At 26.7% G+C, this 54,057-nt stretch carries 53 protein-coding genes, 1 tRNA gene and 1 pseudogene (1 of these 55 only partly in view); 18 read left to right on the plus strand and 37 right to left on the minus strand.

Annotation, left to right across the window (positions count from 1 at the left end):
• Positions 1 to 1,071, minus strand: the 5' portion of a protein-coding gene (locus tag T324_RS0113970) for a UDP-glucose dehydrogenase family protein (protein WP_028330828.1). The gene continues 237 nt to the left of window position 1, outside the view; 1,071 of the gene's 1,308 nt are visible here — the first part of the coding sequence; its start codon is at positions 1,069 to 1,071; its stop codon lies off the left edge, out of view.
• A 153-nt stretch (positions 1,072 to 1,224) separates the two neighbouring features.
• Here T324_RS0113970 and T324_RS0113975 point away from each other — a divergent pair, with 153 nt between their 5' ends.
• Positions 1,225 to 3,639 carry a chemotaxis protein CheA gene (locus T324_RS0113975; RefSeq protein WP_028330829.1) on the plus strand — a complete coding sequence of 805 codons (2,415 nt, stop codon included), beginning with the start codon at positions 1,225 to 1,227 and terminating at the stop codon, positions 3,637 to 3,639.
• 77 nt (positions 3,640 to 3,716) lie between these two features.
• Here T324_RS0113975 and pth (T324_RS17950) read toward each other — a convergent pair whose 3' ends face one another.
• The 5 genes from pth (T324_RS17950) to T324_RS0114000 form a co-directional block, all read right to left on the minus strand.
• Positions 3,717 to 4,616, minus strand: coding sequence for an aminoacyl-tRNA hydrolase (gene pth, locus T324_RS17950; RefSeq protein ID WP_211232600.1), 900 nt, complete (start codon positions 4,614 to 4,616; stop codon positions 3,717 to 3,719).
• Positions 4,613 to 5,203 (minus strand): aminoacyl-tRNA hydrolase, encoded by a 591-nt coding sequence (pth, locus tag T324_RS0113985; protein ID WP_028330830.1) that lies wholly within the window; start codon positions 5,201 to 5,203, stop codon positions 4,613 to 4,615. Before pth (T324_RS0113985) ends, pth (T324_RS17950) begins: the two co-directional genes overlap by 4 nt.
• A gap of 28 nt (positions 5,204 to 5,231) precedes the next feature.
• A complete protein-coding gene (locus T324_RS0113990; RefSeq protein ID WP_028330831.1) occupies positions 5,232 to 5,816 on the minus strand; it encodes a 50S ribosomal protein L25 in 585 nt (194 codons plus the stop codon).
• A gap of 17 nt (positions 5,817 to 5,833) precedes the next feature.
• Positions 5,834 to 6,787, minus strand: coding sequence for a ribose-phosphate diphosphokinase (locus tag T324_RS0113995; protein WP_028330832.1), 954 nt, complete (start codon positions 6,785 to 6,787; stop codon positions 5,834 to 5,836).
• Positions 6,788 to 6,808: 21 nt separating this feature from the next.
• A tRNA-Gln gene (locus tag T324_RS0114000) sits at positions 6,809 to 6,880 on the minus strand.
• A gap of 163 nt (positions 6,881 to 7,043) precedes the next feature.
• Between T324_RS0114000 and T324_RS0114005 the strand changes: the two genes are divergently transcribed.
• Positions 7,044 to 8,501, plus strand: coding sequence for an HD-GYP domain-containing protein (locus T324_RS0114005; RefSeq protein WP_028330833.1), 1,458 nt, complete (start codon positions 7,044 to 7,046; stop codon positions 8,499 to 8,501).
• On the opposite strand, the gene T324_RS0114010 is transcribed toward T324_RS0114005, so the two are convergent.
• Together T324_RS0114010 and mtnK are read right to left on the minus strand one after the other, a co-directional pair.
• The gene (locus T324_RS0114010) at positions 8,498 to 9,559 is read right to left on the minus strand and encodes an S-methyl-5-thioribose-1-phosphate isomerase (RefSeq protein ID WP_038375310.1); all 1,062 of its coding nucleotides are present in this window, start codon (positions 9,557 to 9,559) and stop codon (positions 8,498 to 8,500) included. The two genes, T324_RS0114005 and T324_RS0114010, sit on opposite strands and share 4 nt — an antisense overlap.
• A gap of 31 nt (positions 9,560 to 9,590) precedes the next feature.
• Positions 9,591 to 10,814: an S-methyl-5-thioribose kinase gene (gene mtnK / locus T324_RS0114015; protein WP_028330835.1), complete on the minus strand. Its 1,224-nt coding sequence runs from the start codon at positions 10,812 to 10,814 to the stop codon at positions 9,591 to 9,593.
• 396 nt (positions 10,815 to 11,210) lie between these two features.
• Here mtnK and T324_RS0114020 point away from each other — a divergent pair, with 396 nt between their 5' ends.
• The 6 genes from T324_RS0114020 (at position 11,211) to T324_RS0114040 (ending at position 15,441) form a co-directional block, all read left to right on the plus strand.
• The gene (locus T324_RS0114020; RefSeq protein WP_028330836.1) at positions 11,211 to 12,566 is read left to right on the plus strand and encodes an FAD-dependent oxidoreductase; all 1,356 of its coding nucleotides are present in this window, start codon (positions 11,211 to 11,213) and stop codon (positions 12,564 to 12,566) included.
• 115 nt (positions 12,567 to 12,681) lie between these two features.
• On the plus strand, positions 12,682 to 12,957 hold the full coding sequence (locus T324_RS17790) for a hypothetical protein (RefSeq protein ID WP_051436859.1): 276 nt from the start codon (positions 12,682 to 12,684) through the stop codon (positions 12,955 to 12,957).
• Positions 12,893 to 13,810, plus strand: coding sequence for a hypothetical protein (locus tag T324_RS18900; protein WP_342664459.1), 918 nt, complete (start codon positions 12,893 to 12,895; stop codon positions 13,808 to 13,810). Before T324_RS17790 ends, T324_RS18900 begins: the two co-directional genes overlap by 65 nt.
• A 93-nt stretch (positions 13,811 to 13,903) precedes the next feature.
• Positions 13,904 to 14,086: a hypothetical protein gene (locus T324_RS18630; RefSeq protein WP_245580733.1), complete on the plus strand. Its 183-nt coding sequence runs from the start codon at positions 13,904 to 13,906 to the stop codon at positions 14,084 to 14,086.
• 1 nt (position 14,087) lies between these two features.
• A complete protein-coding gene (locus T324_RS17460) occupies positions 14,088 to 14,504 on the plus strand; it encodes a hypothetical protein (RefSeq protein WP_245580734.1) in 417 nt (138 codons plus the stop codon).
• Positions 14,494 to 15,441 (plus strand): dipeptidase, encoded by a 948-nt coding sequence (locus T324_RS0114040; RefSeq protein ID WP_028330837.1) that lies wholly within the window; start codon positions 14,494 to 14,496, stop codon positions 15,439 to 15,441. The genes T324_RS17460 and T324_RS0114040 overlap by 11 nt, the downstream gene beginning before the upstream one ends.
• 6 nt (positions 15,442 to 15,447) lie before the next feature.
• Here the strand turns inward: T324_RS0114040 and T324_RS0114045 are convergent, their stop codons facing one another.
• Positions 15,448 to 16,410 carry a Gfo/Idh/MocA family protein gene (locus tag T324_RS0114045; protein ID WP_028330838.1) on the minus strand — a complete coding sequence of 321 codons (963 nt, stop codon included), beginning with the start codon at positions 16,408 to 16,410 and terminating at the stop codon, positions 15,448 to 15,450.
• 197 nt (positions 16,411 to 16,607) lie between these two features.
• Here T324_RS0114045 and T324_RS0114050 point away from each other — a divergent pair, with 197 nt between their 5' ends.
• Entirely contained in the window at positions 16,608 to 18,269 is a 1,662-nt protein-coding gene (locus tag T324_RS0114050; protein WP_028330839.1) for a formate--tetrahydrofolate ligase, read from the plus strand.
• 83 nt (positions 18,270 to 18,352) lie between these two features.
• Here T324_RS0114050 and T324_RS0114055 read toward each other — a convergent pair whose 3' ends face one another.
• From T324_RS0114055 to T324_RS0114095, 8 genes are all read right to left on the minus strand, one after another.
• Positions 18,353 to 21,118 (minus strand): tetratricopeptide repeat protein, encoded by a 2,766-nt coding sequence (locus T324_RS0114055; protein ID WP_028330840.1) that lies wholly within the window; start codon positions 21,116 to 21,118, stop codon positions 18,353 to 18,355.
• A gap of 46 nt (positions 21,119 to 21,164) precedes the next feature.
• Positions 21,165 to 21,587 (minus strand): hypothetical protein, encoded by a 423-nt coding sequence (locus T324_RS0114060; protein WP_028330841.1) that lies wholly within the window; start codon positions 21,585 to 21,587, stop codon positions 21,165 to 21,167.
• Between the two features lie 167 nt (positions 21,588 to 21,754).
• Positions 21,755 to 23,425, minus strand: a complete 1,671-nt coding sequence (locus T324_RS0114070) for a carbon starvation CstA family protein (protein ID WP_028330843.1) — start codon at positions 23,423 to 23,425, stop codon at positions 21,755 to 21,757.
• Between the two features lie 34 nt (positions 23,426 to 23,459).
• Positions 23,460 to 23,984 carry a DUF8052 family protein gene (locus tag T324_RS0114075; protein ID WP_028330844.1) on the minus strand — a complete coding sequence of 175 codons (525 nt, stop codon included), beginning with the start codon at positions 23,982 to 23,984 and terminating at the stop codon, positions 23,460 to 23,462.
• A gap of 198 nt (positions 23,985 to 24,182) precedes the next feature.
• Positions 24,183 to 24,782 (minus strand): RdgB/HAM1 family non-canonical purine NTP pyrophosphatase, encoded by a 600-nt coding sequence (gene rdgB, locus T324_RS0114080; RefSeq protein WP_028330845.1) that lies wholly within the window; start codon positions 24,780 to 24,782, stop codon positions 24,183 to 24,185.
• A 1-nt stretch (position 24,783) separates the two neighbouring features.
• Positions 24,784 to 25,257, minus strand: a complete 474-nt coding sequence (locus T324_RS0114085) for a GyrI-like domain-containing protein (protein ID WP_028330846.1) — start codon at positions 25,255 to 25,257, stop codon at positions 24,784 to 24,786.
• A gap of 88 nt (positions 25,258 to 25,345) precedes the next feature.
• Positions 25,346 to 25,729: a DUF1850 domain-containing protein gene (locus T324_RS0114090; protein WP_342664460.1), complete on the minus strand. Its 384-nt coding sequence runs from the start codon at positions 25,727 to 25,729 to the stop codon at positions 25,346 to 25,348.
• Positions 25,730 to 25,891: 162 nt separating this feature from the next.
• Entirely contained in the window at positions 25,892 to 26,848 is a 957-nt protein-coding gene (locus T324_RS0114095; protein WP_038375314.1) for a TAXI family TRAP transporter solute-binding subunit, read from the minus strand.
• A 177-nt stretch (positions 26,849 to 27,025) separates the two neighbouring features.
• Between T324_RS0114095 and T324_RS0114100 the strand changes: the two genes are divergently transcribed.
• Positions 27,026 to 27,379 carry a demethoxyubiquinone hydroxylase family protein gene (locus tag T324_RS0114100; protein ID WP_028330849.1) on the plus strand — a complete coding sequence of 118 codons (354 nt, stop codon included), beginning with the start codon at positions 27,026 to 27,028 and terminating at the stop codon, positions 27,377 to 27,379.
• 20 nt (positions 27,380 to 27,399) lie between these two features.
• Entirely contained in the window at positions 27,400 to 28,209 is an 810-nt protein-coding gene (locus T324_RS0114105) for a family 1 encapsulin nanocompartment shell protein (RefSeq protein ID WP_028330850.1), read from the plus strand.
• Positions 28,210 to 28,302: 93 nt separating this feature from the next.
• Here the strand turns inward: T324_RS0114105 and T324_RS0114110 are convergent, their stop codons facing one another.
• Both T324_RS0114110 and T324_RS0114115 read right to left on the minus strand, forming a co-directional pair.
• On the minus strand, positions 28,303 to 29,289 hold the full coding sequence (locus T324_RS0114110; RefSeq protein WP_028330851.1) for a DUF2157 domain-containing protein: 987 nt from the start codon (positions 29,287 to 29,289) through the stop codon (positions 28,303 to 28,305).
• 2 nt (positions 29,290 to 29,291) lie between these two features.
• Positions 29,292 to 29,618 (minus strand): hypothetical protein, encoded by a 327-nt coding sequence (locus tag T324_RS0114115; protein ID WP_028330852.1) that lies wholly within the window; start codon positions 29,616 to 29,618, stop codon positions 29,292 to 29,294.
• A 339-nt stretch (positions 29,619 to 29,957) separates the two neighbouring features.
• Between T324_RS0114115 and T324_RS0114120 the strand changes: the two genes are divergently transcribed.
• Complete coding sequence (locus tag T324_RS0114120) at positions 29,958 to 30,389, plus strand: PepSY-like domain-containing protein (protein WP_028330853.1); 432 nt, start codon at positions 29,958 to 29,960, stop codon at positions 30,387 to 30,389.
• A gap of 118 nt (positions 30,390 to 30,507) precedes the next feature.
• Here the strand turns inward: T324_RS0114120 and T324_RS0114125 are convergent, their stop codons facing one another.
• Positions 30,508 to 32,505 carry an ATP-dependent helicase gene (locus T324_RS0114125; RefSeq protein ID WP_028330854.1) on the minus strand — a complete coding sequence of 666 codons (1,998 nt, stop codon included), beginning with the start codon at positions 32,503 to 32,505 and terminating at the stop codon, positions 30,508 to 30,510.
• Positions 32,506 to 32,839: 334 nt separating this feature from the next.
• Here T324_RS0114125 and T324_RS0114130 point away from each other — a divergent pair, with 334 nt between their 5' ends.
• Complete coding sequence (locus T324_RS0114130) at positions 32,840 to 33,460, plus strand: class I SAM-dependent methyltransferase (RefSeq protein WP_028330855.1); 621 nt, start codon at positions 32,840 to 32,842, stop codon at positions 33,458 to 33,460.
• A gap of 147 nt (positions 33,461 to 33,607) precedes the next feature.
• A complete protein-coding gene (locus T324_RS0114135) occupies positions 33,608 to 34,252 on the plus strand; it encodes an ankyrin repeat domain-containing protein (protein ID WP_028330856.1) in 645 nt (214 codons plus the stop codon).
• 76 nt (positions 34,253 to 34,328) lie between these two features.
• On the opposite strand, the gene T324_RS0114140 is transcribed toward T324_RS0114135, so the two are convergent.
• Entirely contained in the window at positions 34,329 to 35,342 is a 1,014-nt protein-coding gene (locus T324_RS0114140; protein ID WP_028330857.1) for an alpha-hydroxy-acid oxidizing protein, read from the minus strand.
• 175 nt (positions 35,343 to 35,517) lie between these two features.
• Between T324_RS0114140 and T324_RS0114145 the strand changes: the two genes are divergently transcribed.
• The gene (locus T324_RS0114145) at positions 35,518 to 37,371 is read left to right on the plus strand and encodes a tetratricopeptide repeat protein (protein ID WP_028330858.1); all 1,854 of its coding nucleotides are present in this window, start codon (positions 35,518 to 35,520) and stop codon (positions 37,369 to 37,371) included.
• A gap of 70 nt (positions 37,372 to 37,441) precedes the next feature.
• On the plus strand, positions 37,442 to 39,895 hold the full coding sequence (locus tag T324_RS0114150) for a tetratricopeptide repeat protein (RefSeq protein WP_028330859.1): 2,454 nt from the start codon (positions 37,442 to 37,444) through the stop codon (positions 39,893 to 39,895).
• 374 nt (positions 39,896 to 40,269) lie between these two features.
• Here the strand turns inward: T324_RS0114150 and T324_RS0114155 are convergent, their stop codons facing one another.
• The 3 genes from T324_RS0114155 to T324_RS0114165 form a co-directional block, all read right to left on the minus strand.
• The gene (locus tag T324_RS0114155; protein ID WP_028330860.1) at positions 40,270 to 40,509 is read right to left on the minus strand and encodes a hypothetical protein; all 240 of its coding nucleotides are present in this window, start codon (positions 40,507 to 40,509) and stop codon (positions 40,270 to 40,272) included.
• Between the two features lie 756 nt (positions 40,510 to 41,265).
• A complete protein-coding gene (locus T324_RS0114160; RefSeq protein WP_028330861.1) occupies positions 41,266 to 42,411 on the minus strand; it encodes a tyrosine-type recombinase/integrase in 1,146 nt (381 codons plus the stop codon).
• A 125-nt stretch (positions 42,412 to 42,536) separates the two neighbouring features.
• Positions 42,537 to 43,523 carry an ankyrin repeat domain-containing protein gene (locus tag T324_RS0114165; RefSeq protein ID WP_028330862.1) on the minus strand — a complete coding sequence of 329 codons (987 nt, stop codon included), beginning with the start codon at positions 43,521 to 43,523 and terminating at the stop codon, positions 42,537 to 42,539.
• 224 nt (positions 43,524 to 43,747) lie between these two features.
• Here T324_RS0114165 and T324_RS18180 point away from each other — a divergent pair, with 224 nt between their 5' ends.
• Complete coding sequence (locus T324_RS18180) at positions 43,748 to 43,921, plus strand: hypothetical protein (protein WP_169730122.1); 174 nt, start codon at positions 43,748 to 43,750, stop codon at positions 43,919 to 43,921.
• Positions 43,922 to 44,001: 80 nt separating this feature from the next.
• Entirely contained in the window at positions 44,002 to 44,175 is a 174-nt protein-coding gene (locus tag T324_RS18090) for a hypothetical protein (protein WP_020003339.1), read from the plus strand.
• 199 nt (positions 44,176 to 44,374) lie between these two features.
• Here the strand turns inward: T324_RS18090 and T324_RS18635 are convergent, their stop codons facing one another.
• The 13 genes and pseudogenes from T324_RS18635 to T324_RS18185 form a co-directional block, all read right to left on the minus strand.
• Positions 44,375 to 44,515: a hypothetical protein gene (locus T324_RS18635; protein WP_245580735.1), complete on the minus strand. Its 141-nt coding sequence runs from the start codon at positions 44,513 to 44,515 to the stop codon at positions 44,375 to 44,377.
• A 16-nt stretch (positions 44,516 to 44,531) separates the two neighbouring features.
• Complete coding sequence (locus tag T324_RS0114185; protein ID WP_051436860.1) at positions 44,532 to 46,418, minus strand: hypothetical protein; 1,887 nt, start codon at positions 46,416 to 46,418, stop codon at positions 44,532 to 44,534.
• A 141-nt stretch (positions 46,419 to 46,559) separates the two neighbouring features.
• Positions 46,560 to 47,075, minus strand: a complete 516-nt coding sequence (locus tag T324_RS0114190) for a hypothetical protein (protein WP_028330864.1) — start codon at positions 47,073 to 47,075, stop codon at positions 46,560 to 46,562.
• An 11-nt stretch (positions 47,076 to 47,086) separates the two neighbouring features.
• Positions 47,087 to 47,350, minus strand: a complete 264-nt coding sequence (locus tag T324_RS0114195; RefSeq protein WP_028330865.1) for a hypothetical protein — start codon at positions 47,348 to 47,350, stop codon at positions 47,087 to 47,089.
• A complete protein-coding gene (locus T324_RS0114200) occupies positions 47,351 to 48,151 on the minus strand; it encodes a hypothetical protein (protein WP_028330866.1) in 801 nt (266 codons plus the stop codon).
• A 73-nt stretch (positions 48,152 to 48,224) separates the two neighbouring features.
• Entirely contained in the window at positions 48,225 to 48,815 is a 591-nt protein-coding gene (locus tag T324_RS0114205; RefSeq protein ID WP_028330867.1) for a glycoside hydrolase family 19 protein, read from the minus strand.
• A gap of 96 nt (positions 48,816 to 48,911) precedes the next feature.
• Positions 48,912 to 49,250 carry a hypothetical protein gene (locus T324_RS0114210; RefSeq protein WP_028330868.1) on the minus strand — a complete coding sequence of 113 codons (339 nt, stop codon included), beginning with the start codon at positions 49,248 to 49,250 and terminating at the stop codon, positions 48,912 to 48,914.
• Between the two features lie 74 nt (positions 49,251 to 49,324).
• On the minus strand, positions 49,325 to 49,714 hold the full coding sequence (locus T324_RS0114215) for a sigma factor-like helix-turn-helix DNA-binding protein (protein ID WP_028330869.1): 390 nt from the start codon (positions 49,712 to 49,714) through the stop codon (positions 49,325 to 49,327).
• Between the two features lie 3 nt (positions 49,715 to 49,717).
• A complete protein-coding gene (locus T324_RS0114220; protein ID WP_028330870.1) occupies positions 49,718 to 49,912 on the minus strand; it encodes a hypothetical protein in 195 nt (64 codons plus the stop codon).
• 17 nt (positions 49,913 to 49,929) lie between these two features.
• Positions 49,930 to 51,852: a hypothetical protein gene (locus T324_RS0114225; RefSeq protein ID WP_028330871.1), complete on the minus strand. Its 1,923-nt coding sequence runs from the start codon at positions 51,850 to 51,852 to the stop codon at positions 49,930 to 49,932.
• Positions 51,853 to 51,861: 9 nt separating this feature from the next.
• Entirely contained in the window at positions 51,862 to 53,007 is a 1,146-nt protein-coding gene (locus T324_RS0114230) for a hypothetical protein (RefSeq protein WP_028330872.1), read from the minus strand.
• Positions 53,008 to 53,118: 111 nt separating this feature from the next.
• Positions 53,119 to 53,592: a hypothetical protein gene (locus T324_RS0114235; RefSeq protein ID WP_028330873.1), complete on the minus strand. Its 474-nt coding sequence runs from the start codon at positions 53,590 to 53,592 to the stop codon at positions 53,119 to 53,121.
• Positions 53,593 to 53,727: 135 nt separating this feature from the next.
• Positions 53,728 to 54,057, minus strand: a pseudogene (locus tag T324_RS18185) (hypothetical protein); the annotation flags it as partial.

A 54,057-nucleotide genomic window follows, 5' to 3' on the forward strand; every position in this document is an offset into this window, starting at 1 on the left:
ACTGTCAAAGGCTTTAGGATCATAGGCTCTTATACTTGCTCCGGAATCTAATAGCATATTAATAATTGTTATAGCAGGAGCCTCTCTCATATCATTAGTTCTAGGTTTAAATGCTAAGCCCCATAAAGCGAAAACTTTTCCTTTTATATCATTATTATAATGTTTCAATATTTTATTTACAAATATTTTTCTTTGATTGATATTAACTTGATGAGTAGCTTTAAGTAAATCTGAATTAATTCCATAATCAGAAGCTGTTTTTATTAATGCCTGCACATCTTTAGGAAAACAGCTTCCGCCGTATCCTAATCCATGAAATAAGAATTGATTTCCTATTCTTTTATCGCTTGACATACCAATTCTTACTAAATCAGCATTTGCTCCAACTTTTTCGCATATATTAGCTATTTCATTAGCAAATGATATTTTTGTTGCTAAAAATGCATTTGCTGCATATTTGGTCATTTCAGCAGAACGTACATCCATTATAATGATAGGATTTCCTGTTCTTGTAAAAGGATTATAAATGTCTCTCATTATATCTATTGCTTTTTCACTATTGGAACCTATAACAACTCTGTCTGGCTTTAAAAAGTCATCAACAGCAGCACCTTGTTTTAAAAATTCTGGATTGGACACAACGTCAAATTCACCTTTATAACTTTTCTTTATTTCATCTTCAACTAATTTATGCGTTCCTACAGGTACAGTAGATTTATCAACTATTACTTTATATCCATTCATAGCTTTTCCTATATCATTAGCTACTGCAAGTACAAAACTTAAATCGCAGCTTCCATCATCTCCAGAAGGTGTTCCTACAGCTATAAAACAAGCAATAGATTTTTGTACAGCATAAGCTAAATCATTTGTAAACTCTAATCTTCCTTCAGAAACATTGGAAACAATAAGTTCTTCTAATCCAGGTTCATAAAGAGGAGTAATACCATTTTTTAATTTTTTTAGTTTTTCTTCATCATTGTCTACACATGTAACATAATTACCCATTTCTGCTAGGCAGGCACCTGTAATAAGTCCTACATAACCAGTACCTATTATACATATTTTCATTTTTTACTCCTTTAAAATAAATATATAGACATTTAATTATTTTTATCATATAATAAATTATTATATTTTCAAGTAAAATATTATTTACTATAGACATTTTTAGGTTTTTCCGATAATATATAGTAAGATTTTCGATTTTTATGGGGCGTTTAGATGGATGATTATATAAAAAGCCTGCTCAAAGATTTCTTTGAAGAAGCATTCGAAATGCTTGACAGACTTGAGCAAAATATACTTATTTTAGATAATGAAAGAAACAATGTTGATGCAATACAGGAAATATTTAGAGCAGTTCATACTTTAAAAGGAAGTGCAGGTGCTGTAGAATTAGTTGAAACACAAAAATATGCTCATAGATTTGAAGATTTGCTTGATTTAATAAGAAACAATAAAATTGAAGTAGATGATGCTACTATAGATGTTCTTTTAAAAGGTATAGATATATTAAAAGATTTGATTAATACAGCAAGCGAAGAAAGTGAATATTCTGGAGATATAGAAGCAGAAATAAAAAAACTAGAAGATTTTAAAAATGCTAAATTAGGGGCAGGACCTGCTCCGTCTTCAGGAGGAGATACTCCTGCATCAGATTCAAATGCATCTTCTTCAACAGCTCCTGAAACTGAAAAGAAGGTAAATAAATATGAGCTTCTTCCAAATGATAGTGATTTGCTTGGTATAATCAGAGATAATGTAGAAGAAAATGTAAAAACTAAATTAGTACATGTAAGTTTTGACCCGGAAAGCCCTATGAGAACAGTTGGAGGGGTTCAAGTATTTGTAGCCCTTAAAGATGTAGGGGAAATAATGGGTAGTATTCCTCCGCTTGAAACTTTGGAAGGTGATGAGTTCTATGAGCATGTTACATATATACTTGCTGCTGTTAAAGAAGATCAAACTATAATAGATGCTATCACTTTGCCTGATGTTACTAAAGAAATATCAATAGAAGAAATAATACTTGAAGAATATGAAAAATTCCTTCAAGATAAAAAACAAAAAGAAGATGCCCAAAAAGAAAAAGAAGCTGCTTCTCCTGCCAATGCTGCTAAGAAACCTGATGCTACTAAAGGAGGAAAAGACCATAAAACCGAAAGACAAAGTTCATTTCTTAGGGTTGAAAGCGATAGAATTGATGCTATGATGAACCAGGTGGGTGAGCTTGTAACAAATAAAAGTTCTTATGTTCAATATGATGATGACTTTACTTCATATAATAAAATAATAGGTAATGGTATAAATGAGGTAAAAAGATATTATAGAGACAGTATTGTTCAAATACTAAGAAAATTTGAAGAATACATGCAGAAGAAAGAAATCAAAGAAATTAGAAATATATATTTAGATGGTTTTAATGATAAACTTGCAGAATTAGTAAAAATGGAAGAAGAGTTTAAAACCACTTTAGATAAATTTAGAAATTCATATCAGCTTCTTACAAGGGTAACTAATGAGCTTCAGGAAACTGTAATGAAAATAAGAATGCTTCCTATAGCACAAACATTCAACAGATTTCCGCGTTTAATTAGGGATTTATCAAGAGATTTAGGCAAAGAAGTTAAATTAGAAATGTACGGAGAGGAAACAGAATTAGATAAATCTGTTATCGAAGTATTAGTAGACCCATTAGTTCATATTATAAGAAATGCTATGGACCATGGTATAGAACATCCTGAAGATAGAGAAAAAGCAGGAAAACCTAGAATGGGTACAGTTGTTTTAAGTGCTTCGCATGAAGGTAACTTAATCATAATTAAAATATCTGATGACGGTAAAGGAATGATACCTCAGAAAATATTTGAAAGTGCTGTTAAAAAAGGTCTTGTATCTGCTGATGCTAAATTATCAGAAAAACAAATGCTTGAATATATATTTGCTCCTGGTTTTTCTACTGCAGCTAAAATTACCAATGTATCAGGAAGAGGTGTTGGTATGGATGTTGTTAAGAAAAGTTTGGAAAAAATCAATGGTACAGTTGGTATAGAGACAGAGTGGGGTAAGGGTTCTACATTTTTCCTTAGAATACCTCTTACAGTTGCGATTATTCAAGCTCTTATCGTTGATGCTGAGAAAGAATATTATGCAGTTCCTATTAATAGTATATTGGAAACCGTAAAAATAGATGTTAAAGATATTCAGGAATTAGAAGGTATAGAGGTAATAAAAGTAAGAGATGATGTTATTAACGTGTTAAGTATTAAAGAATTATTCAGACTTCCTTCAAGATACGATAATATAAAATCATATTATGCTGTTATACTTTCTTCTGAGGGTAAAAAAGTTGCTTTACTTGTTAATAACTTAATAGGTGAGCAGGATATAGTTATTAAAACATTAAAAGATAGTATCACAAAAAGTGAAGGTTTAGCAGGTGCTACAGTTTTGGGTGATGGTACTGTAAGTTTCATTTTGGATATTCAAACAATAGTAAGTCTTGGTACTAAGAGAATAATAGAAAGAGGAAAAGTACCTAATTCTTCAACATCTAAAAATGATTTGAGAAGCTTTATAGAGAAGTTAAAAAATAATGAAATACCTGAAGCTAATGCCACAAAAAATAATGAATAACAAAAAATAATAAATAATTATACAGTAAAAAATAAAAGCAAGAAACTAAATTAATAGTTACTTGCTTTTTTAATGATTTATTTTATTTCTTTATATAATACAACATCCATTTCACCATCAAGCATTTCTCCTAGTTTTGGTACAATTGATTTGAAATGCTGAGAATTATTATGGGATTCTATTGCTTTTTCATCTTTCCATTCTTCTATAAAAGTAAGATATTTACCATCTGTACTCTCGTATAAACTATAAGATATACATCCTTCTTCTTTTCTACTTTTTTCTATAAGTTCTTTAGCTGTTTCTATGAATTTTGATTTATTTTCTTGTTTAACAGGATTTTTAGCTATTATTTTGATCATTTTTTTATTTTCCTTTGATTTTTTATCATCTTTTTTATTATTGAGTCTTTTATTGTATTTATTTTGTGCTATTATAGGAGATTCAAATAAAGCTGTTTTTACTGCTTCAATTATATCTATTGCAATATCATTATCTAATTGTTCTCTTTCAGATTTATTAAAAGATGATAATACATAATCATTTACTTGTTTTCCTGCACTTGGTCTTCCTATACCGATTCTAATTCTTGTAAAGTCATCACTTTTTAAATGAGCGATAAGACTTTTAATTCCATTATGTCCACCTGAGCTTCCGCCTTTTTTTATTTTAAAAGTACCAAAAGGTATATCCATATCATCATATATAACTATTATATCTTCTACGTTTATATTGAAGAATTTTGTTATATAAGATGCAGATTCTCCAGAAAGGTTCATATATGTGAGAGGCTTAAGTAATATATATTCTATATCATTTTTTTTGGCTCTTCCATATAAAGATTTCTTTTTATTATTATCAAAATTAACTGAAAGATTTTGTGCTATTTTATCAAGCATAATAAATCCGATATTATGCCTGTTATTTTTATATTCTTCGCCTGGATTGCCAAGACCAATAACTAATTTAGTAATCATGAATATTTCTTTTTAGCAGCCTGAGGAGATTCAAATAAAGCTATACATGCGGCATCAACAACATTATCAGATATATCTTTAATTTTTTTTCTTTCATCTTTAGTAAATGGAGATAGTAGAAAATCTGCTTTTTCCTCATTTTCAGGGCATGCACCTATTCCAACACCAATTTTTGTAAAGTTACCGTTTTTTAATGAATCTTCTATACTTTTTACACCATTATGATCTATTTCATAATTTTCAGTATCTTCATCATTTTCATCACTTTTAGCGGGTATTACTTTAAATTCCCCTATAGGTATATTAATATCATCATATATAACAATAATATTTTCAACAGTGATTTTCATAAAACTAGCCATATAAAGAGCAGCTTCACCTGAAAGATTCATAAAAGTTTGCGGTTTTAATAGTAAATATTCCATTTTACCATGCTTTGCTCTACCAAAAACCGTTTTCTTTTTTTTGATATCTAATTCAACATTAAGCTTTTTGGCTACTCTATCTAATATCATATAGCCTACATTATGTCTATGATTTTTATATTGTTCACCTGGGTTTCCAAGTCCCATTACTAATTTCATCATATATAGTATTAATCCTAGTAACTACAGATTATTCTGCCCCTTTATTAGCATCATCATCTTGAGTAGTAACAACTGTAACTATAGCTTTAGAAGCATCACCTACAGGATCAACACCTTCTGGGAATTTTATATCGCTAATATGCAAACTATCACCTACTTTTAATTCGCTAACATCAACGATTAATTCTCTAGGTATAGAACCAGGGAAAGCTTTTACTGATAGACCATATTCAACTTGTTCAAGAGTACCTCCGCCTAAGCGTACACCTTCAGGAGTACCTTCAATGTGAATAGGAACATAAGTTTTGATTTTTTTATTTCTGTCTATTTCATAGAAATCTATATGTCTAATACTTCTTTTTATACCATCTATTTGATAATCTTTTACTAAAACTTCTCTAGCTTTATCATTTTGTATATCTAAAGTTATGATATCATGCTGACCAGCTAATGAAAAAACTTTTGTAAACTCTTTTAATTCTACAGCAATAGAATACTGATTTTCTCTTCCATAAAGAGTTGCTAAAGCATAGCCTTCATTTCTTAATTTGCGTCCAACACTTTTAAATTTTGTATCTCTTTGTAAAGCTTTAATAGTATAATTCTCACTCATATTTATTTCCTTTTATTTTACTTATCAAATAGCACACTTATTGAAAGTTCCATGTGTATATGTCTAATGGCATTAGCAATAACAGGAGCTACAGAAAGAACTTCTATTTTGCTGCCCAATCTATCTTTCATAACTTTTAAACTATCTGTTATATAGAGTTTTTCTATTTCACTGGCATTAATTCTCTCATAAACATCACCTGAGCATACAGCATGAGTAATGAAAACATATATTTTTCTCATACCGGCATTTTTTAATGCCTGAATACTTTTTATAAGAGTACCGCCTGTATCTATTATATCATCTATAATAATAGCATCTTTACCATTAACATCGCCTATTATATTCATTACCTCGCATTCATTAGCTCTATCTCTTCTTTTATCTATAATAGCGATATCTAAATTTAATTGTTTAGCTATTGCTCTTGCTCTTCCTACACCGCCTATATCAGGTGATACGATTATAGAATTAGACATATCTAAATCTCTTTTTATTTTATCCAAAAACACATTTTTAGAGAGCATGTGATCAACAGGTATATCAAAAAAACCTTGAATTTGAGCAGCATGCAAATCAAGAGCTAAAACTCTATGAGCACCAGATTCTGATAATAAATTAGCAACCAACTTAGCTGTTATAGGAACTCTAGGTTCATTTTTTCTGTCTTGTCTTGAGTACCCGTAATATGGTATAACTGCTGTAATACGTTTAGCACTTGCTCTTTTTAGAGCATCTATTATACAATATAATTCCATCCAGCTTTCACTGCTTGAAGGTCTTCCTGTAGGCTGTATTACATAAGTATCTTTGTTTCTAACAGTTTCTTCAATTTGAACAAATGTTTCACCATCTGCAAATTTTCTTATTTCCATGTTACCTAGCTTAAGACCTAAGTTATTAACAACATCTTCAGACAATTGAGGATTTGCTGTACCGCTTAATATTAATATTTCGTCTGCTATGCCCATTTAATTAACCATTTAGAAAAGTTGGGGTGGAAGGATTCGAACCCTCGAATAATTGGACCAAAACCAATTGTCTTACCGCTTGACGACACCCCAGTTAGTCATAAAATTTAATTATTTAAATCTATGAGTTCCGTATTATACTATATCAAGAAAATATGTCAAGTGTTATAATAATATTTTATGTAAATTTTTAAAAAAAATATTGATAAAAAATAAAAATAGTTTATCATAAAATATTATAAGCTTAAGGTAAATTATGACAGTTGATATTAATAACTATATTCCAATAGATTTGAATATAGTTAAAACTAATTTGAATATTATTAAAATGCATACCAATGGTATATTATGCACTAATGATGATAATGTAAGTTTATTAATACCAAATCATAAATTAGATATTTTATTTGATAGAAATTGCATTAATAGCGATATATTTACTAATTTTTACATAGAAAAATCCTCAAAAGAAGTTATAGATATTTTTTTAAATAGATTAAAGAAAGAAGAGAGAGATTATCATAATTTAAAAGATATAAATCAATTTTTTAAAGTTTATAGAGATTGTAGACCTGATTCTGAAGAAACTAAAAAATTTGAATATGATATATTAGAAGTTATACTTAAAGAAACACCTAAAGAGAGATTTATTTCTCTTAATAATTATATTGATATACTAGATCAATATCTAAATGATGGAATTGATGAAAATTCGATACGATATATACTTGATATAATTAGCGAATTAGCCTTTATAGAAAGAATAAATTTAATTCATCTATTAAATGCTATGAAAGATACAATAAATCAGTCTGATTTTGATAATGTAGAATATTATGATACTCAGTATATATCAAATAATTTAATACTTGCTGTTACTAAATTAATAAATAAAATATACCCTGATATAGATTTGTTTTATAAAATTGATAATTTTAAATGCAGAAATGTTATAGGACATGGAAACAGAGTTTTTATAACCTTTATAGAATTTTTATTGTACTATAATGATGAAGTATCAAAACAACTTTCTCTTAAATCTATTATTAATTTTAATACTAAATATCATAATTATTATAAAAGAGTATTTGAAAATTATAATATAGATAAAAAAATAATAACTTTTGATGATATTTTTAAAAATGGACTTAAAAAATTATCTATAGAAAAAATTGCTAATTTTGCAGCCGGAGCATTTTGGCATGATGTAGTGAAAGTAAAAGAACTCGATTATTTGAATGTTAAAAAAAGTAAAGATTACAGTAAAAGTTCTACTTCTCATGCAATTAAAGGCTACCAGTTTTTAAGATATTTTAGAAATTATAATAATGATATTTCTTTAATAGTTGGAATGCATCATGAGTATTATGGATATGGATACAGTATTTTATCAAATATAATATCTACATACCTTAAAGAGAATAAGACATTATCTCCAGCTTGGCTTGTATCTTATTATTCGGAAGATATTTATTCATTGGATAGTTTATCATTCTTTCCTGCCAAAGTGTTAGAAATAGTTGATTTGTTTGATACAATAGTTATTCCTCAAAAAAATTATAGCAGAAAAGGTTTGAGCATAAAAGATGCTATAGATTTAATGTATGTAAATTATATAGAAAATGAAGTTCAAATCGACCCTATATTATTTGATTTATTTATTCAATTTTTAATAGAGATAAAAAAAGAAAATATAAAAAATCCATTTAATTAATATTCACCTTCATCATTTCCAATATAATATTTGAATACATCATAAGGTGAATAAATACCTAAATCTGTTACAACAGCACTAACTAAATGAGGAGGTGTATAATCAAATGCAGGATAAAAGCCTTTAACACCTTCTTTAGAAGTTTTTACCCCCATAGCCTCAGTTACAAGTTTTTCATCTCTGAATTCAAAATGTACATCATTAATTCCATTATAGCCTTTATCAGGAGCACCAGTTACAAAGTAAGGTATTCCTAAATATTTTGCTACTATTGCTATTTGAAAAGTACCTATTTTATTAACTACAGCCCCGTTCAAACATATTAAATCAGCAGCAGAAGTAAATACATCTATTTTTTTTTCTTGCATAGTATATGCTACCATATTATCAGTTATAACAGTAACATCAGCTCCTTGATCATAAGCAACTGTTGCTGTAAGTCTTGCTCCTTGAAAATATGGTCTTGTTTCTGCACATACAACTTTTATATCTTTATTCTTTTTTTGAAATTCCTGTATCATAAATCCAACTATAGATTCTCCGAAACATTGAGTAAGTACAGTTCCTTTATTAGGAAACATTGATACTAAATTTTCAGCTATTGTTTTTATTTTTGAATATCTTTTTGTAGAAAGCTCTATGCCTCTATTAAACATAGCCTCTATAGGGTCTTTTCCAGTATTTATAGCTTCTGTTCCAGCCTCTAAACATGATTTAGTTATTAACATCATTCTTCCGCTTGTGGTAGGTCTTGAATTAGCTAAAGTATTGCAGGCATGCTTTAGAAATTCTATTCTGTCATTTCCTTCTAAATGTTTAGATTCATAACCAGCAAGTGCCATTCCCATAGCAACAGCTAAATAAGGTCCTGCACTTTGAGTTACCATATCTGCTATTGCTTTTGATACCTCCCTATGAGTTTTGCATTCTACAAAATTAACTTTATTAGGATATACTCTTCTGTCTAATATTTTTACACATCCTTCATCATACCAAGCAACATTTTCAAATTGAAGCATAAAAGCTAATTCTTTATCTATTCTATTTATCGAAGACATAAAAAACTCCTAATAGTTAAAAAATAATATATCAAATATTATTAAAATTTACTTTTGATATAACTTTATCTATAACTTCCATAAAATTTTCTTCTTCAGAAATTCTATCTCTATACATTATACATTCTATACCTATGTTAAGAAGCATATATTCAATATTTCTTCTTAATTCTTCATCATCAACTGATTCTATTTCTTTAACCCTGGCACATCCAGTAGTTCTTCTTAATATTTCAAGTCCGCAAATACCAAAAGATGTTTTTAATACTTCTAATAAATAGTATTCTATAAAATAGTCATTTTTTATTGATACATCTATTGAGTCATGTATAGTTTTTGTTATAAACTTATTTTTAAATAGTTTAATAATATCATTTATAACACGGAATAAAAATGAAGTATAATTTTTATCATTGGTAACATTTATATGATAAACATAGGCAAAAATAAAATTAGCTATAATATTTCCTAAATCGTACCCTATAGGACCGTAAAATGCAAATTCACAGTCCATAACCTTTATATAATCATCATTTACAAATATAGACCCTGTATGTAAATCTCCATGTATTAATGCCTGGGTGCTATTCATAAATTCGTATTTAAGTTTTGCTGCTTCTGATTGAAGTATCTTATTATTATATAAATTATCATTAACAAATTGAGACAAAGAACTTGAAAATACATTTTCATTAAGTATATTAAAAAAAGGTTCTCTAAATACAAGTTCTTCGCTTATTTTGCATAGTTCTTTATTTATATATTTAGCAACATTGTCTTTTTTATAAAAAGTATCAACGAAAAAATCTGCTGATGATAGGGTAGTTTCTACTATAAATTCTGATATTTGTTCTGATAGATGATGATATATATGTCCATGCATTAGAGCATCTCTTAATACAAGATATCCTTTTAAATCTTCCATTACAAATAGCTTCATTGTGTCATCTATATGAAAAATTTTAGGAGCAGCATCAGGAAGCAAAGAACCATAATATGATAAAATTTCTGCTTCTCTTGTATTTCTATTAGTATCAAGTACTCTTCCAGATGAGTTGCTTCTTGTATGAACACCAGCCTGTTTTAATATAATAGAATTACTGCCATTGCTTATTCTATAAACATAATTTATATTTCCGTCCCCTATTTCTTGACAGGTTATTTTATCATTAGGATCAAAATATTTTAGTTTATTTTTTACATAAGCAAGAACATCTTTTTCTTCCATTAGAAAATATTCGTTAAATTTTACCATAAGTTAAACCTAATAAATAAATTTTTTTTATTTAGAAACTATAGCATAAAAAGTATAAATATCAATGATGTTATAAATTTTTGTGAATGATTTTTTCTATTTTATAATATGGTATTTTACATTCTTCTAATAATAATTATATTTAAGATTATGTATATATAGTACAATAATATTTTGATAATGTTTTTATAATAAGTGAATTTATAGTTTATAATTATGTTTGTATGTATTATTTATATAATATTTAATATATAAGAATTGGTTAAATCATTATATAAAGATATATGTAAATATGTGAAATCGTCATTAATTACATAATATACCTTGACTAAGTATATTTTTTGTACTATAATAAAACTAAAATATATATTAATTTAAAAAAAGGGGTTAAATATTATGAAAGTTATAGTAATAGGTTGTAACCATGCTGGTACATGGGCAGCAAAAACATTGGCAGCTTCTAAAAAATGTGAAGTAGTAACTTATGATAGAAATGATAATATATCTTTCTTAGCATGTGGTATAGCACTTTGGGTTGGTGGTGTTGTAAAAGATCCTAAAGGTTTATTCTATGCTAGTCCTGAAAGTTTAAAAAGCGAAGGTATCGATGTTCATATGGGACATGAAGTAATGAAAATAGACTGGGCTAATAAAAAATTACATATTAAAGAGTTAAAAACAGGAAAAGAATTCGATGATAATTACGATAAGCTTATTCTTGCTACTGGTTCATGGCCTGTAACTCCTCCTATTGAAGGTTTGATGCAAGAAGGAACTACTTATGGACTTAAAAAAGGTATTTTCTTCTCTAAATTATATCAACAAGGTCAGGAAATTATTGATGAAATAGCTAAACCAGATGTAAAAAGAGTTATGGTAGTTGGTGCTGGTTATATAGGTGTTGAACTTATTGAAGCATTCAAAAATCATGGAAAAGAAGTTATCTTAATGGAATCTATGCCTAGAGTTATGGCTAACTATTTCGATAAAGAAATAACAGATGAAGCTGAAAAAAGAATTAAAGAAGCTGGCATAGAAATGCATTTAGGTGAAACAGTTAAGAAATTTGAAGGTGATGACAGAGTTAAGAAAGTTGTTACTGATAAAGGTTCTTATGATGTAGATATGGTTGTTATGTCAGTTGGTTTCAGACCTAATAGTGAACTTTATAAAGATTATTTAGAAACTCTTCCTAATGGTGCTATTGTTGTAGATACTACAATGAAAACTTCTAAAGATGAAAATGTTTATGCTATAGGTGACTGTTCTACTGTATATTCAAGAGCTTCTGAAAAACAAGAATACATTGCTTTAGCTACTAACGCTGTAAGAATGGGTATAGTTGCTGCTAACAATATAGTTGGAAATAAAGTAGAATACTGTGGTACACAAGGTTCTAACGCTATTTGTGTATTTGGATACAATATGGCTTCTACTGGATGGTCTGAAGATACTGCTAAGAAAAAAGGATTAAAAGTAAAATCTAACTTCTTTAAAGATGCTGAAAGACCAGAATTTATGCCTACTCATGAAGATGTATTAGTGAAAATTGTTTATGAAGAAGGTACTGGACGTTTGTTAGGTGCTCAAATTGCTTCTAAAAATAATCATGCTGAAGCTATTCACGCATTCTCTCTTGCTATTCAAAGAGGTATGACAGTTCAAGAATTTGCTTTATCTGACTTCTTCTTCCTACCTCACTACAACAAGCCATTATCTTGGATGACTATGGTTGCTTTTACAGCTAAGTAATAAAGTTAATATAAATAAGTAATATTAAGCCCTAATAAATTTTTATTAGGGCTTTTTTATTTGCATTTTTTTTATATTAAGTTATTATGTATAATAATCTTAAATTGGTAAAATTATGATTAAGTCAGGAATATATAAAAAACTGTTAATAGTCATTGTAAGTATAATATTAAATTTTGTATTATCTTACATAGCTACATCATTAAAAATATGTTTTATTTTTATGGATAGTGTAGGTACTATATTAAGTGCTGTTGTTTTAGGTCCTATATACGGTTCTTTAGTAGGTCTTTTTACTAATGTTATATTATCTTTATTTATGGATTATGCCAAATATACACTTTACTGTTGTAAATGTTATAATAGGTTTGGTAGTTGGTTTTACAGTTAATAAATATGGTTTTGGAATAAGAATGGCTGTATTTTTAGGAGTAGTTCTTGCCATTATATCATCTGCAATATCTATACCTATATTAATAATATTATCTGAAGGCGATATAGCGAAAACTTTAGATTTTACAATTCAATATTTAATGACTAAAGGTATGAATTTAGAGACAGCTATTGTACTAGGTACTTTATTAAGCACTTTACTTGATAAGATACTTTCATGTTTGATTGTTGCAATATTCTATAGAAAGAAAGTTTATAAAAATTCTATTATTGGGTATTGTACTATAATTAAAAATGTTTTTAATGAAAAAATGAAATATGACATTATAATTTTTGTTTTAGGAATTATAGTAAATATTGTTTTTACATATATAGTTCTTATATTAAAGATACCATTTTTATTTATGGATTCTATAGGAACTATATTAACAGCAGTTATAATAGGTCCTATTGCCGGTGCTGTGGTTGGTATATTTACTAATATAATATTTTCTTTTTCAATAGATTATTTAAATATACACTTTTCAATTGTAAACGCTATTATAGGGCTTTCTGCTGGATTTATAGCAAAAAAATATAGTTTTAATATTAAGATAGCTTTAATATCTGGTATTATAATTGGTATTATAAGCGGACTTATATCTATACCTATTTCTATATTATTAACTAATGGTACTACTTCTGGAACCATAGATGTATTTATTCAAGATTTACTTAATAGTGGTAAAAGTCTAATAATATCTACTTCTATTATAACATTATCTACTGCTATATTAGATAAACTGTTATCATGCATATTAGTTTCTATAGCTGTAAAAAAAGTATATTTTTTTAGGATAAATGAAAAATAGTTAGAAAATTTTTTGTTTTATAAAAAAATTCTGTATTGAATTTTTTTTTTATTTTTATATATTTTTTATATTATATATGTTTTCGGTATGTTTATGAATAATAGATTAAAATATAATGCACTAATTGTTTTTATAAGTTTAGCATTAAATTTTGATTTTACTTATATGGTACTAATTTTAAAAATACCTTTTTTGTTTATGGATTCTATAGGTACGGTATTGTCTGCTGTTATTCTTGGTCCCAGTATATGGAGCAATAGTTGGAATTTTAACTAATGTGATTTTATCATTTTCATTAAGTTATTCTCATTTATATTTTGCTATAATAAATGCTGTAATAGGATTAATAGTAGGTTTTGTGGCATATAAATTCGGGTTTAATTTTATATATGCTATAATAACGGGTATCATTATAGGAATTATTGCTCCATTAATAGGAACTCCAATATCTGTAATGTTATCTAATGGATTTACCGGTGGAACAATAGACAGTTTTATAAGTTCTTTAGTTGATAAAGGTATAGATTTAAGTAAAGCCTCATTTATAGCTAGAATATTAGCTAATATATTGGATAAGGTTTTATCATGTTTAATTGTTTATATAGCAGTAACAAAAATTGTGTTTTTTAAAAAATCGATAAATAAAAAAAATAATAAAGAAATAGAAGAAAAAGAGGAAACAGATGATATTTGATGCTCATTCTGATATTTGGACGGATGTTACAGTTAAAACATTAAGAGGTGAAAATAATATCATAAAGAAATATCATTATGATAATTTAGTAAAAGGTCATATAGGAGGTTCTATATTTGTTATATGGGTAGAACCTGAAAATTATTCAAGAGCATTAAATAGGGTAAGAGAAATACAAAATTCAATATCGAATGAACTTGAATATATAAATGATATAATATCCATAGTAAGAAGCTATGATGAAATGCTTAAAGCACAAAAAGAAAATAAAATATATGTATTTATAGGTTTTGAAGGACTTATATCTATAGATGATAATATTGATTTGATAGACGAGTATTATGAATATGGGGCAAGGCATGCTAGTTTAACATGGAATGAAGAAAATAAATTGGCATCAGGAGTGAGAGGGGATTCTAATAAAGGATTAACATCATTAGGTAAGAAAGTTGTGAAAAAAATGCAGGAAATGGGTATGATAGTTGATGTATCCCATTTAAATGATAAATCTTTTTGGGATGTTATTGATATAATTTCACACCCTATAATAGCTTCTCATTCCAACAGCAGAGTATTATGCAATAGTCCTAGAAACCTTACAGATGAGCAGTTAAAAGCTGTTCGTGATGTTAATGGTGTTGTTGGATTTAACTCATACAAATGGTTTATAGATGAAAATTCAGATAAGCATACTATTTACAGAGGAATAGACCATATTAAATATATAGCAGATAAAATAGGAGTTGATCATATAGGGCTTGGTTTTGATTATAATGAATATTTTGAAGATGATGAGACTCCTTATGTAAAAGGTTTAGAAAATGCTTCTAAATCCTATGATATTATAAACCTGCTTAAAAATTCAGGCTTTAATAATGATGAAATAATGAAAATTGAATACGGTAATTTTTATAGAGTAATAAAAGAGATAATGTAAAAACTATTACCAAGTCTTTTTTATTTCTTTCAGTATTTCCTCTGTTAATTTTATAGTATTAACATCATCTTCTATGGATACAAATATTTGATCTTTTCCCAATATACAATTAGCAAAATGTTCATCTTCCAGTTTTAAAGGGTTATCTCTATGTATAAATACTCTTTCTATAATAGATTCCTGTTTATAATTTATACCAATAGAAGTTTTTATATTACTTTGGCTTGCTGCCTGTCTATGTATAGTTATGTCTTGTGTAGCATAATCTAATATAAAATATGCTTCTTCTGTACTTATAGCTAAAGTTCTTATTTTTTCCTGAGTTACTCTGCTTGCACTAATAGTTGCTATAGTTTCATCTTCAAATTCTAATAATGCACTTGCTATATCTTCATTGTTTGTTCTTATTCTTTTACCGCTTGCTGAAAATTTTATTATTGGTTTTTTTACTAAAGAAGTTACTATATCTAAATCATGAATCATTATATCAAATACAACTCCTACATCTGTAATACGTGGTGTAAAAGGAGCTAATCTTCTAGCCTCTATTAAATATGGTTTTTCTATTATATGATGAAGTTCTTGTACAGCACCATTAAATCTCTCAACATGTCCTACTTGTAATATAACATTATTCTTTTTTACTATTTCTTCTAATTCTAATGCCTGAGAATAAGTTTCTGTCATTGGTTTTTCTACTAATACATGTTTTCCTTTTTCTACAGCTTTTTTTGCTATTTCAAAATGATATATAGTAGGAGTTGCTATTATAACAGCATCAGCATTATCTATAGCTTCATCAATACTATTGAATTTGTTTATATTATATTTTTGAGATATTTCATCAAGATGATTTTTATTTTCATCGTATATGCCTGATAAATTTATTTGATTAATTTGATTTATAACATTTAAATGGAATTGTCCCATTCTTCCTACACCTATAAGACTTATATTTACTTTATCCATTAATAATTCCTTTATTATAAAATTTATTAAATAAGATTATAATTATAATTATTACAAAATTCAATATTATTTTGCATCAATTGTGTAAATTATTTAAAATATTACTGATTTATATATATCAAATATTTAAAAATTATAGTATATTGTTGTTATTAATTAGTTTTTCTTTTTTAAACCACTATATTCAAGGAGTTATTATGAAAACTGACATAGAAATAGCACAAGAATGCAAATTAAAAAAATCTGATGAAATTGCAAAAATGCTCAATCTTAGCGATGATGATTATGAGGTTTATGGTAAGTATAAGGCAAAAATAGAATTGTCTCTTTTGAATAAGCTAAAAGATAAACCTAATGGTAAATTAGTTTTAGTAACAGCTATAACACCTACACCAGCAGGAGAGGGAAAATCAACAGTAACAATAGGGCTTACTCAGGGGCTAAATAAAATTGGTAAGAATGCAATAGCTGCTTTGAGAGAACCTTCTCTTGGTCCGGTATTTGGAATTAAAGGCGGAGCATGCGGAGGAGGATATGCACAAATAGTTCCTATGGAAGATATTAATTTGCATTTTAATGGGGACTTTCATGCTATAGGAAGTGCTCATAATTTGATATCTGCTTGTATTGATAATCATATTAAACAAGGCAATGAATTGAAAATAGATACAAATAAAATAATATTCAAAAGAGTTGTTGATATGAATGACAGGGCATTGCGTGATATTGTAATAGGGCTTGGAGGTAGTGAGAATGGAGTTACTAGGCAATCATCATTTCAAATAACAGTTGCATCTGAAATTATGGCTATACTTTGTTTATCTAATTCTTTGATGGATTTAAAAGAGAGAATAGGAAATATAGTATTTGCTTATGATGTTAATGATAATCCTTTAAAAGTTAAGGATTTAAAAGTTGAAGGTGCTGCTTGTGCTTTACTTAAAGATGCAATAAAACCTAATTTGGTACAGACATTAGAAAATACTCCTGCTATAGTTCATGGAGGACCTTTTGCTAATATTGCACATGGATGCAATTCTGTACTTGCTACAAAATTAGCTTTAAAACTTTCTGATTATACTATTACAGAGGCTGGTTTTGCTGCTGATTTGGGTGCTGAAAAGTTTCTTGATATAAAATGCCGTGTTGCTGGATTGAAGCCTAACTGCATAGTATTAGTTGCTACTATAAGAGCATTAAAACATCATGGCGGAGCTTTAGAGCTTAATAAAGAAGATTTAGATGCTTTGAATAAAGGATTTGATAACTTGGATAAGCATATTGAAAACATGAAAAAATATAATGTTCCTGTTGTTGTTGCTATCAATAAATTCTCATCCGATACTGATAAAGAAGTAGAATTAATAAAAAAACATTGTGAGGATATGGGCGTTGATATTTCATTATGCGAGGTTTGGGAGAAAGGAGGAGAAGGCGGAAAAGATTTGGCAGAAAAAGTTGTAAAAGCAGCTTCCAAAGAATCTAATTATAAACCTTTATATGAATTGGAAAAAACTATAAAAGAAAAAATAGAAATTATATGTAAAGAAATATATGGGGCAGGGGATATTAAGTTTTCTGCTAAGGCTAATAAGATGATGAAAAAAATAGAAAGTATAGGTTTTGGAAATCTTCCTATTTGTATGTCAAAAACTCAAAAATCTATATCCGATAATCCTGCTTTATTGAATGCTCCTAAGGGTTACACTCTTAATATTGATGAAATAAAACTTGCTTCAGGTGCTGGTTTTATAATTGCTATGGCTGGAGGTATAATAGATATGCCTGGGCTTCCTAAAATTCCTGCTGCATGCAATATCGATATAGATGAAAATGGAAAGATAAGCGGATTATTCTAATTAAATATTAATTTCTATAGAATATAAAAAATAAAAAAGAGCTATGAAAAAATCATAGCTCTTATTTTTTGTATTAATTATTTTTATTCTGCAGCTGTAGTATCAGTTGTTTCTGTACCAACAGTATTATCGGTATGTATTGTTGTTTCTGTGTTATCAGCTGGTGCTGTTTCTTCTGTTGTCTCAGTATTCTCAGTAGTTGCTGTTTCCTCTGTTGTCTCAGTATTCTCAGTAGTTGCTGTTTCCTCTGTTACTGCAGTATTATCAGTATTTTCTGTTTCTTTTTTAAGATTATCTATATCTTCTACAGTTATACTTAAATCCATTCTTCTTATAACGGTTTTGGCAGTTTCAGCATCAACGGCTTCTCCTAAAGAATCAACTAATGTTATTTCCGGATCTTCATTTTTATACTGTTTAATTTCAACTATATATCCTTCAGCATCTTTTGCTATTGTAGTTTTATTTCTTCCATCATTGTTTATGTCTATAGTAACACCATTAATTCTAACTTCATTAACTGTACTTCTTCCATCTACATAAGTTTTTGTAGTAGATGTGCTTCCGTCTGCCTCTGTTACAGTTGTTTCAGTATTTCCGGCAACATCTCTTGTTACTATTGTAATAGATCCATTCGGTTTAGCAGTAGTTGTTATGCTGCTTGAATCTGCTGCTACAACTTCAGTTATAGTGCTTGAATCTCTATTAAGAGTTGTTGTCTCTCTTGAACCGTCTTGTCTTATTATTCTTTTTATTGTAGTACCATCAGGCATTTTTATTTCACTTATAGTATCTTCAGCAACAGTGTCAGTTATCACTGTACCATCAACTTTTTTAGTTACTACAGTAAAAGAACCGTCATCATTATATGTTTTTGTTATAATGCTTCCGTCATCAGCTTTAACATTATATGAGAATGTTCCAGCTCCGGATGCTCCAGAATTTCTTTCTTCAACTCTTCCGTCCGGATAAACTATTTTTAAATTGCTTATACCATTAGTATCAACAGTAGTAGTTCCTATACTTCCGTCTATATAATTGGCTACTACAACATAGCTTCCATCAGGATTTTCTGTTTTTACTATAACAGCACCATCAACACGTTTTGTTTCTGTTATAATATTTCCGGAATTATCCTCTGTTCTTTTTACTTCTGTACCATCCAAACTTCTAGTATAGAAGAATGCACCATTATCATCTTTATAATTTGTGGTAATAGAACCGTCGGATCTTTCTACTACAAATGCTTTGTTGCTGTCCAATGTTTTTCTATTTATAAAAGAACCATCAGGATATAAAGTATATTCAAAAGTATCACCAGAAGAAGTTTTTGTATTGATAGATTTTGAGTTATCTGTCATATATGTTTCTATTCTTCTGTCTCCATTTTCAAATAATATTTCTATTTCTCTTTTACCATAAGGATATATTGTATCAGAAACTTCATAATTATTTGAGTACATCTTTGTTCTTTCTACTTTTCCATTTTCATAAGTTATTCTTACGCCGTTATCATATAATGTTTCTCTTTCATAATCAAAATTTGGATATATATTTTCTGTTGTTATGCTTCCGTCATTATTAGTATTTACTCTATGATTATTTGTAAACGGAATAAATTTAACAGATGTATCATTGCTTCTTATTAAGGATATAACTTTTTCTAGTGACTCTTTTTGATAGTAATCATTTCCTACATTAGTTAAAAATATTTCATAAGCTATAGCAGCATTAGTTATTTCTCCAAGTGCTATAAATGTATGTCCCATATTTAAATATGCACTGTAATATAAAGCCCAAGTATTATATAAATCAACGGAGGCTATATTAGTTTTTATTTCTACCATATTTCCGTTTGTATCCATAACATTAGTCATAATAACTATATTTGTTACAATATAAGGGTTTTTATTTTCTTCTGTTACAACATAAGTAGATCCAGTAGTTGTAGAATTTGTATTCATAACTACATTATTTGAATCTCCAGTATTCATTTCGTTTGTAACATTATCAGGAGGAAGAGAAGTTTCAGATACAGAAGGGTCTACAACTTCAAGATTAAAGTTTGTATTAGCTTCAAATATAACAGTAGTATTTGTAAATTCATATTCATTTGTGTAAGTATTTGTTATAATAACATTAGTAAATAAAGGCAGTTTTGTAAATGTATTGTCTAATGTATTTTTTATAGTTTCATTTGACTGGTTTAAATTATTTATTGCATCGGATATTGCATTTGTATCGGATGATAAATTTGTTGACATTGTATTTGTATCGATAGGTGAAATTAAATTTGTGCTTCCTAACTCATTTGTTCCTATAGATATATTTGTTATATTTTCATTTGAAGAAACAGCATTAACATCAAATGTGAATATAGTATTTGTTACTACATTTTGAGAAACAGTATAATTTGTTAATACCTCATAATTCAATTTTGTTATATATGGAGAATGCAGACGTTCTATAGATCTATTATACCAAACTAAAGCATCTTCATAATTTTTTAATTGATAATATGAGTTCGCTATATTATTACAATATGAGTATGAATCATTTATATCAAAGGCTAATTTATAGTAATTGATTGCATTTTCATATTGTTTATCCTGAAAATAACATGCTCCTATATAATAATAAAGCATATCATTTGTAGATAATGGTCTTTTTTCTAAATATAGTAAAAATGCTTCTCTTGCAAAATTATATTTTTTTTGGAAGAAAAGTTTTTCAGCATTATAAAATTCTTTGTCTATATTTCTCTCATCATTAGGTGCGGCATTCTGTCCAAGTAATGATAATGATACTGCTAAAATAGCTGCTAAAGATATTATAAGAAATTTTTTCATAATAATACGATCCTTTTTATAAATTTAAGGACAATATTTAAAACTATTAATTTTTTATATAGTCAAAATAATGATTAAATAGTGAATAAAGTATATATTCGCTATATCCTCTCACTTTTTTGTTTTTATCTAAAACATCATTTAAAAATTCAAATGTTTTTTCGTCAGGATTTTCTATATAATATAATCTTTCTTTAGATAAAGATACACTGTCATTTTTTAACATTTTTATAAGAGAAAGTTCTTTTAATCTGTCCTTTTTATCTTCTCTGCTAGAATAATATGAAAAAAGTCTTTTTACAAGATTTTCAAATACTATTTTATTATACATAACAGCACGTCTCACATCTGTATCTATACTGCCGTCATAATTACTTATTTCACTGTCAAATATTGCAATTGATATAGCTGATCTTATGTCAGCAAATACCGCTTTTTCTTCTTTTAATTTAAATTTTTTATTAGACATAATATTAGAAAATATTCACCTTTATTTAAAATATAATACTTATGTTATATCGGAAATATTAAAAATTTTATTAAATAAAATTATTTTTATGCATTATTTGAAATTTAGAGATAAAAAAACCCCTCTCATAATTATTTATGAGAGGGGTAAATATTTATATTTAAATATTATTTGTTTTTTATAGGATCATTAGGATTTGAAGCAGTTTCTCTGTTTTTTAATCCTTTAGCCCATTGACCAGTTATGAATAATTCTATAACAGCTAATATAATCATAACTGCAGCAATTCCAGCTAATACATAACCATCAAAAGTAGCTTTAGCAATATTAGTATAAACAACTAAACCTAAAGCAGAAAGAGTAACTATGAACATAAATGTTAAAGGTATAACATTTTCCCAAGAAGTTCTTCCTTGACGGTTTTTTATCCAAGCAGCAACTGCTAATAATGATAAACCAGCTAATAATTGGTTAGCACTACCAAATATAGGCCAAATTCTAGTATAACCGTAAAGAGTAAATCCTAAAGATACAAGAACTGTTATACCAGTAGCTATATAAGGGTTAGTTAAGAAAGTTTTATGAACTCTTCCATCAGCAGAAGTATATTCACCTAATTCCTGTATTAAATATCTTCCTATACGAGTAGCACTGTCTAATGAAGTTAAAGCAAAAGAAGCAAATGCTAAAGTAACGAAAGTTTTACCCATACTTAATGGTACTCCGAAAGAAGTCATGAAAGTAGCAACACCAGTAGCAAATCTAGCAGCAGGTGTACCTTCACCATTACCAGCAACAGCAGAAACACTCATTAAAGCAACTATAGCAACTATACCTTCTATAAGCATAGCACCATATCCTACCAATTTAGCATCTTTTTCACTGTTAAGCTGTTTAGCACTTGTACCAGAGCTAACAAGAGCATGGAAACCAGATATAGCTCCGCAAGCAACAGTAATGAAAAGTATTGGGAATAAGTAGTTTCCAGCACTAGGCATAAAGCTAGTAAATGCAGGAGTCTGTATAGCAGGTCTCATTATTACTAAACCTACAACACCACCTACTACCATAGCATAAAGTAAGAATGAAGATAAGTAGTCTCTAGGTTGTAATAATATCCAAACAGGCATTAAAGAAGCTAATATTATATAAATAATTAATATTATTTGCCAATGTACTTTTTGTAAAGCTAAGAATGGGAATTTATCGGATATAAAAATAATACTTGCTAATAATACAACACCTATTATTGTAGAAACAGCAACAGAAGCACCTCTTCTGTACACTAAAAATCCGAATAATAAAGCCAAAGCAATAAATAACATACTTGCAGTACCAGCTGCAGCAGATTCTCTAGCATTATCAACGTTTACAGCAAAAGTACCAGCAGTAATGTCCAAGAATGCAGCTACTACTAAACAAATAGTAATAAATGCATAAAGTGTGAACATTATTTTACCTTTTTGGCTAACATTATGTCTTATAACTTCTCCAATAGATTTACCTTCATGTCTTAAAGAAGCAACTAATGAACCGTAATCATGTACTCCGCCAAAAAATACACAGCCAAATATAATCCATAAATATACAGGAAGCCATCCAAACATTGTAGCAATGATAGGACCAGTTATAGGCCCAGCTCCAGCTATTGAGGAGAAATGGTGTCCTAATAATACTTTAGCATCTGTTGGTACATAATCCCTACCATCATTTATAGTATGGGCAGGTGTTTTTTTACCAGGGTCAATACCCCATTTTTTTGCTAAATATGAACCATAAGTTATGTAAGCTACGAAAAATATGACCATACCTAACAATAGAAGAATGAAAGCATTCATTATATATCTCCTTATATTATTTTTTTATAACCTCCTAAAAATCCGAAAGAAGAAGTTTTAATTCCTTCTTACGCATTTTAGGTAAGTAAACATTTTTATCAGTCATAGACACTATGGCATATTGTGTTTCTGACCATCCATGAAACAATAACTTATAATTAACTTTGTAAAAAAATTTTCTTGTCATTTTTTCCCATTCTTTATCTAATGGACTTTCTGTTACTATTATTCCAGTAATTACACTTCTCTTATGAAATTTATTTGGATTTGATAGTATAGGAGTTAACCTTATAAGCATTTCTTGAAAGTTCTCTATATCCTCTTTTTTTAATTCCTTAATAAATCTTAAAAGCATGTGTTCAAATACTGAATAACCTTCATAAACAGTTGATTTTGTGATAAATGACTTGAAAAAATCATTTCTATGGAAAGCATATAGATCAAAATATTCATCTTCTTTACTTATTTCATAGTCTAAATCAAAATGTCTCATAAGCTTTTCTGAAATATTAAATATGTATTTTTTTACATTTTCATTATCTATGTGAAGTTTTGCCATTTTTATTCTCCATGCTATATATTATATATAGAATTTTTTCATTGTCAAGTTTTTATACATATTAAATAGTAATGATTATTATATGCTAATAAATTTATATTGGTTTTATTATACATTTTAGATATAAAAGTTGTTATTAAAATTATTATGGCAAAAAATTATTTTATTTGCATACTAAATAAATTTTATTAATTTATTTTAGCTGTTTTGTATGTATATATTAGATAAAATATCTTTCATTTTTTTCATAGCTAAAGCTCTATGACTCATAGAATTTTTTTCTTCTAAACTCATTTCAGCATAAGTAATACTATATCCATCGGGTTGGAATATTGGATCATATCCAAAACCATCAAAACCTCTGGGATTTTCTATTATTTTTCCATTAACTCTACCTTCAACTGCTATATAGTAATTATCATCTAATATGCATACAGCAGAAGTTATAAAATAGGCACTTCTATCTTTTTTGTCTTTTAATTCATCTATAAGCATTTGCATTTTTTCTTTGTAGCCTAAATTTTCACCACCATATCTTGCAGAGTATATTCCAGGATTTCCATTAAGGGCATTTACACATAGTCCTGAGTCATCAGCTAATGAAGGCAATTTTGTATGATTATATACAGTTCTTGCTTTTATAAGAGAGTTTTCAATGAATGTTTTTCCATCTTCTATTATTTCTCCTATATCTGAAGGCATAGGCAATATATCTTTTATAGCACTTCCTTTGAATAATTCTTCTATTTCTTTTAATTTATGTTTATTGGATGTTGCTATCACTAATTTTTCAAGCATATCAATTTCCTTTTATATTAAAAAATAGATAAAAATCTTTTGAGTTAGGTATATAATATTCCATAACATTTCCAATAATAGTATATCTATTTTTAGGTGCATAGTTTTCTACAATGTCTGTAAAAACTTTGCTATAGTTCTCTATATTGCATTTTACCTTAATAAACTTTCCTCCTTTAATTTTCCATTTAGTCCATCCATTAGGTGGTGTAGAATTTTCTTTTACTTCAACACCTGCCATGTATTTTCCAATTTCGCCCCAAGGAGCAAAAGTTTCATCTATATCATTCATTATACCCCATATTCCAGCCAAATTATTATTTTCATCTATTTTTACTAAATCAATTATTTCTTTAATATTTTTATTAAAATTTTGCCATAATGGAAGAACCCACTCAGAATGTTTTTCACTTTCACCGGAATTTACCTTTCCAATTACTTCAAAATCTCCTTTTTCAACTATTTCTATACTCATAAAGATTTACTCCAAATTATTTTATAATAAATAATAATATACTGAAAATAAGTCAAATTATCAAAAATTATGATATTATAAATTTTATTTAATCATATATCATATTATTTATATATGATTTTAGATAATAGAACATATTAATCTTTTTATATTCTATTGTTATACTTGTTTGAGGTTTGAATGTTTTATCTAATTCAAAAATTTTGTTATCTATCATAATATTATGATTTGCAGATGTACCTACAAATAGATGTAAATTGTTAATTATAGTATTGATATTATTTATTTCCATATAATCATCAGTAACAACAAAATTTTCATCTTTTTTAGGCTCTGGAATACCGGCACCATAAGAAACAAATCTTGTTTTTTCTAAAACAATATTATTATTTTTATCTAATATATAATAATCTCTAACTTTACTTTGATTTACAGAATGAATATAAGAAATTATAAATTCTTGTTTATTCATTTTTAATATCATACTAGTTTTATTATCTTTTGTACTGTACAGTAAAAGCCTTTGAAATATTGGCAGAAAAAATAAAACAATAATTATGATAATTACAATTAAAAATTTAACAATTTTTTTCAAGATTATTTTATTCATAATAGTTTAAGTCTTTAATAAATATTAAATTTCATATCCTAATTCTTTATAATATTTTAAAGCACCAGGATGGAATGGTACTGATATTCCTTTATATGAATCTTCTATACTAAATTCTTTACCTTTATCATTAACAAGAGCTAAATCATTTTGTTTATCAAATAATGTTTTCATTAAATTATAAACCATATCTTCTGGCATATTATTATTAACAATGATTGATGCTTTTACAGCAACAGCTTCTGTAGCATTAGTAACATTATTATATGTGTTAGGTGGTATTGTAACTTTTGAGTAATATTTATATTTATTTATCATTTCATCCATTTGTATTTTATCTAATGAAATTAAAACTATTTCTGTATTTAATGATAGTTCCTGCAATGCAGCATTAGGTATACCTGCTACTATAAAACAAGCATCTAATGTATTATTTTTTAAACCATCACTTGATAATTTGAATGAAAGATTTGATTTATTTATATCATCAAAAGTGAATCCGTATGCCTCTAATATTTGTTTAGCATTAAACTCAACACCGCTTCCAGCATCTCCAACTGAAACTCTTTTTCCTTCCAAATCTGCTATAGTTTTTATTCCGCTTGATTTTGTGGCAGCTATTTGCACTACTTCTGGATATAATGTAAGCATTGCAGAAAAATTAGTCAATGATTCTCCATTAAATATATCTGTTCCGTTATAAGCATAATCCATAACATCATTTTGTGCAAATGCAATATCAGCTTCATTATTTTCCAATAGTCTCAAATTTTCTGCAGATGCTCCAGTTGATATTGGGGTGATATTCATATTTTCTATATTAGAATTCCATATACTTGTTATGCTATTTCCAAATGAATAGTATGTACCGCTTGTTCCTCCAGTAGCAAAAGTATATTCATAGCTTTCATTTTTTTTACATGAAATAGTTATTAATAATAAAACAATAATGCTAATAATAATTTTATTATTTATATTCATAAAGGATACTCCACTTATTTGTATTGTATAATTAATTAATAATATACCTCATATTATTAAAAGTCAATTATGAAAATTAAATAATTATGATATGCTATTGACATTAATAATTTATATCGTATAATTTACTTATTAATAATTAATATTATTAAGAGATAACTTGTGAGGAGTGTTATAATGCCAAGTTTTGCAAATCCATTTAATGCTAATGTTAATAGAAAGGTAACAAAGGAAGAATTAATACAGGCTATAAGACTTGATATAGCAGGTGAGCTTGAAGCTATATATTTGTATGATGCTCATGTTATGGCTACAGATGATCCTGTTGCAAAAGCAGTGTTGAGTGATATAAGAGATGAAGAGAAGGCGCATGTTGGTGAGTTAATGGCTTTATTAAGACATTTAGATCCTAAAGAAGCTGAACATTTTGAGTCAGGACAATTAGAGGTAAAAGAGATGATGGAAGAGCTTGGAATAAAAGAACCTAACTTATCCGGTCTTACAGTAGGAAGTCTAAAAAACGATAAGTAATATTTTTAAGGAGGAAGTATATGGTTTATTTAGCTAGAGAAAGTTCACCATTTGAAGAAAGTTTTTGGAAAGATATAGATAAAGTTGTTGTTGAAACTGCAAGTAGAATTCTTGTAGGAAGAAGATTTTTATCAATTTATGGTCCATTAGGTGCTGGTGCCATAAGCGTACAATATGATAAAAGCGACAGAGAGGAAGTATTTGAAGATGGTTTCGTTAAAACATCTGGAAGGAAATCTGTTGAACTTCCTCAATTATACCAGGATTTTACATTATTATGGAGAGATTTAGAAAATAATATTTCTAATAAACTTCCTTTAGATTTATCTATAGTATCTCAGGCATCTCAGGTGCTTGCAAATAAAGAGGATAATTTAATATTTAATGGAAGTGATTTTCTTGAATTAAAAGGTATTTTAAATGCTGATGGTGTTCAGAAATTAAAGATATCTGATTGGTCTCAAGGAGAGAACCCTTATACTGATATAGTAAAAGCTATAAATATGATTAGAGAAAAAGGTATTGTTGGAAGATTTGTATTATGCTTAAGTCAATCATTGTATTTTGATTTGCAAAGAATACAGCAGGGTACTGGAATGACAGAAGCTCAGAGAATTTCAAATATGATATCTGATTTGTATAATGTTCATGTTATAAAAGGTAAAAAGGCAGCATTACTTTGTGCTGAACCTCAGTATATGGATTTAGCTATAGGAATAGACATATCAACTGCCTATTTAGAACAAAAAGATTTAAATCATAGCTTTAGAATAATGGAAACAATTATACCTAGAATAAAAGATGCTAATGCAATAGTTGTTTTAGAATGATTTATATTTCATAATAATAACTCTTTATAGCAAATATTTTATTTTAAACCTGCATCTTTCTATTATAGATGCAGGTTTTTTATTTTAATTGTATTATCTGTATTTTATTATGCGTTCTGCTATTATTCCTATAAGTATTGTAGATGAGCCTAATATAATAAAGAATATCCAAGTATTAATTCTAAAGTAAAAATATTCAAAGTATCTTATATATATATTAAGTATAATAAAAAATATTGAATATTTTACTATAGAAGAAATTTTTAATTTATATCCTATTATAAAAATAATAATATTTGACAATAAAAATAATGAACTATATATAAGAATGTATGGATTTCCATACTCTTTAAGAATTATTGCATAATCATAATTACCAAATATTGACATAAATGCTAATATTATATTTAAATATAATAATCCTATTGTGTAATAAATGACTGAAAATTTTAAATATTTTACCCCTAATTTTTTATTTATATCTGTGATTCCAACTAAAAATATAAATATACTTGTTATTATGAATCTTATATAATTATTAAGCCTTAAATCTATACCTGATATATCAAAACCTTCAATTCCATACCAAGTAATAATTGCTATTATAGCTATTGATAATACAGCATAATTTCTTTTTATATATGCTATTATGAAAAATAGTATTATACTTATAAGAGATAAAACAATAAAATTGTCTTTATTGTTAGTGATAATATATGAAATAGTAAATATATCAGCAGATAAAAATATAGATGATAAGGCTATTATAGCAGATGAAGTTTTTGGTAAATATATTTCTTTTCTTTTTAGAATTTCATCTATTATAAATCCGGATATGAAAAGTATAAAAAATAGGAATGCTATAAAGTAAAGAGAGAAAATATAAAAACTTATAAAAGATATGAATCCCAAAGATACCATTACAATCCCTGTTATCATTATGGCTCTTATTATGGGCTGCCAATTTATATAATCATCTCTATATTTTCTTGATAATATTTCCAATTGTTCATTAGTAATAATGTTATCTTTATTCCATTTTTTTAATTCTTTTAATATAAATCTGTTTTTACTGCTCATGATTAATAATCTTTAAATATTTCTTTTTTAATATATTTTATGTTATCTAAAGTATATCTAGTGTAATCATTATTTCCATCAGGGGATTTCATTGTTCTTAAAACTTTTATATATTTAATAAAATTTTTAAAATTATCTATTAAGTCATTTGGAATAATCTTTTCAATATCATATTTTATATTATCATTAAAATCTTTACTATTTTCAGATATTATCATGTCGCATAATTCATTTTTATTTTGAAAAAAACTTTCTAAATTATTATTTTCCAAATATGAAATAAGATCATCTAACTTATTTACAATTAATTGTATATTTTGATTGTTCATAATTATAATTATCCAATTTTTATAATCTATATTATATAATTTAATATATAATCTAATAATTGCAATAAAAATTATTTTTATTAAAAATTATGAATTTATGATAATATACTATCTATTGAAGTAAAATATATTTACATTCACAGCTTATTTTTTATGTTTGCAATATATCTTAGTGTTATATGTATTATAAAGTATATAAAAATATAATATTTAAGTAAATTTTTTGTAAATTAAATGTAAATTATATTGACAAAAATTATATTTGGGCTATACTTATAATTGTAAAGATAATTTACATGTACATATGATAAAAAAATAACGATAAAAAGGAGATTTACTATGACTAAAAAATTATTTGCTTTATTAATAACATTAACTATAATTTCTACTTCAAGTTTATTTGCTGATTGGGTAGTTCCAGTTTCTTCACTTCCTCAAAATGCTAGAAGCTTTATACAGCAGATTTATCCTAATACTCAAATATGGAAAGTAGAAAGAGATGACGGAAAATTTGAAGTAAAATTGTCAAATGGAGTAAAAATAGAGTTTTTATATAATGGTGATTGGAACAGTATAGATGGCAAATACAATGCAGTTCCTTTTGAAGTTTTACCTCAATCTGTAGTAAACACTATAAAAAATACTTATCCTCAATCTGTAGTTATAGATGCTGAGAAAGAATGGGGAAGTTATAAAATCAAATTAAATAACTTTATGGAATTATTTGTTACAGCTGACGGACAATTAATGGGACAAAAATTTGATGATTAATTAAAAATATATAGATTATTTATTGAAAAATACTAAAATATAGAGGGAGTTATAAAATTAACTTCCTCTATTTTTTAATAATAAAACATTTTTTATTTATATATGAAGTAATATTTTGCTATTTATTATCAGGTCTCAAAGAAGCTTTTAAATTTGAAAAAAACTCCTCTTCATTCATAGCCATTTCTTCTGGTAGATTTTTACTCATCTCTTCTAAAAATACAGAAGGAGTACATTCAACTTTTCTACCCATTTTAGTTCTGCTTCTACAATATGTAAGAGTTAAATGTTTTTTAGCTCTAGTCATAGCTACATAACATAATCTTCTTTCTTCTTCAAGTCCATTTTCATCTAAACTTTTTTGATGAGGCATTATACCATCTTCCATACCGCATATATAAACATAAGGAAACTCTAATCCTTTAGCGGCATGTATACTCATAAGCATAATACCTTTCTTTTTATCCTCATCTTCATTTTGTTCTTCTATACTCATTAATAAAATTCTATCTAAATAATTTTTTAATGTAGCATTTTTATTAGATTTTTCATATTCAAGTATGCCGTTCATAAGAGATTCAACATTTTCCATTTTTTTGGCACCTTGTTCTTTAGTATCGCTTGAATTCAATACTTCATTATGATAAGCAATAACATCTAAAAACTTATTTATATTTTCATATAGTTTAGGACGTTCAATATCATTTTTATCAACTGTAAATAAATTATGATAATGCTCTATAATTTCAAGAAAATCTTTTATACCTGCTTTAGCTTTAGGTGAAATTTCTTCTATACTTTCATAGTCAAGCAAAGTTTGATATAATGAAGATTCATTTTTTATACTAATTTCATTTAGAGTATTTATTGCTACTGCTCCTATTCCTCTTTTAGGTATATTTATAACTCTAAGCAAAGAAACTTCATCTTCCGGATTAACAAATAAATTGAGATAGGCTAGTATATCTTTAATTTCTTTTCTTTCATAAAATTGAAAAGCACCTACTACAGTATAAGGAAGTCCTCTAAGTCTGAAAGCCTCTTCAAAAAGTCTTGATTGAGCATTCATTCTAAAAAGAACAGCAAAATCTTCATAATTTAATCCTTTGCTTATAGAATAATTTATTATAGAATCTGCTACAAACTGAGCCTCTTCTCTTTCATCTTCGCAAGGCATTATAACAGGAGGTATGCCTTCTTCTCCCTCTGCAACTACTTCCTTATTTTTTCTCTGTATATTATTGCTTATTACTGAATGAGCTGCCTCAAGTATAGCTTTTGTACTTCTATAATTTTTTGTAAGCGTTACTATTTTGGCATCTGGATATTCGTTTTCAAAAGAAAGGATATTTGATACATCTGCACCTCTGAATGCATAGATACTTTGATCATCATCTCCTACAACTGCAATATTTCTATATTTTGATGCTAGTAAACTTGTGAGTTTATATTGTGCAAAATTGGTATCTTGATATTCGTCTACCATTATATATCTAAATCTTTCCTGATACTTTTCAAGAACTTCTGGAAACTCTACATATAAATCTATTGTTAAATTAATAAGATCATTAAAATCAACAGCATTATATCCTTTTAAATATGTTTGATAAACTTCATATACTCTTTTTGCTATTTTTTCTAAATCATCATGAGGTTCTACTTCATACGGCTTCATCAAATTATTTTTATATCTGTCTATATACCAAGCAAACAAATTCTCATCATAATTGAGAGTATTAATTTTTATTTCTCTTAAAATATTTCTTATTAATGTTCTGCTGTCTGATGAGGAGTATATACTGAAATTATTTTTATATCCTAGTTTTTCAATGTCTCCTTTTAATACCCTTACGCAAAATGAATGGAAAGTGCTTACTACTAATTGTTTTGGTTTTTCTTTTAACAGTTTTGTTATACGTTCACGCATTTCCGCTGCTGCTTTATTTGTAAATGTAACAGCTAATATTTGGCTTGGAAGTACGCCATGCTTTATTAAATATGCGATTCTTTCTGTAATAACTCTTGTTTTTCCTGAACCAGCACCAGCCAATGCAAGAAGCGGTCCGTCAATATGTTCTACTGCTTGTCTTTGTTCTTCATTTAACATTAATGCCATATTTATAATCACCTCTTATTTTGAAGAGTTATTATATATTATATTAAAATAATGTAAAATTTTTAATATTGAAATTTATTTGTTTAATGGTATATAAATATAAAACTATGTTTTTTATTGAAGTTTAAAAATAGTGTAATAAATATGCCAATGATGCAGAGTGCTGTATAATGAAAGACATGAAAAAGAAGTTTCTAATATCTAATAAATTGTATTCATAGAAGATATTTCTATAGATATTAGCAGTTAATTTTATTTATTTTAATATTATATTGATTTTATTATTTTAAATGTTAGAATATTCTAACATTTATTTCTTGATAGGAGTTTATTTATGAAAGATTATGAAAAATTATCAAAAGAACATTTTAATAAACAAGCTAATATATATGATGAAAAAGATACAGTATGTTATTCAAAATTTGGGAAGATAAGCTGTAATTATGTATCAGAATATTTAAATAATATTGATTATAATAAACTTTTAGATGTTGGCTGCGGAACAGGTTATTTAATAAATTTACTTCAATATAAAAGTAATAGATTATTTTATGGACTTGATTTATCAGAAGAGATGTTAAAGGTTGCTAAGTCTAAAAATATAAGAAATACGGAATTTATTTTGGGCAGTGCAGATAAACTTCCATTTGATGATAATAGTTTTGATGTAGTAACATGTATACAAAGTTTTCATCATTATCCTTATCCAAATGAAGCTATGAAAGAGGCTTATCGTATTCTTAAAAAAGGCGGTATTTATGTATTATCTGATACAGGAGTAGGTGGAATAGCTGCTTGGGTAGATAATAATATTTTATTTCCTTTGATGAAAAGCGGTGATTGTCATACAGAAAATAAAGAAGGTATATCAAAAAGAATGATTAAAAATGGATTTGAAATAATAGAGAAAAAACAATTAAAAGGATTTATATATTCTGTTATAGGAAAAAAATGATATGCTTTATAAACATATTGATGTTCGTTAGTATCTTTATAATTATTTATAGATTAACTTTTTTAATTGTCAGATTATGAAATATCTATAATAATTTTATATTTATTTTTATTTTTTATGATGATATAAGAATAATAAAGGTATTATATGAAAAAGTTATTATTAATTTTATCAGCATTATTATTTATATCATGCAGTAATTCTTTTTATAAAGAAGGTTTATCTTATACTTTAATTATTTCTTCAGAAAAAGGGCATAATAATATAGTAAATATACTATTGAAATTAAATGCTGATATAAATATGAAAGATAATGAATACGGCTATACTGCTTTAATGGAAGCCTCATCAAAAGGCTACACAGAAATAGTTAATATACTGTTAGAGCATAATGCAGATGTAAATATAAAAAACTATGACGGACAAACTGCTTTAATGCTTGCTTCATCAAAAGGACATACTGAAATAGTTAATATGTTATTAGAAAACAATCCTGATGTGAATATTAAATGCGATAATGACCGTACTGCTTTGATAGAAGCTTCTGTAAATGGATATACAGAAATAGTTAATATTTTATTAGAACATAATGCTGATATAAATGTTAAAAGTTATGACGGACGTACTGCTTTAATAAGGGCTTCTCAAAAAGGGTATGAAGAAATAGTAAGTATATTATTAAATCATAATGCTGATACAAGCATACAAGATATATCTGGTTTTACAGCATTAGATTATGCTTTAGAATCAGGAAATTCTAATATAGTAAAAATGCTTAAAAATATTAATTAAAAAATAAACTCAATATAAAGAGTAATCACTCTATATATTGAGTTTTTAAAATTATAAAAAATTATAGTAAAGAAAATTAAAATCTTACTACATCTCTAGTAATTTCTTTTAAGCTGTGAACACCGCACATAGTCATAGCATCTTCAAGTTCAGCGCCTAATTGAGCAGCATAAGATTTAACTCCTTCTTCTCCTCCGCCGTAAGCAGCTATTACAAAAGTTCTTGCAATAACAACTCCATCAGCACCTAAAGCAATAGCTTTTAATATATCAGCACCGCTTCTAATTCCTCCATCTACTAATATTTTAATTTTGCCTTTAACAGCATCAGCAATTTCAGGCAAAACTTCGGCAGTAGAAGGACATTGATCAAGTACACGTCCTCCATGATTTGATACTATTATTGCATCAGCTCCGGCTTCAACAGCTTTTTTAGCTCCTTTTACAGTCATTATACCTTTTACTATAAATGGTCTTTGGGCAATTTCTTTGATTTGTCTTAACTCATCTACGGTTTTGCTTCCTGCTTTTGGGGTAAGATTTTTTAAGAAAGGAAGTCCTGCTCCATCAACGTCCATAGCTACAGCAAAAGCATTTGAATCTGCAACTAATTTCATTTTTTCTTTTATAACATCTATATTCCAAGGCTTAATAGTAGGAACTCCTATTCCATTTTGTTTTTTTATCATAGTAGTTGCTGCAATCATTACATTAGGATTGGTTCCATCTCCTGTGAAAGCTGCAATTCCTGCTTCATGACATGATTTTACTAATATATCATTGTATTCTTCTTCTGTATATTTATTTCCATAATGAAGTTGAACTGCACCTACAGGACCTGCAAATATAGGATATTTAAATTTTTTGCCGAATAACTCAAAAGAAGTATCTACATCTTCATTAGAACATATTGTGTCCATATTGAGTCTTATTTCTCTCCATTTGTCATAATTTCTAATAGCAACATCTCCTATTCCTTTGGCGCCAGGACCAGGCATGCAATCTCTACAAACTCTTCCATTACAAATTGCACATGCTTTGCAGAAACCCATGCAGTCTTTTGCTACTTCTATAATTTCTTTATAAGTCATAAAATTCCTCCGATATAATTAAACGTATAATAATGCAAAACAATAATACTAAATATAAAAAATAAAACAAGTAAATTATTATTGTAAACAGTTAATAATAATTTTATATGGTGTTAAATTATTTTTGTATTATAATAATTTATGTAAAATTAATAAACTATGATAGGAATGAAAAATGGCAAAAATATCTAATTATCTTCTTAGTAAACATATAGAAAAATGCAAAATATCATTAAAAGCTTTTGAAGAAAGAGAAATTCCAGATTTAAAAGATGATTTTAAAAAAGAAGCAGAAAAAGTTCTATATGAGGCAAATAATTTTTTAAATAGCATTGATCCATTCAATTATTCTGATTTTGATGATTTTAACAGCAAGGCAGAAAATTTTAATGATGAATTAAACAGAATACTTGAAACATTTTATATAAAAGAGCCTGACGAACTTTATACTTATAACAGGTTTATTGAGTATTTTCATTATGATAAAACTATGTTTAATGATGAAAATGATGAAATTGATATTAATGATTTACATACTTTAGATGAATATTTCGATTGTAACACTAATGGAGTTGCTTTAAACAATATGGGATCATACCAATATGCTATAGATAAATATAGTGAAGCTATAGATTTGATTGATTATTATGCATTAGCTTATTATAATAGGGGACTTTCTAGAAGTAATTTAGGATTTTTTAAGAAAGCTATAAAGGATTATGACAAAGCTATAGAATTAAGTAAAAATTATAAAGACGCCTATTATAATAGAGGAGTTGCTAAAAATCATGCTGGCTTACACAAAGAAGCTATGGAAGATTATGATAAGGTTATAGAGTTAGACAATAAAAATATAGATGCATATAATAATAGAGGAGTTTCCAAAAATTATTTACATCTTTTTGATGAGGCTATGAAAGATTTTAATAAGATTTTAGAGTTAGAGCCTAATAATTATTGTGCTTATGGCAACAGAGGCAATTCTAAAAATGATTTGGGGCTTTATAAAGAAGCTATTGAAGATTATGACAAAGCTATAGAAATTAATCCAAATTATTCAGATGCTTATTATAATAGAGGAAATTCAAAAAAAGAGTTAGGTTTATTTAAAGAAGCTATAGAAGATTATGATAATGCTATAAAATGGAAACCTAATGATATAAACGCTTATATGAATAGAGGAAATGCTAAATATGATTTAGAATTATATGAAGAAGCTATAAAAGATTATGAAAAAATTATAAAATTGGATCATAATTATGTAGATGCTTATTATAACAGAGCAAATGCAAAAAGAGAGCTGGGTTTATATAAGGAATCTATAAAAGATTATGATAAAGCTATATATTTGAATCCTAATTATAGTGATGCATATAATAATAGAGGGCTTGCTAAAAGCGATTTAGGAATGTATGAAGAAGCAATAAAAGATTATGAAGAATCTATAGATTTATGTGCGGATAATCCAGAAGCATATTATAATATAGGAAGTGCTAAATATGATTTGGATCTTTTAAAAGAATCCATTAAATATTATGATAAGGCTATAGAATTAAGACCAACTTACAGTGAGGCATATAATAACAGAGGACTTTCTAAAAATGATTTGGGACTTTATAAAGAAGCTATCAAAGATTATGATAAATCTATAGAGTTAAACCCTAATGACAGCAATACTTATAATAATAGAGGGCTTACTAAATATAAGTTAGGCTTGTATAAAGAAGCTATAAAAGACTATACTAAGGCTATAGAATTGACTCCTAATTATACAAATGCTTACGGAAACAGAGGAAGTGCTAAAGATGAATTAGGAGATTATAAAGAAGCTATAAAGGATTATGATAAGGCCATAGAATTAGAACCAAATACGGCTTATTTATATAATGATAGAGGCTGGGTTAAGAAAAATGCAGGACTATATAAAGAAGCTTTGAAAGATTATAAAAAAGCTTTAGAATTAGATCCTGATAATGAATATGCAAAGAGCAATATTGCAAATCTTAAAAAAGAACATGGCTTGAAATAAAATGATAAAATTATAAAATTTATTTCAACTTTATCGAAATAAAAAGAGGTTATTTAATAGGAATTGTATTATGAATGACAATATTAAAGAATTGCTGGATAAAGCCAAAGAAGCTTATGAAAATAAAGAGTATGAAAAGTCCATTGAATATATTGATAAGGTTATATTTTATAATGGCGATTCTTATGATCTTTATCATAACAGAGGATTATCAAAATTAAATTTGGGATTATATGAAGAAGCTATAAAAGATTTTGAGAGAGCTATTGAATTGGGTGATGACGGCGAAACTGTATATTATGATAGAGGATTAGCAAAATTATATTTAACTTTATATGAAGAAGCTATAGAAGATTTTAATAGAGTTTTGCAAATAAATAATAATGATATTGATGCCTGTACTAATATAGCATTATGTTACTTTTACATGAAAAGGTATAAAGAAGCTATAAATATTTATGATGAAGTAATAGCAGATTTTCCTGATAATATTCATTCTTATAATAATAGAGGATTATGTAAGTTTTATTTATCTCAATTTGAAGAAGCTATAAAAGATTTTAATAAAGTTATAGAATTAGATAAAAATGATGCAGTAAGTTTTGCATATAACTATATTGGTTTATGTAAATATAATTTGAATGAATTTGATGAAGCTTTAAAATGCTATGAGAAGTCTATAGAGATAAACCCTAATCTTATTAATGCATATCATAATATTGCTTTGATAAAACATTCTGCTGGATTTGACGATGAAGCTTTATCTTATTTAAATAAGGCTTTAGAAATAGAGCCTGATAATTTTGAAACATATTTAAAAATATATTCTATAAAATTAGATTTAGAGCTATATGATGAAGCAAATCAATATTTAAATAAAGTTATAGAAATGTATCCTGATGACTGCTATATTTATGACAGAATAGGAAATATAAAAACTGATGCAGGATATATGGAAGAGGCTTTGGAATATTTCAAAAAAGTATTAGAAATAAATCCTAATTTTATTGAAGCATATCATGATATTGCTTTTGCTTTACATAAATTGGATTTAAATAATGAGGCTTTGGAATATTTAGAAAAATCGTTGGAAATTTCTCCGAATAATTCGGATACCTACTTCAAAATATTTTTAGTAAAAAGAGCTTTAAATGATTATGACGAGGCTTTATCTTATTTAAATAAAATACTTGAAATAAACCCTAATGATATTAATATTTATAATGAAATTGCTTTAGTAAAAATTGACTTAAAATTATATGATGAAGCTTTAAATTATTTGAATAAGGCTTTAGATATAGATAGTAATAATGCTGAAATATATAATACTATTGGTTCGGTATATCATAATAAAGAAAATTATGAAGAAGCTATTACATATTATAATAAATCTTTAGAGTTAGATTCTTCTAGGGCTTTGTCTTATTATAATATTGGGTTAGCATATTATGAAATGCATGATTATGAAAACTCAATTCAATATTATAATAAGGCATTGGAAATAAATCCTCAGTATGCATCTGTTTATATTAATTTAGGACTTATTAAACATAATTTAGGAAACTATCAAGAAGCTATTGACTATTATAAAAAAGCATTAGAAATAAAGCCTGATTATGCATTAAGTTATTATAATATAGCACTTGCTGAGATGAGTTTAGAAGATTATGAAAAATCTTTGGAAGATTTTAATAAAGCATTAGAATTAGGCTATGATGAGGATGATATTTATCTTAATATTGGACTTATATATTCAAGACAAACTATATATGATAAAGCTATAGAATATTATAATAAAGTATTAGTAATAAAGCCTGATAAACTTAGTGCTTATTATAATATTGCTTTTTGTTTATCTAATATGAATAAATATGAAGAAGCTTTACAAATATATGATAAAGTTATGAATATGTATCCTGATAATTTTGATGTTTATTATGAAAGAGGATACACTAAATACAGAGCATTAAAATATGATGAAGCAATAAAAGATTTTGATATTATTATAAATAAAAAGCCTGATCATTGCAGTGCTTATTATTATAGAGGCTGTTCTAAAAAGTATTTAAAGAATTATGATGAAGCTATAAATGATTTGAATAAAGCTATAGAATATGATCCGAATAATCCTAACTACTATAGTGAAAGAGCTTCATGTTATGATTATTTAAATAAATATAGAGAGAGTATTGAAAATTATGATAAAGCTATTGAATTAAATGATAATGATTGGTTTTTATATATTTTAAGAGCTAAAGAGAAATTCTTCTTATCAAAAGAAACTAATTCAGAAAATAAAACAAATGATAAGAAATCCTTTTTTAATAAAATTATATCAAAAATAGCTTCATCAAAAAATTATACTGATTTAGAAAAGTCAGCATTAAATGATTTGGAAAAATCTTATAAGTTAGCTTTGGAAGATGAATTTTATCTTATGGTATTTAAAGATATTATAAAAGAAGAATTTACCAATATAGATTTAGCATTTGAATTTTGTAAAGATAAGAATATTACTTTATAAAATATAATATTAGCAGCTGTTTTATTTTTTGTTTTAATTTTGGAAAAATGACAATAAGAAATTAACAAATTTAAAAAGTTTTAGTATATACATAAACAAATATATTTTGTAAAAAATTATTTTATTATTTGTGGGGACTAGCCCAACCGCTCTGCGTACTTCGTAACACCCCCAGTTCTTTTACCGAGTAGGTACCTTTCGGTATTGGTATAAAAGAACTTATATCCTCAACAGGCTCGGATACGCTTCGCGAAGAACTGCATTTTTAGTATAAATTTAGGATATATCCTATTATTTAATAAGTATTTTTAAAATATAAAGTTCTGGCAATTGCGTTTTTGCAACTTTTTTGTGCGGCAAAAAAGTTGATAATTCTATATAAGTGCATCAGTTGACAAACTTAAAAGTTTAACGAATTTTTTAAAATCTATAAGAAAGCGGTACAAGGCTTTATTTTTATTGACAAGCAAAATACAAGCAGGAAAGAAACTATTTGAGAGATAGTTTTTCACACTTGTACCGCATTTCGAGCTTATTAAGTTAAAAGAACTGTTATTTTTCTTCTGAGCATACAACTCTTCAGAAGATAGTATTATACTTCTATCATCTTTCATATTCTCTTTCCTTTAATGCTGCAAAAGTTTCTCAGGCTTTTGTTTTGATAGCATTTTATAATTTTGCTTGTCAATTACTAATATACACAAAATAATTTTAAAGTCAACAAAATACAAAAAATTTTTAAAACTAATTTTTTAATAAAATAAATTTGAGTAAAAAAGTAGTAGTGGTAGTAGTAAAATTAATTGGCACATTTCTTGCAGTTAACTACTACTACCTACTTTTAAACTTTCTTTTTGATTTAAAGATTTTAAAAATAAAAAAACTAGAAAACATAGTTATCTGGTATTTATAAAAAATCCGTGTTTTTGAAGTTTTTTAATCGGACATACATAAATCTATATTAAACCTAAAAAAGCCACGAAAACAAGCCTCTACGCTTCAAATAAAGCCATTCAAATCAAAAATCAAAACTCAATTTTTGATGATGTTATCGCAATAGCATAAATTAAAAATTAAAATAGCTCCTAATAGAAAAAACTCAGTAAATAAAATCATAATTTTTTATAGTAAAGTGTACAAAGCGTGCATGTTTATTTTGTGCATCTTACCAGTAAAGTGTACAAAGCGTGCATGTTCATTTTGTGCATCTTACCAGTAAAGTGTACAAAGCGTGCATGTTCATTTCGTGCATCTTATTAAAAAATCAGCAAATCAATTATAAAAAGTTAAATCAAAAAGTTTTGATTATTCAGAACTATAGTATTTATAAATACCATATTACAGTATAGTATTAGAGTATAGTTCAGTTATTAATTTTTTATACTCAGTTTATCAATTCTGTTATTAAGCTCATTCATTTTTAGAACTATTGTATTAAGCGTATTTGTTATATTTTCCTGAAAGTCATTTTTTGTATTTTTGATTTCATTATCTATATTTATTTTTTCTGTATTTACTTTATTAAATGGGTGATTACTCATTGCATTTTTTATCATATTCATAAGCACATAAATATATCTGCTTGTTGTTGTGTTAATATTTGAATGTCCCATCATCTTGCTTATTAAATAAGTTTCTGTTCCGCATTCTGCCATATCAGTTGCAAACCCACGCCTAAAAGAATGGCATGTAATTTTTATTTTATTTCTTTTTGATATTACTCTCATAATCATAGTTATAGTTTCTATTGCTAAATCATGGCCATTGTTTTTAATAAAAAGATTATTCTGTTCTTTAATTTTATTTTTTCTTAATATCTCATCACGCTCTGCTATATAATCAATTAATACATCTTTAATCATATCAGAAAAAACAACTATGCGAGGTTTACTTCCTTTTGTTTTATAAATAGTTATAGTTTTGTTTTCAAGATTAATATTTCTAATATCTATGCCTGCAATTTCTTTTCTGCGAATGCCTGTGTTTGACATTAAAAGCAGCATTGCAATATTTCTTTTATTTGTAAAACTGTCTTTTGAAGTTCTTTCTATTTTTTTTATAATATCTAAAGTTTGATTTGCTTTTACTACTAACTGCTCTTTAATTATTGGCTTTGGCCTTTTTATATCATCAAAAGTATCTATCAATATTTTAGCCTCTATTATTTTTTTCTTATGCAAAAACTTCAGATAGCTTTTAACAACATTTATTCTGCAGTTGATAATATCAGATGATAACTTAATTTCTGTTTGATATGATATATATTTTTCTAATAATTCTTTATTTATATTTTGGTATAAAACTTCAGTACTGCAAATATAGATATAATCTTTTTCAGAGAAAATAGAATAATCATTATCTTGTTTAATTATGAACTTAAAAAAATATATAATATTATTTTTGTATGTTTTTACAGTTGATGAACTTTTATCTATAGAAAGATAATCAGCAAATTGAATAATAAAATTGACATCTTTGGAATAATCATAAAGATTATATTTTTCAGCATTAAGCATAAAAAAACAACTCCATTTTTATTCGGCATTCGCCCGCCGTAGGCGAAAAAATTTGCTTGACTTTTGAAAAAGAATAGAGTTGTTTTCTTAGATATAAATAATTATCGGTTTAACAAAATAATAATTTATCTATTATTAAAAATATCTAATATTTCTTTACTCCCTATATCTTCTGCTGTTCTATAAGGAGTTATACCATATTGATGTTTTGCATAAATATCTGCACCATAATTAACTAATTCAATTATTATATTTAAATCTTTTTCATTAAAAATGTCATATCTTAATTCGTACTGCAATATAGCTACCATTAGAGGAGTATTTCCATTTTTATCTCTAATCTCTATATCTGCCCCCAGTTCTAATAGTTTTTTGGTAAGTTTGATATCATTATCATGTATGGACTTTATTAATAAGGTATCACCATTTTTATCTTTGGCATCTATATTTGCTCCAATTTTTACTAATGCTTCAAGTTTTTTAAGATATAAATCAGTTGAAAAAGGAATATCTAATAATGCCGTATTTCCTTTATTATTCCTTATTTCTAATTCAGCTCCAGAGGCTACCAATTGTTCTACAACATTATATCCTACAGTAAATAATGCTGTATTTCCATCATTATCTTTTGCATTTACATCAATTCCTAGTTTTATTAATTCAGCTGCTATATATTTATCTTGTGTATAAAATAATATAGTTTTTCCTTCTTCTATTATATTTATGTCAGCATTATTATTTATAAGTTCTTTTACAATATTAAGATTTGTTAATGAACTAGCTAAAACTATTGGTACAGTAACTATATTATAAATTGATTCGCCATCAATTCCTTGATACCGAATAGTATTTGTAACTGATTTATTAACATCAGCACCTCTTTTTATAAGTTCCTTTACTATCTCTGTATTTGATATCATTATTGCATATATCAACGGTGTATATGCCTGATTAATAACACTATTAGTAATTATAGTATTAACATCAGTATTATTTTTTATTATTTTTTCTAAAATAATAAGACTTTCTTTATCTCTTGATTTTAATAAATTATAATTTTGTGCAAATAAATTAAAACTTAAAATGAATAATATTAATAATATTTTTTTCATAATATATATCCTATTATTTTTATTTAATCATTCTATAAAAATGAAACAAAAAATCAACAATAAAAAAGGTTAATAAGGGTTATATTTTTTATTTATAGTATAAAGTTTTTATTAAAAAGAAATTTGCTGATTATAATTTTTTTTAAAAAATCATAAGAACTGATTAATATTTCATTATATTTCTTTTTAATAGTATACATAAAATAAATTTTAAGGAGTGCAGTATGCAAAAATTAAAACCTTTCAGCAAAGAAGAAAAAAAGATTGGAATAACTTTGAGAGTTACAGAAAAAACATTTCAGGAGATGAAGAAAGAGGCTGACAGTTTGAATATGAGAGTAAGCGAGTATTTAGTAGAACTGCATAAAATGTATATGAATGAAATATACAAAAAGTAATAAGCCTAAATCAAAAAAAGAGGGTAAAGTCCCCAAAACTTTACCCTCAAAAATCAAAATATCACTTGCGAGGTAATAAAATGATTACTACAAATATAATACTACTGTTTTTAAAAATAGTAAAGTATATTTTAACATTTTCTATAAAAATAATTAATAAAGATAAATACAAAAAACTTCATTATATATTAGATAAAGCAGATTCTTTTTTAACTCTTATTGTAAATATTTTATCAATAATTGATTTTGATTAAAGAGTTAAAAAACAGGGCGGAGCTTAAAAAGCTCCGCCTTAAAACATTTTATTGTTAGGAGAAAATGGCAGATTAGAAGTAATATTAGATTACCCATTTCAAACTTTGATTTATGAAATAATAGCTATAAAAAACATCAAGCATACATAAGCTAATTTAATAAAATAATATACTGATGTTTTCTCTTTAATGAGAGCTTTTAATCTATCTCTCGCCGTAGGCGGGCTGTAGCCAATGTTCCTTCAACCTCATTCATAAACTTGTTATAGTATTTTACTATTCCAATAAAAGTAAAAAACACCATAGCACCTATTAAAAAAATTAATATTAATTTGAACATATTTACTCCTTATTTTTTATATTTGTTTAGGTAAAATCCAATCTATATTATATGTATTTCCAGCAGTTCCTTTAAACTCTAAACTGCACATAAAACTATTGTTATGACAATAAATGACTTTTAAGCTGCCTTCACTAGTGCTTATATCATATTCTTTATTATCTTCAAAAAAATTAATGATACCGCTGTTTGTATAAAAACTAAAATTACTTTCTCCGCTTGCAAATATTAATTGTCCTTTTATTTTATATTTTCCTTCTTCATAAACTATTCCAAAATCTTCGCTTACTTTAGTAGGAGACATTTTATTTATTATTTCATTATTAAATAATACTATTTTATTATCTATCAATTTTATATTATTAAAGTTCTCGTTAGTTATAGAAGTTTCAGAAGTTTTCTGTATATTAAGATACAAATAATTTTCAAGTATTAAAATCATAATCATTAAATTATCTGTCATTATAAGAGGGATAATATTTTTAATATCAGTATCTATTTCTTTTGTTGTTTTAATAAACATTTTAGAACTGCTGTTTGCATCTTCATATATTTCTATATTTCCTTTTAGGCTGTAGGAATTATCTTCATTTTCGACTAATGATAAATTACCGCAATCCTTTACTTTATTATCATCAAATGCAGAGCCCATAAAAGATGATACTATTTCAAAATTATAATTATTAATTCCTAAAAATATTATTATACTTTTTAATGTATTATTTAATATTTCTATAGCATTTTGAATATTCTTCTCTTTTTCTATTTTTGGAATATCAGTATTTTTCGGAGCTGTTAGATTAAATGTAAGTATTTCTTCATTTTCTATATCGGTATTGTCGGTATGCTTTATCTCTAAATAATAAAAAGTTATAGGTATATTGGCATACTTAGTTCCTAAATCAGATCCGTCTAATAATTCTTTTCTTATATAATATTTAATAGATTTATTTTTATTTGATGTTATCATAGTGTTAGCTTCTACATAATAACTATCATTTTTATCTGTTTTTATATCAAAATAATTTTCTAAAGCAAAATGAGAAAAAACAGCGAAAACTCCTGAATGTTTTATTACTTCTCCTTTTATTACTGTCTTACCGTTTATATTTTGAATATTAAAAAATGAAAGCCATTCTCCTGCATTGTTTATAGGTATAAAATCCTGATTATTTTTTATATTTTCTATTTCTATATTAAGAGTTATGTCATAGTTTTTAATTTCAAAATTAGAATTATCTTGTTTTTTTATTTGAAGAATAGGAACTGCATATAAAAATCCGAAATTATATTTAAAATCATTAAGTCCTTCTATCAATATTTCATTTTCTTTTGCATTATTCTCACTATTTATAAATTGATATATTTCGCTTATTATATGTCCGAAATCATTATTACCATTTATTGATAAAATATAAAAATTAAGTATGCTTGCATTTGGACTTGTATTATTATAATTTAAATTCCCTTTTAATATATACTTATTTTCATTTTTTTCCAGTATAAGAGTATAAATATCATGCACTTCATCTATATGAGAAACATCATTGATAGAATAATCAGTTATTAATTTTATTTCATATCTTTCTTTAAGCTCATTCTTAAATCGAGGAAAATCGTATCCTGAAAAAAAATCTAAATTAGCATTGTCATTATTAAAAGATATTTTATCAGCAGATGATGGAAGTTGTGAAGATTCTCCGTTTCCTAAACCATCAATTCTTTCTTTTAACTCATTTATACTAGAATGTAAATCTTTGATATTAGAAACAGGAGCTTCATTAGCCTGACCGCCTTTTAATTTTTCTACATTTGTTATTATTTGATTAATATCTTCAGCATATACAGTTTTTTCATTCTGCTGTGCAGATACTTCTTGATATTCTGTAGGTTTTTCAAGCATAATAAAACTCCTATTATTGCTATACTCGCCTCACAATATAGGAGCGAATAAGTAAACTTATTCGCTTGTTCGGCTCGTTTTTTGCTATATTCTTATTTTATTTATTTTTTATATTTATAATAATTTGTTCCTGTCTGTATGTTATACCATAATTGCCATTCGCCTATTTTCATAATACTTTCCTGATACCTTCTCATTAAATCCTGCCGATTTGTTGCTGACTTTATAATAAATATTTCTGGCGGTGTAGAAAGCGGTACTTTGACATATTTTATTTTTGTACTGCATGAAGTTAATACTATTAAAATACTTATAAAAATTATTAGATATACTATTAAATGTTTCATATTCTGTCCTTGTCAGCTTTTCTTGGTCTATGCTTTTAATCATAGCATCAGAATTACTAAAACTATTTTGGAACTTTTCATTTTCTTTAATAAACAGTATCTCATTTTGAAGTGTTTGAGTTTGAAGCTCTAAACCTTTAATATTCTCCTGATATTGTGCAATCTCTTTTTCCTTTTGCCTTATAGTATTATTTTTATATGCTATAACTGAAAAGCATACAAAAACTACTAAAGCAATAATAACAGCAGCTATTATTCGCTTGCCTAACTTAGTTCTAAAAAAACTAAAAAACATTGTCGATGTAATCATTCTTACTCCTTTTATTCTTTATTATTATTTTTTTTATCATCATCATTATGATTATTGTTTTTTAATATCTTTAGAAAGCCTCTTAAATCGCTTCCCATACTGACACTGCTTAAACCTAAAACTATAATAAGCAATGCAACTCCCCAATCCTGAGCAGGAGTTAATCCTTTTATTACTATTAAATAAAATACAACAACCCATCCTAAAACAAAGCTGATTATGCTTGTATATATGCTTAATTTTTTATTGGCATTATGTTTGTCTATAAAACTCATTTATCTAACTCCATTATATTTTAAATTGTCGTGAAATATGCCTAGAAGAAACTTCTGCAAATATTCAAGATTTTCTAAAACTATTTCACTGTCTTTAATAGTTGTTTCAGTAAAGTTATTATAGATAAATACATCATAGCTTTTTAATCTGTCAGTAGCAGGAATATTTTTAAGATTTTTCAAAAATGTATTACGTTTATCATATTGTGCTTTATGATTATTGTAAATTGATTTGTAAATATCTTTAACTTTGTCTAATATAATCATATAATAGAAGTTGCAGATATTTTCTAATGCCAATTTTTTTATACTTATAATATCGCTTTTAGATAAAGATGTATTATATATATCTATAATTTCTATTCTTTTTTCTTTTACATATTTTTCAAACTCAGCTTTATTTTTATTAAGTATATGATTATGTGCTATGTAGCTTATGATTTGACTTTGTACTTTTAATGTGCTTTGACTTATTATACTGCTGTATTCTTTATAAACTGTAAGCGATGTAATTTTATCATCATATTTAAACTTATTTTCATCTTTATTATCACCATTATAATAAGCTAATATTTCACTGTTATTTTTAGATTCTAATACAGCTAGTTCTTTTGGGGATTCAAAAGCATTAGATACTATTTTGTTTTGATTTTCTATAGGTTTTCCTGTACCAAACTCTATAGTACCGTCTTTTGCATTGGCCTTCATGTTAGCAGTTTTTCCGCTTTTAATTATATTAAAAACGAAATAAGCTATTATTATAGAAGAAATACAAATAAATACTACGGCAAAGTCGCTCATTATTGCTATGTTCGCCTCGCCTAAAGACTATACTTAATAAATTAAGTATAGGGCTTCGGCTCACCCTCCTTTATTACTCCAATATTTTTAGTATTCTTTCAAATCTTTTCTGCCTATCATCAAGTCCGTTGTATCCGCCGTTAATAAGTTTTGTAACTCCTTTAACATCGCCTTGACGTGCAAGCAAACCGCAGCCTTTTTCCTGCCAAAATAATAAAGCAATCTCTACAGCATTATTAGGCTCTTTTGCCAAATCTGGATTATTAACTAAATCTGCATTTATTTTTTTGCCGTAGTTTCTATAATTATTTTTCCCAGTAAGCTGTATTATTCCTCTTCCTCTGTATTTATAGCCTTCATCTTGGACATTACCCAAACGTCCGCCGTAAACAAAATTGCCTATAGCCTCAGCTCCTTTAATACACAATTGTTTAGCATTATCTAAACTACCAACTCTTTTTTTGAAAACATCAAAAAGTCTTTGAGGAGTATATCTGAAGCTCTCTTCAAGCCTTTTATAATCATTACTTTCATGCGTAGTTTGTGCTAAAAACATAGCAGCTTCTTTAATGTCTGTTATATTATATTTTTGAAAAGCATTATTTAATGGTATAAGCCATTTTATATTTATACCGATTTTATTTAATATATTTTCATTAAACATATATCACTCCTCTTTATTTTCTATATTGCTGTCGCTTTGCGTGCCTAAAAATCCAGCTATACTCCAGTATAGCTGCGGCTCATACTCGCTTATTATTTATCTTTCCTCTTTTTTTAATTCGTATACTTTTATATATTCAGTATTTGATTTCGGTTTTGCTATTTGAAGCGTCACTTCTCTTTGCTTTAATACTTTAATTTCTGTTTCTATATTCACTATAGCTTCGCTGTATTGATAAGATGTATTCTCATGCATTGAAATGTTATATCCGTTATGCACAACTTTACCTTCACGTTCTTTTAATATTTTAAGAACATCATCTTTCATAGCCTCAATATTTTCTCTATTTTTTTTCTCATCATTTTTTAGCTTAATATATTTTTCTATTAATGATATTTCTTTTTTATTTAATTCTGTTATACTCTCTTTTGACATGTTTTATCCTTATATTTATATTCATACATTTATATAAAAAAATATAAGGATAATTCATTGCTTATATAAAAAAATTATAAAATATACGGCATTATTTGTATCATTGATTCTTGAAGCTCTTTTTTGATATTATTTAATCTTTGAGAAACATTACTCTGCGACATTTTTAACTCTTCTGCTATTTGTTTCTGCGTATATCCTTTTGACAATAGATAAAGTATTTCTCTTTGGTCTTTTTTAAGTAATGCTATTATTATTCTTTTGCTGTCTCTATCTTCTAGTTTTGACAGGCCAAAAGTATATATAATATTTGAGAGATCTATTTCAAATGCATTGAATGTAGAATCAGAATAAATATCATTATTATTTTTTTTATTTTTTATTATTTTTTTCATATCATCGCATAACTGTATGCATGTATCTCTATTGCTGCATAAATTACAAGTTTTAGTATTTTTTTTCATTTTTTATCTCCATAAATTATTTATGTGCTCTGCAATTTTTATAGCATCATCAGTATTACAAATATTTGTAATATTTAATTCTTTTTTGGCTGAATCTATATCATGTTTCAATTCAATATATTCTGCATAATTATAGCTGTATGCTATATCTTCTACTGACATATTATCTATTGCAATAACTCCTAAACTTGTAATCATAATCTACCCCCTAAAAATTATAATTGTCTTAGCTTAATTACATTATCAAATATATTGAGTTTGAGTATTTCACACTTGCAAGGCTTTATATAGTAAGTGCCGTTTTCTCTTTTATATTCAAACTCCACTATATCAAATAACTTTAGAAAATCTAAAGTTTCATAATATTCAAAAGTGTAATATTCTTTTAATAAATATCTGCTTTTCATTATCTCATTAGATAAACTGATAGCATCTTCTTTTCTTTTTAATAACGTTTCAAACTCTTCATGAGCATTTATTCTATGTCTTTTTTTAGCCTCTTCTTCAAAGTCAGTATTTTTATATGTGGACTTTAATAAATCATATTTAATGCTGCAGCTTGATAAATATTCACCTTCCTCTACTGTTTTATCAACTCTTCCCATACAGTATTGTTTTATTTTGTATTTTGCTTTATTTTCACGAAATCTTGTACTAATAAAATCTATTTTATTGTCATATATCTCTAATCTTCCTTGCTCTAAAAATGAAAGTTCTCCTATTAAATCAAGTGTAGTTTTTTTATTATCATTATCAAGCAAAACAGCTATTTCTCTTGAACGTTCTTCTTCAATCTGCCAATTTTCTATATTATAATTTTCTTTAATGTATGCTATGTTTTCATAATCTTCTAAAATCTCACGCATTAAAGTTAAAGATTTATAAGGAGGAATATCTATTTCTGCATATAACTCATATAAATTATCATTAGTATCTGTTATAGAATGTACTTGTTTATGTCCTCTAAAAATTAGTTGTCCTTTTTCTTTATCTAATGTCCATACTCTTTGACTTTCTTTTCCATCTTGATAATCCTTAAACTCAGGGATAAATATCTCCAATTCTCCGCTTATAACTTTTCCATTTTCACGTTCTATTATTTCACTTTCGCTCTCTGGTGTTTCTATAAAATATATATGAGGTTTTAATTTATTTTCATCAAGAGGATCGTTCCTATTAACAATATTTTCTATAGCATGCCTTGAAGTGTCGCATATTTCAAATACTACCTCTGGTATTAAATCAGGATTTAGTATGCTTGGAGTATAATATTTTATAGGTTTTAATTTTACTATAATACCATGTCCAGCTGCTAAAGTTCTGCAGGTATCAATAGTATCTTCCCCGCTTTGAACATTCTCAGGGAAGTTCTTTAAATCTGGGTATTCTTTTTCATTAAAAACATTTTTAGGAAGTTCAGCAGAAAAAGAAGCTCTTATATCTGAAGCCGTTATTGTTACAGTTTCTAAAAAAGCATAGTCAGGCTTTTGAATAAAACCAGAGAATATAATTTTTGAATCAGAAAAATCACTGATGTCAAATACCTGCCTGACTAAAAATCTATTACCATATAAATTACTAAAATCATCAAAAAGTCCGTCATGATTTCTTAATGTAACGGACATTTCATTTGTTTGAATAGTATCAAATGCAAGCGAATCCCCTTCTATATCCGCTGTATCTATCTCCTCAACTCTAGGCTCTATGTAGATATTATTCAATTCAGTAACTAATCTGTTATTATTGTCAGCCCATTCACGTGTGGAGAATAGTCTTTTTATATTTATAATAATATTTTTCTTGCTGTAAGGAGTTTCAAAGTTATTAAAATGTATAGCTATATAATTTATTTTATTTTCTGTATATTGATAATAAGATTTATTTTGCTGATAAAGAGATTCTAAAGAAAAAACTTCTATATATCCTCTGTCATTATCAATGCTTATAGAACCGATATTAAATAAATTATATAATTCATTTTCGTTTATACTAAATAATTCATCAAAATAAGAATCTTTGTATAATGAATATATTTCATTAATACTTGCAATCCATACACCTCCAAAAGGTGCGAATATTAATCTAGTATCAGGACTAGAAATATCAAGTTCTATAATGTTTGCAAAACTCTTAAGCATTCATAAAACCTATTTTTGCATATACTCTATTACTGCTGCCCCATCTTGTCCTTTTTCTCCATTAGCAACAACACCATGGCTATTACTATTAGTACCTCCATTTCCTCCAGTTCCAACTATTATTTTTATTTTAGATGAAGAGCCAAGCATTCCTCTTGTTACATCTACTATAGCAGCACTTCCGCTTCCACCACCTGCTGAACCATAACCCTCTATAGAACCATTTCCTCCATTTCCTCCGCTAGCCAAAGTAGTATTATTGTTAAATATTGCTCCTGTATTTGGATTTTTTTGATCATATCTTGTAGTAGTTCCATTATTCCCGTTTATTAATTTCCCTTGTCCGCTTGCAATCCCTCCATTTCCTCCATTAAATGATATTGTACCTGTTTTTACTGCTATCTGACCGCCTTGACAAGTTGTTACTGCCGCATCATTTACCAATACTTGGGAATTACCTCCTGCCTGAGGTTCTGTTCCTTTATTTTCTAATAAACCATAATATCCGCCAGCACCGCCTGAAGTTATATGTACAGTTATGCTATTAACATCGCTTGGAAAATCAAACTCATGTTCTCCAGCTTCGAAGCTTACTGTTTTTCTTTTTAATGTTAATCCTTTTCTTTGAAAGTCATTAATATTCCAATATTTTTTATCTACATAGCCTCCTAGATTGGCATCATATTTCATTGATAATCTTAGATATTTCTCTTTTATTATATTATTCTCATCTTTTACATAAAAGCCTCTATTATCATAATCATAATCAGGAAATCTGTTTCCTAACATTTCACTATATCCGCCTGCTATTTCCGCTCTTAAATAATCATTATCTTTATTATCAGCATCTCTTACTATAACAAGTTTTATAAATCTTAAATCTTCTTTAACATCTGTTATATTATCAATTCCCAAAGGGACACTGTCGTGTAGCTTTATATTTTCATTTGTTTCAAATAATCTGCCTTCAAACTCACATATACTTCCTGCCAAAATATCTGGAAGTTCTCTGTCTGTATCATTCCAATGATTTAATTTTATGCCGTCGAAGGCCGTGTGAAGCATACGCATTTTCTGCATAATAATATTCTGCTGTCTATAGCTGTCTAGTAAATTGCTTGGATTTTCTTCTGGTTCTTTAATTAACTTAAACATTAATACACCTCATTATTATACATATCAAAATAATTTATTATTGCTATGCTCGAACTCGGCTATAATCATAAAGCAAATAAATTTGCTTTATGCCTCGTTCTCGCTTTATTTTTAATAAACTTCATTATTATACATATCAAAATAATCTATTTCATAATATCCGTTTTTGGTTATTACTAATGGAATATATTTGCTTATTTCCTCATTATTGATTAAATAAAAACCTCCTAGCTCTTCATTATAATAGCAGTCTAAACTGCTTACTATTTGGGCATCTAGGTTTCTGCCGTTATTAATTAATTTTAATAGAATGTATTTATTGCTGTCATTATTTGTATTGTCTTTCCCCAAAGGGGCACTTTCGTGTAATACTATATGCTTTTTAGTTTCATATATTGAATAGCAAAACATACATATAGAACCTTTTCTTATAAACGGCATACTGCTTTTATTAGAGAAATCTATTTTTATACCCTCGAATGCAGTATGCAGAAATCTTGTATGTTTTAATAATTCATTTTGTCTTTTATATGCATCTTCAATACTAAGAGGTATGCAGGAAGGTTCATAAACGAGTTCAAACATATTATTTAATCCTTATTATTCATAAAAAATTGTTCGCTATAATATGTATGTCAAGTAAACTTGCCATACGCTCACAATTTTTTATTTTATTTCCCTAAATGTTAATTCTGTAGAATACTGATATAAATCATTCTTTCATTTCTTAAAATCTATTTTTTCATTAGTACATACATAGAGTCCAGATTTCATATAATATTTAGCTTTTGATATAGTATTATCTTTTACAATAGTTGTTGATTTGACAGCAGTTCTTTTTTCTATTGTTTCTGTAATTGTATTTGTTCTGCCTGCATATTTAGATAATCCATATTTGCTTATATTATATCTTGCTATATCTGAATAGCCGTTTTCTATAATCTCGTCTGGACTTATTGTTTCTTCTATCCAAACTTGAAGTGCAAAAGGTTCAAAATTACTAATATCAAAAAAGTTTATTATTTTCTCTTTATCATCATTAGTAAGATA

The organism is Brachyspira alvinipulli ATCC 51933 (genome assembly GCF_000518245.1).
Taxonomy (GTDB): Bacteria; Spirochaetota; Brachyspiria; order Brachyspirales; family Brachyspiraceae; genus Brachyspira; species Brachyspira alvinipulli.

Bases quoted from the DNA above. Each gene is read 5' to 3' on its own strand.
- T324_RS0114040 (WP_028330837.1), top strand. From the start codon at position 14,494: ATGATATTTGATGCTCATTCTGATATTTGGACGGATGTTACAGTTAAA.
- mtnK (WP_028330835.1), bottom strand. From the start codon at position 10,814: ATGGTAAAATTTAACGAATATTTTCTAATGGAAGAAAAAGATGTTCTT.
- T324_RS0114110 (WP_028330851.1), bottom strand. From the start codon at position 29,289: ATGAGCAGTAAAAACAGATTTATATTAAAAGAATTAAAAAAATGGAAT.
- T324_RS0114010 (WP_038375310.1), bottom strand. From the start codon at position 9,559: ATGTCTTCGATAAATAGAATAGATAAAGAATTAGCTTTTATGCTTCAA.
- T324_RS0113975 (WP_028330829.1), top strand. From the start codon at position 1,225: ATGGATGATTATATAAAAAGCCTGCTCAAAGATTTCTTTGAAGAAGCA.
- T324_RS0114200 (WP_028330866.1), bottom strand. From the start codon at position 48,151: ATGAGCGACTTTGCCGTAGTATTTATTTGTATTTCTTCTATAATAATA.
- T324_RS0114125 (WP_028330854.1), bottom strand. From the start codon at position 32,505: ATGGCATTAATGTTAAATGAAGAACAAAGACAAGCAGTAGAACATATT.
- T324_RS0114135 (WP_028330856.1), top strand. From the start codon at position 33,608: ATGAAAAAGTTATTATTAATTTTATCAGCATTATTATTTATATCATGC.
- T324_RS0114235 (WP_028330873.1), bottom strand. From the start codon at position 53,592: ATGTTTGAACTCGTTTATGAACCTTCCTGCATACCTCTTAGTATTGAA.
- T324_RS18630 (WP_245580733.1), top strand. From the start codon at position 13,904: ATGAATAATAGATTAAAATATAATGCACTAATTGTTTTTATAAGTTTA.
- T324_RS0114115 (WP_028330852.1), bottom strand. From the start codon at position 29,618: ATGAACAATCAAAATATACAATTAATTGTAAATAAGTTAGATGATCTT.
- T324_RS0114185 (WP_051436860.1), bottom strand. From the start codon at position 46,418: ATGCTTGAAAAACCTACAGAATATCAAGAAGTATCTGCACAGCAGAAT.
- T324_RS0114220 (WP_028330870.1), bottom strand. From the start codon at position 49,912: ATGATTACAAGTTTAGGAGTTATTGCAATAGATAATATGTCAGTAGAA.
- T324_RS0114150 (WP_028330859.1), top strand. From the start codon at position 37,442: ATGAATGACAATATTAAAGAATTGCTGGATAAAGCCAAAGAAGCTTAT.
- rdgB (WP_028330845.1), bottom strand. From the start codon at position 24,782: ATGCTTGAAAAATTAGTGATAGCAACATCCAATAAACATAAATTAAAA.
- T324_RS0114070 (WP_028330843.1), bottom strand. From the start codon at position 23,425: ATGAATGCTTTCATTCTTCTATTGTTAGGTATGGTCATATTTTTCGTA.
- T324_RS18090 (WP_020003339.1), top strand. From the start codon at position 44,002: ATGATTACTACAAATATAATACTACTGTTTTTAAAAATAGTAAAGTAT.
- T324_RS18635 (WP_245580735.1), bottom strand. From the start codon at position 44,515: ATGTTCAAATTAATATTAATTTTTTTAATAGGTGCTATGGTGTTTTTT.
- T324_RS0114215 (WP_028330869.1), bottom strand. From the start codon at position 49,714: ATGAAAAAAAATACTAAAACTTGTAATTTATGCAGCAATAGAGATACA.
- T324_RS0114165 (WP_028330862.1), bottom strand. From the start codon at position 43,523: ATGAAAAAAATATTATTAATATTATTCATTTTAAGTTTTAATTTATTT.
- T324_RS0114045 (WP_028330838.1), bottom strand. From the start codon at position 16,410: ATGGATAAAGTAAATATAAGTCTTATAGGTGTAGGAAGAATGGGACAA.
- T324_RS0114195 (WP_028330865.1), bottom strand. From the start codon at position 47,350: ATGAGTTTTATAGACAAACATAATGCCAATAAAAAATTAAGCATATAT.
- T324_RS0114205 (WP_028330867.1), bottom strand. From the start codon at position 48,815: ATGTTTAATGAAAATATATTAAATAAAATCGGTATAAATATAAAATGG.
- T324_RS0114230 (WP_028330872.1), bottom strand. From the start codon at position 53,007: ATGTTTAAGTTAATTAAAGAACCAGAAGAAAATCCAAGCAATTTACTA.
- T324_RS0114060 (WP_028330841.1), bottom strand. From the start codon at position 21,587: ATGTCTAATAAAAAATTTAAATTAAAAGAAGAAAAAGCGGTATTTGCT.
- T324_RS17790 (WP_051436859.1), top strand. From the start codon at position 12,682: ATGATTAAGTCAGGAATATATAAAAAACTGTTAATAGTCATTGTAAGT.
- pth (WP_028330830.1), bottom strand. From the start codon at position 5,203: ATGATGAAATTAGTAATGGGACTTGGAAACCCAGGTGAACAATATAAA.
- T324_RS0114090 (WP_342664460.1), bottom strand. From the start codon at position 25,729: ATGAATAAACAAGAATTTATAATTTCTTATATTCATTCTGTAAATCAA.
- T324_RS18180 (WP_169730122.1), top strand. From the start codon at position 43,748: ATGCAAAAATTAAAACCTTTCAGCAAAGAAGAAAAAAAGATTGGAATA.
- T324_RS0114155 (WP_028330860.1), bottom strand. From the start codon at position 40,509: ATGAAAGATGATAGAAGTATAATACTATCTTCTGAAGAGTTGTATGCT.
- T324_RS0114190 (WP_028330864.1), bottom strand. From the start codon at position 47,075: ATGATTACATCGACAATGTTTTTTAGTTTTTTTAGAACTAAGTTAGGC.
- T324_RS0114210 (WP_028330868.1), bottom strand. From the start codon at position 49,250: ATGTCAAAAGAGAGTATAACAGAATTAAATAAAAAAGAAATATCATTA.
- T324_RS0114120 (WP_028330853.1), top strand. From the start codon at position 29,958: ATGACTAAAAAATTATTTGCTTTATTAATAACATTAACTATAATTTCT.
- T324_RS0114100 (WP_028330849.1), top strand. From the start codon at position 27,026: ATGCCAAGTTTTGCAAATCCATTTAATGCTAATGTTAATAGAAAGGTA.
- T324_RS0114075 (WP_028330844.1), bottom strand. From the start codon at position 23,984: ATGGCAAAACTTCACATAGATAATGAAAATGTAAAAAAATACATATTT.
- T324_RS0114020 (WP_028330836.1), top strand. From the start codon at position 11,211: ATGAAAGTTATAGTAATAGGTTGTAACCATGCTGGTACATGGGCAGCA.
- T324_RS0114105 (WP_028330850.1), top strand. From the start codon at position 27,400: ATGGTTTATTTAGCTAGAGAAAGTTCACCATTTGAAGAAAGTTTTTGG.
- T324_RS0114145 (WP_028330858.1), top strand. From the start codon at position 35,518: ATGGCAAAAATATCTAATTATCTTCTTAGTAAACATATAGAAAAATGC.
- T324_RS0113990 (WP_028330831.1), bottom strand. From the start codon at position 5,816: ATGAGTGAGAATTATACTATTAAAGCTTTACAAAGAGATACAAAATTT.
- T324_RS0114140 (WP_028330857.1), bottom strand. From the start codon at position 35,342: ATGACTTATAAAGAAATTATAGAAGTAGCAAAAGACTGCATGGGTTTC.
- pth (WP_211232600.1), bottom strand. From the start codon at position 4,616: ATGATTACTAAATTAGTTATTGGTCTTGGCAATCCAGGCGAAGAATAT.
- T324_RS0114050 (WP_028330839.1), top strand. From the start codon at position 16,608: ATGAAAACTGACATAGAAATAGCACAAGAATGCAAATTAAAAAAATCT.
- T324_RS0114085 (WP_028330846.1), bottom strand. From the start codon at position 25,257: ATGAGTATAGAAATAGTTGAAAAAGGAGATTTTGAAGTAATTGGAAAG.
- T324_RS0114160 (WP_028330861.1), bottom strand. From the start codon at position 42,411: ATGCTTAATGCTGAAAAATATAATCTTTATGATTATTCCAAAGATGTC.
- T324_RS0114005 (WP_028330833.1), top strand. From the start codon at position 7,044: ATGACAGTTGATATTAATAACTATATTCCAATAGATTTGAATATAGTT.
- T324_RS0113995 (WP_028330832.1), bottom strand. From the start codon at position 6,787: ATGGGCATAGCAGACGAAATATTAATATTAAGCGGTACAGCAAATCCT.
- T324_RS0114095 (WP_038375314.1), bottom strand. From the start codon at position 26,848: ATGAATATAAATAATAAAATTATTATTAGCATTATTGTTTTATTATTA.
- T324_RS18900 (WP_342664459.1), top strand. From the start codon at position 12,893: ATGCCAAATATACACTTTACTGTTGTAAATGTTATAATAGGTTTGGTA.
- T324_RS0114225 (WP_028330871.1), bottom strand. From the start codon at position 51,852: ATGCTTAAGAGTTTTGCAAACATTATAGAACTTGATATTTCTAGTCCT.
- T324_RS0114055 (WP_028330840.1), bottom strand. From the start codon at position 21,118: ATGAAAAAATTTCTTATAATATCTTTAGCAGCTATTTTAGCAGTATCA.
- T324_RS0114130 (WP_028330855.1), top strand. From the start codon at position 32,840: ATGAAAGATTATGAAAAATTATCAAAAGAACATTTTAATAAACAAGCT.